This window comes from Pseudovibrio flavus (assembly GCF_009711345.1).
Lineage (GTDB): Bacteria > Pseudomonadota > Alphaproteobacteria > Rhizobiales > Stappiaceae > Pseudovibrio > Pseudovibrio flavus.
On the sequence record NZ_SMMA01000057.1, the window covers coordinates 82,228 to 139,898 of the forward strand.

Here is a 57,671-nt window from a genome sequence, read left to right on the forward strand (position 1 = left end):
CATCAGCGGCGGCATTCCGCTTGATAAGGCGGTTCTTGGAACGCTTGTCTTTGTGCCGGGTGATGTGCTGAAGGCTGTTGCTGCCGCATATATCGCTATTCAGGTTCGCAAAGCCCTTGGCGCGACCATGGGTTATGGCGCAAACCGCATCTAGAAGGCCGCTCCTTTAGTTGTCTGATCCACATTTGAAATTTGTTGTTCAGCGGGCCGGCTCTCATTTCAGGTGCTCACCACGAAGAACGACAACTTCACCCCCGCTCGTGGTCTTTTCCGTGCTCCTAATCTCAAGACCATCCCGAGCAGACAAAACCGGTCCCTTCAAAGGGGCCGGTTTTTGTGTTGCTGGCAATCAATGTGAATTTTGCTCAAAGCGGAGTCGTCGCTATTTCGCCGAGCGTGCGTAGCTCTCTGGTAGACAGCTCAGATATGGAATTTCGGGAAATGGCGCAAAATGGTGACCCCGACAGGATTCGAACCTGTGACCTGCCGCTTAGGAGGCGGCCGCTCTATCCATCTGAGCTACGGGGCCATGTGGTGTGCAACTACGACCTGCGATATCATGATTTAGAGAGTGATGCGAGACTGTTCACCAAACTATCGCGAGTATCCCCCGAATGCCTAGGGGCATGTTTGTTGCTGATTTGATTTGGCCCTGCAGGAACTGATTGATGCGCTTGCTGGCCAAAACTGATTGACTGTTTCGGCGCAGAGTTTGTTTGCGCTGGCTATCAGTTGGTGTTTGCGTTGGTTCGTATCCGGTGTCTAATTCTGCTTCTATTTGCGCTCACCCAGTCGCCCGTTCAAAGCGCTGAAGGCACCAAGGATGTTTGCGTTCCTGAAGGCGTCGAAGGGGTGGAGGTGGAGTGGGCCGGCGCGGGCCACTCATTTTTAAGCCGTGATGGCAGAACCTACTTTCTTTCAGATGTTTACAGCCCTCAATCTCATCAGGAGAATGAAGGGGCGGGCCATCTGCCCGTTGGTGGTCCATATATAGCCTATCCGTTAAGCGACAAGCCTGATCGCTGGGGCGAACTTCCGGCCGTTGTTGTGGGGCAGGGTGGATACACCGTGAATAAGTCTGTGATCCTAGCGGGGCAGTCCTTCGTTTTTTATGTAGGTTTAAATACTGAATGTCAGACTGCGTTATTAGAGGCCGAGCGCCTAGCGCGCCTTGAACAGCGGGGCCTATGGCAGACGTATTCACCCTATGATGCTGAAGACGCTACGCTTTTAAAGCGATACGGTGAGTATCACTTGGTTGAGGGAACCGTGTTGTCAGTGGGGCACACACGCAAGGTCATCTATTTAAACTTTTCAGAACGCTGGACACAGGATTTCACCGGCATTATTCAGAGAGAAAACGTAGAGGCGTTTGCTCGGTCAGGCATTGATGTTGATGCGCTTGAAGGGCAGTTCGTGCGATTGCGAGGGGTTGTTCAATTACGACGCGGTCCCGAAATATTGCTAGAACACGCCGCTCAACTGGAAGTCTTGCAGCCGGAGTCCCTTAACTAACAATGGGCGTACCTGTCGAAAATCGTAAGCTCTCTTCTATGCTTAAGGGAGCCGTGGTGATTGCTTTGTCGCTGTTTGTGGCAAGCTGTCAGCTCACCAACTCCACGGTTATTGGCAGTACAAAACCGGGTGTTTTAAGGCCGAACCTTGCCAATGACATAGGCAAGAAGGAGCACCCTCGCGTTGTTGCCACTTACGGCGGCGTATATGAGGATGCTGGTGCCGAACGTGCAATTGCCAAGGTTGTTGGCGGTCTGGTTGCCGCGTCTGACAATCCTTCCCAGCGTTACCGCATTACGCTGCTTAACTCGCCGACGGTTAACGCCTTCGCTCTACCGGGCGGTTATCTCTATGTGACTCGCGGTCTGCTTGCTTTGGCGAACGACACCTCCGAGCTTGCAGCAGTGCTTTCTCACGAGATGGCGCACGTAACGGCTGATCACGCCATGCAGCGTCAGCGCCGTGCAGAGGCAGCTGAGCTTGCTAACCGTGTTATGAGCTCGGTTGTCGAAGATAAAGCCAAGGTTGATGCTGCGGTGAAGTCATCGCAGGTGTCCTTTGCTCGCTTTTCGCAAGAGCAGGAATTGATGGCGGATGACATTGGCATTCGCACGCTCACACGAGCCGGTTATGATCCTTACGCCGCTTCGCGCTTCCTTAAGACCATGGATAAGTTCGCGAAGTATCAAAGTGTTAGAGGGCAGACCAGCAGTGCGCCAGACTTCCTCTCATCGCACCCTAATACGCCTGAACGCATCCAGCGCGCTGTGCAAAGCGCTCGCCAGATTGGTGCTCCGGGAATTGGAGAACGCAAACAAACTGAATACCTGACCAGCTTGGACGGGCTGCTTTACGGTGATGATCCGCTTGAAGGGTTTATCCGCAGCCGTAGCTTCCTGCACAAGGGGCTGGGTATCTCCTTCAGCGTGCCAAAAGGCTTTGTGCTGGAGAACTCTGCTGATGCGGTACTCGCCAGCAACGGCAAAGGCACAGCGATGCGCTTTGATGGTGCTGATCTAAGCGGCCACGAAACGCTTGAAGGCTACCTTAACAGTGGCTGGATCAACGGGCTTATTCAGAACTCGGTTCGTCTGACGACGGTTAACGGGCTACCGGCTGTTATTGGCTCCGCTGTGACCGATGGCTGGTCATTCCGCATCGGTGTGGTGCGTATTGGCAAGACGGGCTATCGCTTTATCTTTGCCAGCAGAACACCGAACAGTGCCTTTACCCGCGACTTTAATAAGTCCATGGAGAGCTTCCGCCAGTTGTCTCCGGCTGAGCAGGCGCGCCTACGCCCGCTTCGTATCAAAATCATTCAGGCCAAAGAAGGCGATACGCCTCGTAAGCTTGCTGTTGGTATGAGCGGCGTAGAACCAGCACGGCGTCTGGAACTGTTCCGCATTCTCAATCAGGTGAAGTCTGATGAGCGTCTCGAAGCGGGACGCGTTCTCAAGCTTGTAACTGACTAATGATCTTGCTGATGCTGTTTGGGTTTTGTACCGAACAGCATTCTCACAAATGGGTTGGCGCTTAATCCGTGCAAAACGACGCTTAGGAATACCGTGCAGGCAGCAGTAGCTGATACGGCTTGGGCGGATGGTAAGTGCGCATCCAACGTCATGATAACAAAGACGATTGTGGCCAAGCCACGCGGGCCGAACCAACCGATAAACGACTTCTCTGCAAAGCCTAAAGGCTGTCCCCAAAGCGCGATGTAGACGGGAACCATGCGCAGCACCGTCAGGCTAAGAATGGCGTAAATTACGTTCTCGATTGTAACCGTTAAAAGCACCTGACCAACAACACCAGCGCCAAATACAACCCATGCTACGAGGGACAGGGAGTCTCCAATGCCCTCGGCTGAGATCACCATCTCTTCCTTGTGTTTTTTGTAGAAGTACCCAAATGCAAGCCCGCCGGTGAAGGATGCGATAAAGCCGCTGCCGCCAGCTACAGGGGCGAGGGAGAAGGAAAATAGGGCAAGGGCAGCTACCGTTAGCTGTTTCCAGCTGGGGCTTAGCCAATGGCGTTTGTGGGCTATGCCCATGAGAACGCTGCCCACGTAAGCGCTTGCGATACCTACGATAAGCCCAATGCCGATCTCTTTAACCAGCAGGGCGACAGCAAGTCTTCCTATGCTGTCAGCAAGATGCGGATGAATTGCCACTGTTAAAAGCGATAGAACAATGGGTACGCATATGCCGTCGTTGAGGCCGCTTTCGACAGTTAAGCCTTCGCGAATATTCATGGGAACAGCGGGCGATGTCACAACCGACTTACCTAGGGCTGCATCAGTTGGAGAGAGCATCGTCGCGAGCAGAGCAACTTCCAGCAGCATTAGAGATGGCATCAAGACCATGCCGGCAGCCATACCAAACAAGATGGTAAGCGGTAGGCCAATGAGCAAAAGCCGACGGGGCAAGCCGATCGACTTCATAAGCACTTTGAGGTCTGTGTTAGCCGCATCTGTAAACAGGATCAGCGCCAGCGCCATTTCCGCAAGTAAGCGGATGGTCTCAACCTCGATATTTGTCTCCAGAAAGCCAAATCCGTAAGGGCCGAACGCGAAACCAAGGATGCAGAAAAACAAGGCGCCGTTGATGGGCAGCTTTTCGATAGCGCGACTGGAAATGCTGTAAATGAAAATGATGGCAAACAGAATTGCTATAGACAGATAGATCATATGGGCCGCCACTTCTGTTGGTTCTCTTCAGTAACCAACACTCGGCAACTTCGGTATCCTCTGAAATGGGGGTTTTGGTGGCGATAAGGCAATAAAAAACCCGGCTCAAGGCCGGGTCTTTCAAAAATTCTGTTGTTGCCCTTAAGCGGCAGCTTCCTGACCGTCATCATCAGTAGAAGCGGTCTTGGCAGGGCGGCCTGGTGCGGTGGACAGGATCTGCTCGATCTGGCGCACTGCTTCAGCGTCACTCTGCTTCTGAACAGCTGCGATTTCGCGAGCCATACGATCCAGAGCAGCTTCATAGAGCTGACGTTCGGAATAGGACTGCTCTGGCTGAGCATCGGAACGGTAAAGGTCACGAACAACTTCAGCGATAGAGATGAGATCGCCGGAATTGATCTTTGCTTCATATTCCTGAGCGCGGCGGCTCCACATGGTGCGCTTAACGCGTGGCTTACCTTTAATCGTCTCAAAGGCTTTTTTCACTACGGACGCTTCGGAGAGTTTCCGCATACCGACGGAGGCAATTTTCGCAACTGGCACGCGCAGGGTCATCTTCTCTTGCTCAAACTCGATTACGAGGAGCTCCAGTGAAAAACCAGCTACGTTCTGCTCTTCGATAGCAGTGATAAGCCCTACACCGTGGGACGGGTAGATGATGTGTTCACCGGTTTTGAAACCTTGACGCTGCGCGGTCTTCTTTGCGGTTGTGGCCATACGCTATATTACTCCTGCGCAGTAAACCGACACGTTTTGCCGGTTTATGACGCCGCATCGTATACGACGCCTTCCTGTAAAACGAACAGACAGCGAAGCATTAGCGGAAGATTTATTCCACTCTAGCCTCGACTGGCGTTCACATGTGATGGCCGGTTGCTAAATTCTAAAATCCGGTAGTAATGGGCAAAGAATTATATTAGCAGCCCCGAAACACTGGACTGCGCCCATAAAAAAACTCCTCTTTTTAGGGAGGGAGCGTAACCGGTAAGACAAACGACCTTCCAAAGTGTATAACACATTATCCACGGATTTCCAACTACTACATAAAAAAAATGCAAGTAGGACTATCCGCGGATAATTTCAGGTCAGATATGTGCCGCAGAAAAACCTTGGAGGCAATTTGCGGTAATTTTATTTAATTAATTCTCAGGAATCGCCGGAACCCGGGTTTTCCGAGAAGTATTTTTCCAGTTTTTCTTTAACACCGTCAAATTCCGCAGCTTCAGGAAGCGGGTCTTTTCTTACGGTGAGGTTTGGCCATTTCGCAGCGTATTCGGCGTTCAGCTCAATCCACTTTTCAAGGCCCGGATCGGTGTCAGGGAGAATCGCTTCTGCCGGGCATTCCGGTTCACATACACCGCAGTCGATGCATTCTTCCGGGTCAATCACCAGCATGTTTTCACCCTCGTAGAAACAGTCTACAGGGCAAACTTCAACGCAGTCTGTGTATTTGCATTTGATGCAATTATCAGTGACGACGTATGTCATCGTAATCCTCTTGGTCCTTGGACGTTATTACCCCACGCCATTGGCGGAACTATCCAGAGCCGACGTTCGCGTTCTTGAACAGCATGGGTATCTGCTTTCCCTATGGAGTGCAAGCGTTTGCGACACCTCATTTGCCGTGGGCTTGTACCAGCCTTTTTAGCATTGGCGCTTTAAAAGGGATCAATTTCCTTGACGCGTTTGAACTCGACAATTTGCCTGCGTTCACGCTTGGTCGGTCTGCCTGCGCCGCGTTCTCGTTCAGCCTGTTTGGCTTCTTCTTTCGGCGGTGGAGGCGGGGAAATATCCTCATAAAGCCCCTGAGCTTCTGGCGCGGGACCGCGACGGGTTCCCAAGTCTTGGACTTTAAGTACAAGAAGGCGGCGGGGAAGCACGATGGTCAACACATCATCTACCTTGATAGGATGCTTGGATGCGCTGACCTTTTCTTTGTTAACCCGGATATGCCCGGACACTGCCAGCTTTTGTGCCAGTGTCCGCGACTTAGTAATGCGTGCGTACCAGAGCCATTTATCTATGCGCTGACTTGCCTGCATGTGACCTCTTCAAGAAAAGGCGATTATTTATCGCCTTTTTCCAGGTTCTGCTTGAGAGACATCAGGGCTGCGAACGGAGAGTCCGGATCCATCGGCTTGTCACGGCGTGGCTGCTGTGGCTTGCTCTGGGAGCTGCGGCCTGCTGCCTTGTTTGCCTGACCTGTGCCACGACCCTTACCGCCCGGCTTTCCGGTCTGACGACGAGGACGTGCGTTCTTACGCTCGCCTTCTTCTGCTGCTTCGCCTGTGTTGCGCTGCTGACGGTTGTTACCTGCCGGACGCGGACGACGGTCAAAACGACCCGGACGCCAGATTTCGACGGTGACGGTTTCCATTTCAGCTGCTGCGTCTTCTGCAGGTGCTTCGCTCGCTTCAGCTTCTACAGCAACAACTTCCACTGCTGCTTCGCCTTCAGCTACCGGAGTTTCCTCGGTGCTTTCAGCTGCAGCTTCCGCTGCTTTAACAACAGGGCGCTGCTCTTCCTTGGTTTCCAAGCGGTAGCCCAGAGACTTCAGGATGTTGGAGAAGTCTTCGCCAGCACAGCCCAGAAGAGAAGTCATAGAAACGGTTACGGTGAATGCGCCGCCTTCAGGGCGAGCACCTTCAGGAACGTCTACGCCTTCTTCCATTGGCTTCCAAGCAACCAGCGGACGGATGATGTCTGCAAGGCGCTCAAGAATGTCAACGCGAACCGCACGAGGACCGCAAACGCGGAAACCAACGGTTTTGTAAAGATCAGCTTCGATTTCTGCGTCGTAAGGAACAGATGTACGGCCGGATGCGGAAAGCTCAGGCAGTTCAGTCAGGCCTTTTGCATCTTCTTTGCCGTTCTTGAGAGCCCACAGCTGCGCCAGAAGGCGGCTAGGTGCTGGCTTAAGAAGAGCTGGGGTGAAGATGTGGTAAGCGCCGAAACGGATACCCAGCTTGCGCAGGGAACCACGCATGCTCTGATCCAGCTGGCGGATATCTTCCGCGATTTCCTGACGTTCCAGAATGCCGAGATTCTCGGAGAGACGGAATGCGACGCCGCGAGCGATACCATCAACGCCTTCTGCTTCTTCCATATCGAAGAGAGGCTTGAGAAGGGTTTCGATGTGGGTTTTGACCCACAGGTCTACACGGGCTTGAACGCTATCGCGTGCAGCACCGGTCAGTTGCTCGTCTGCCAGAAGAACAAGGCCAGGGCGCAGAGTGTGGCTACCGGCTGTCATCCGGGCAACTGGCTCGCCCTGCCAACGCAAGGTGCCGTCTGCCGAAAGGATAAAGTCTTCGTTTGGTGAGCCTGCCAGCTTATTAGCCCGGCTCTCGATTTCGCTCGCTAGAGCTTTCTGTGCAGCGGCACGGACAGCTTTTTCTTCCTGTCCTTCAGCCTTGGCATCCGGCGCGAACCGGAATCCCTGCAGCTGGCCAATGTGTTCACCTTCGACAAGTACGTCACCGCTGGCGGTGATCTCCGCTTCGAGCATCTTGTTCTCTCTCAGACGTCGCATCAAAACGCTGGTTCGCCGATCCACAAACCGCTGTGTAAGCCGTTCGTGAAGGGCATCTGATAATCTATCTTCTATGCCGCGTGTCACGCCCTGCCAATGCGCAGGGTCTTTGAGCCAGTCGGCACGGTTTGCAACAAATGTCCAAGTACGGATATGTGCAATCCGGTTGGACAGTGTGTCGATATCCCCATCGGTTCTGTCCGCAAAGGCAATCTGACGCTGGAACCAGTCGTCTGGAATTGCACCATAGCGCACAAGATGGGAATAGATCCCCATTACGAGGTCTGCATGGTTTGCCGGGGCAATCTTGCGATAGTCCGGAACCTGACAAACATCCCATAATAGAGCTATACGCGCCCGCGTGGTGGCGTAGGTTCTTGTTACCTCGTCACGCTGTGCAAGCGTTAGTACACCGATATCCTCCGCTGGAGGGGCTTTGGTCAAGCCCTCTTCGCCCGGAGAACGCTCTAATGACATCAAAAGTGCGGAAATCGAGGAAAAATCGAGGTCCGGGTTGCGCCATTGGAGAACTTTTAAGGCATCGAAGTGGTGCGACTCAAGTTGATGCACCAATTCATCGTCAAATGCGTTGACGCGGCCAGTAACGCCAAAGGTGCCATCACGAAGGTGACGGCCGGCGCGGCCTGCGATCTGTCCACATTCGGAAGGGGTAAGCTGGCGATACTGATAGCCGTCATATTTGCGGTTACCGGCAAACGCCACATGGTCCACGTCGAGGTTCAAACCCATGCCGATTGCATCGGTTGCGATCAGCCAGTCGACGTCGCCGTTCTGGAAGAGCTCGACCTGTGCGTTGCGGGTGCGCGGGGACAGGGATCCCATAACAACGGCTGCGCCGCCGCGCTGGCGTCGAACCAGTTCCGCGATGCTGTAAACTTCGTCCGCCGAAAATGCGACGATGGCAGAGCGGCGCGGTAGGCGGGTGATCTTCTTGGAACCGGCATAAGACAATACCGACATACGAGGTCGGGTAATGATGTTGAGGCCGGGAATAAGTTTTTCCAGAAGCGGGCGAATGGTTGCGGAGCCGAGCAGCAGGGTTTCTTCACGGCCGCGCAAGTTCAATATGCGGTCTGTGAAGACGTGTCCGCGCTCAAGGTCAGCAGCAAGCTGGACTTCATCGATGGCGACAAAGTCTACCTTAAGGTCCTTTGGCATCGCCTCAACGGTGGAGACCCAGAACCGCGCTTCTTTCGGGATGATCTTTTCTTCGCCGGTCACAAGCGCAACAAGGCTCGCACCTTTGCGTTCGACCAAGCGATTGTAAACTTCTCGAGCAAGCAGGCGGAGCGGCAGACCGATGAGGCCAGAGGAATAAGCGCACATGCGCTCAATGGCCAAATGCGTTTTGCCCGTGTTAGTCGGGCCTAAAATTGCGGTTACTGTGCGCGAACGAGCCGCGCGCGGTAGAGTTTTGGTTTGCATGTGCAGATTTAGTCTTTGGAAAGTCCAATAGGGCCGACAGGCGCTTCCATGTTACGGCCCTGAGCCGGTCTCGCTCTCGTGTGGTGTATTTCAGTTCGCTCGGCAGTGCTTCTAACATAGGCGCTAAGTAATGTCGCCCTTTGTTTTGGTTGTTCATCCATTCTTTTCGAAGAGCTGTGCCGACTGTCACGCTCTGTGCTTTGCGCTGCGATCTTTCCGTAACCACCTTGTCATTGGTTAAAGAAGACTGATCGGAACTGACCGGTGAGAGGAGGGTGGCGGTAACACTTGGGGTATTAAAGGAACAAGCAGCGCACGAATCGTAAAATCGGTAATGTTCCGCTTATGTCTTCCCTGCTTCTTAATGGCTAAATTACGCAGAATTCTGCGGGCTGGAGATATGCAGAGGTTATCCCCACTTTCCCCTAGGGAGCTTTGTGGCGAAATTTGTTTCAATTTGGCTCATGGATTGATTGCGAGATGGAGGAATTGAGCATCCTCATTCAGCGAATAAGTAAACTACGTTTTATTAGTTTGCATGAGAGTTTGGTGGGTGCTTCGCGCGCTTTTCAGCTTAAGGTTTTGTTAATGAATAGATTTTTGGAAAATGCTGCACCTGCAAATATAATGGTGTAATTTTTCCTTAGCTTTACTGTATTGATCGATTAGTTAACTTTGTCGCTGTCAATGTCTATGTTGTTATAAATTACAGAATTTTTTGTTTCTGCATAAAATAGTCAGTCAAAGACTCGAATATTAGTCCCGCGATAAGAAATGGTTCGTTGAAACACCTTCTAAATTAGGTGGGCTTTGCGTAGAGTAAGGTTATTGGAGGGCCTAATAGTACGGGGTAAATAATATGAATCCATTGACTGCTGCACTTGAATTTATTGACTCAATTAACCAAGAAGAGACACCGGAGGGGGTTTCTCGTCGTCTTTCTGATCTTGGTAATTCTTTCGGTTTTCCTCAGTTCTGCTTGGCTGCTATTCCAGATCCAGGCGTTTCATTCGACGGCTCTATTATTCTGAGTGGTTGGAGCCCTGAGTGGCAGAAGCGCTATCTGGATAGAGATTACGTGCAGAACGACCCACTCGTAGCTCAGGCGCGTACTGCTGTTCGCCCATTCCTTTGGTCCAGCGTTGCTAGGGACCGTGAGCTTTCCGCAATGGCCCAACAAATTCTCGCGGATGCTCGTAACTATGGGATGAACGACGGCGTATGTGTTCCAATCCACGGTCTGCAAGGCTATCAGGGGGTTCTCCTCCTTGGCGGACCAGAGGTGCGGTTAACTGAACGCGAAATCAGTGTGCTTCACCTTGTTGGCATTTATGCAAGCAACAAGATGCGCGAGCTGACCGGCGCTAATGCAAATCGTCCGCGTCATCGTTTGACGCCTCGCGAGCTGGAGTGCCTGAAATGGTCTGCTGCTGGTAAAACAAGTTGGGAAATCAGCCAAATTCTCAACATTTCCCAGCATACTGCCGATTGGTATCTTGCCTCTGCGGCACGCAAACTACACGCTGCTAATCGTACGCATGCTGTGGCTGAAGGCTTCCGTCTGGGGCTCATTCGTTAATAACGTAGTTTTGCGTAGAGTAATATTGAGGGGAGCGCATATGCTCCCCTTAGTTATGTGAAATATCAGCTGTGCATTCTTATTGAATTGGCAGGTGGGGGCTATGTATTGTCGCCACAAAGACTTTGGTAGTTGAGCTAAACTTACGCAACTTTTTAGTTTTTCCCTTGTTTGGAATCTTACCAAAATGGGGCGAAATCTAGTCCTTGCATAGCTGTGCCTAAAAAAAAGACTTTTCAGAGAAGATTGAGCTTTGTAAAGAATTGCCACTGAATTGTTAAAATTTGGGGGCTTCCTTGGCAATACGTCGCATTCTAGTTGCAAACCGTTCTGAAATTGCCATCCGCGTCTTTCGCGCTGCCAATGAAATGGGCATGGATACAGTGGCCATTTTTGCAGAGCAGGATAAACTTGCTCTTCATCGCTTTAAGGCAGATGAGGCTTACCAGGTTGGCAAAACATTGGGGCCTATTGAGGCATATCTTTCCATCGACGAAATCATGCGCGTTGCGAAAGAGCGAAATGTAGACGCTATCCATCCCGGATACGGTTTCCTTTCAGAAAGTCCTGAGTTCGCAGAAGCGTGTGCTGAAAACGGCATAACCTTCATCGGTCCATCGCCAGAAACAATGCGCCGCCTTGGCAACAAGGTCGCTGCCCGTCAGTTGGCGATTGAGGCAGGTGTACCTGTTGTTCCTGCAACAGACCCGCTTCCTGACGACATGGAAGAGGTGAAACGCCTCGCGAAAGAAATCGGCTACCCGATTATGCTCAAAGCATCTTGGGGCGGCGGTGGTCGCGGTATGCGCGTCATCCGTGATGAGGAAACACTGGTTCGCGAAGTGGTGAATGCCAAGCGCGAAGCCAAGGCAGCCTTCGGTAAAGACGAAGTTTATCTGGAAAAGCTGGTTGAGCGTGCTCGCCACGTTGAGGTGCAGATTCTGGGCGACAGCCATGGCAATCTGGTTCACCTTTTCGAGCGCGACTGCTCTATTCAGCGCCGTCACCAGAAAGTGGTTGAACGTGCGCCGGCGCCTTACCTGTCTTCCCGCAAACGGGCAGAGCTGTGCGAGTACGGCCTGAAAATCGGCCGCGCCGTGAATTACTGCGGTGCTGGTACTGTCGAGTTCCTTATGGATGCCGACACTGGCGCGATTTACTTCATTGAGGTTAATCCGCGTATTCAGGTTGAGCATACCGTGACTGAAGAAGTCACCGGCATCGATATCGTTAAGGCGCAGATCGCTATTGCAGAAGGTGGCCGGATTGGCGACGTGAATGCCACTGGCGTTCCCGCGCAGGAAAAGATCGAGCTGAACGGTCACGCTCTTCAGTGCCGTATCACCACCGAAGATCCTGAGAACAACTTCGTTCCCGACTATGGCCGTATCAGCGCCTATCGCGGTGCAACGGGCTTTGGTATCCGCCTTGATGGTGGCACGGCCTATGCTGGCGCTGTGATCACCCGCTACTACGATCCTCTGCTTGAAAAGGTAACAGCCCGCGCACCAACGGCTGAGCAGGTTTGCTCTCGCATGGATCGTGCTCTGCGTGAGTTCCGTATTCGCGGTGTGGCGACAAACCTGTTGTTCTTGGAGCGTATTGTCGGTCATCCAGATTTCCGCACCAACAACTACACCACACGCTTTATCGACGACACGCCAGAGCTGTTTGAGAATATCAAAACGCCTGACCGCGCAACAAAGCTGCTGAACTACGTTGCCGATGTGACCGTGAATGGTCACCCTGAGGTGAGTTACCGGCCGCGTCCACCAATCGGTGCGGCTGCGCCAGTGGTTCCGCGTTTCGATACGCCAGTGGTTGATGGCACCAAGCAAGTTCTTGATGAGCTGGGGCCAAAGGGCTTCTCCAAGTGGATGCTTGATCAAAAGCGCGTGCTTGTAACCGACACAACCATGCGTGATGCGCACCAGTCTTTGCTGGCGACTCGCATGCGCACCCATGACATTGCTAAAATTTCGAGCAGCTATGCAAAAGGGCTGCCTAAATTGTTGTCATTGGAGTGCTGGGGCGGTGCGACTTTTGACGTTGCAATGCGGTTTCTCACAGAAGATCCGTGGGAGCGTTTGCGCCTCGTTCGTGAAGGTGCGCCTAACATTTTGTTGCAGATGCTGCTTCGCGGTTCCAACGGTGTGGGCTATGCCAACTATCCGGATAACACCGTAAAGTTCTTCGTCAAGGCGGCGGCTGAAAACGGCGTTGATCTCTTCCGCGTGTTTGACTGCCTGAACTGGGTGGAGAACATGCGCGTGTCTTTGGATGCTGTGCAGGAAGCGAACAAGCTGTGCGAAGCAACGCTTTGTTATACTGGAGATATTCTCAATAGTGCGCGTCCGAAGTACGACCTGAAATACTATGTCAACCTTGCTAAGGAGTTGGAGGCAGCTGGTGCCGACATCCTCGGCGTGAAGGATATGGCGGGCTTGCTGAAGCCACAGGCGGCACGCGTTCTCATCAAGGCGCTGAAGGAAGAAATCGGCATTCCGATCCACTTCCACACCCATGATACATCCGGCATTGCAGCATCCAGCATTCTGGCAGCGGTAGAGACCGGTGTTGATGCGGTGGATATGGCAATGGACTCTCTGTCCGGCCTGACCTCGCAGCCGTGCATGGGTTCTGTGGTGGAAGCGCTTAAGGGCACTGAGCGTGATCCCGAGTTGGATGCTGAGAACATTCGCCAGATCTCCTTCTACTGGGAAGCTGTTCGTACCCAGTACCGCGCGTTCGAGAGTGACCTACGATTTGGTGCTTCCGAAGTGTACCTTCACGAAATGCCGGGCGGCCAGTTCACCAACCTGAAAGAGCAGGCTCGCTCTTTGGGCTTGGAAACCCGCTGGCACGAGGTCGCCAAGGCTTATGCCGAGGTGAACATGATGTTCGGCGATATCGTGAAAGTGACCCCAAGTTCCAAGGTGGTTGGCGATATGGCTGTGATGATGGTGTCACAGGGTATCTCCGCAGCGGACGTGCTTGATCCGAACGTGGACGTTGCGTTCCCTGAGTCCGTTGTGCAGATGATGCACGGCGATCTGGGGCAGTCTCCGGGCGGTTGGCCGGAAGCGCTTCAGGCGAAGGTTCTTAAAGGCTCCAAGCCGATTACCGTTCGTCCGGGCTCGCTTCTTCCTGCTGAAGACTTTGACGCTCGCCGTGAGGAAGTGATCGAGATCGTTGGCCGTGAGACAGACGATAAAGAGCTTGCCAGCTATCTGATGTACCCGAAGGTGTTCACAGACTTTGCTGCCGCGCAGGACCTTTATGGCCCAACCAGTGTTCTTCCAACGCCAAACTACTTCTACGGCTTGCCAGCTGGCGAAGAGATCATGGTGGAGCTGGAACCGGGTAAGGTGATGGTTCTTGCATGTCTTGCGATTGGCGAGACCGATGAGACTGGTGAAAAGCGTGTCTTCTTTGAACTGAATGGTCAGCCACGTAACGTGCGTATTATCGACCGTGCCCATGGTGCAGTTGGTATGGGCGCTCGTCCGAAGGCTAAAGCTGGTAACCGAAATGAAGTAGGAGCACCTATGCCGGGTGTTATCTCTACCGTAGCGGTAAAAGTTGGCCAGAGTGTCAAAGCAGGTGATGTTTTGCTGTCCATCGAGGCCATGAAAATGGAAACTGCCATCCATGCCGAACGCGACGGAACTATCCGCGAAGTTCTGGTCAATGTTGGCGATCAGATCGATGCGAAAGACTTGCTTGTCAGCTTCGAAAACTGACCGAAATTAGGTATTAGACCCTAAGAAATTATCGGTGCGACGGGTTTTGACATCCTGTCGCACCGTTTTTGTATGTGTTGTCTCATAAGTATCTATACAGTTGCGCGGGGTGTCGGGACCGCGTAAAGGACCGGCAAAAGTTGTCCAAACATCAGTGAGTTTAAGCGTCGTACGGGTGCCGCAATAGCGCCTCGAAACGATGCAATTTGGAGAAATCACCGTGCAGACTAATTCTGGCAACCCAGCCGTCATTGGCCTGGCTGGCTTCGGTATTACTACGTTCGTCCTTCAGATCCATAACATTGGCATTCTGGAAAGCATGGGCCCAATTCTGTGGCTCGGCGTATTCGTTGGCGGTCTGGCTCAGCTCGTAGCTGGCTTCCAGGTTCGTTCTACCGGCAATAACTTCGCATACAGCGCATTCACCATCTACGGTGCATTCTGGCTGGCATTCTGCGGTATCCTGATTGGTAACGAACTCGGCTTCTACGTCGCTTCTAAAGCTGAAATCGCTTGGTTCCTGCTGCCATTCACCATCTACACCGGCATCATGCTGTATGGCGCTATGCACATCCATACTGCTGAAACCGTTGTATTCGGTACCCTGTTCCTAGGCTTCCTGTTCCTCGTAATCGGTCACGCTTTCATTCCAGTATTCGACGTGATTGCTGGTTACGTGCTGATCGTTTGCTCTTTCTCCGCTTGGTACGTGATGGCAAGCATCATCTACAAGCAGGTCTGTGGCCGTGAAGTTCTGCCAACCGGCAAGCCTCTGCTGCACAAAGGCCCGAAGGTAGAAGCTTTCGACGCAATGGCTGTTGCTGCTGAATAATCTGCAATTTGCTGATTGATTTGAAAAAGCCCCGTACGAGCGTGCGGGGCTTTTTTGTTATTTTCTGGTAGATGTAAAGCCCGTTGCCGCGTTTGGCGCATGGGCTGTGCCTATCCATAAATCCATAAAGTCTCGCAGCCATTGCAGCACAGGCGGGTCGAATATGAAGCGGCCTGAAAAGTGGTCTCTTCGATCCTGCGCGCCGGGAAGCGCCATTCTTTCTGAGCCCTTTGTTGTCCAGCGATGCATCATGGCTTGTGTCAGTTCCGGATGAAACTGAATGCCGTAGGCATTGCCGCCAACCCTAAAGGCTTGGTTGGGAAATGTTTCTGCGCCCGTTGCAAGAAGCTCAGCGCCACTTGGAATGGAAAAGCCTTCTCTATGCCACTGGTAGACCTTGGTGGGCCAATGCATCATCTGCTGGCCTGCTTCTGTTGCCTGCAGCGGGTAATAGCCGATCTCGACCATTCCCTCTTTATGCTCTGTGACAGTGCCGCCAAGGTTACGCGACAGCATTTGTGCGCCAAGGCATATGCCCAAGAAGGGTTTGTTTTCCTTCAAAGGCACATCAATCCAGTCGGTTTCCTTTTGAATGTAGGCGTCGGTATCGTTTGCGCTTTGTGGTCCGCCAAAGATAACGGCTCCGGCGTGCTCCTCCATCGAATCGGGAAGCGTGTCGCCAAAACGGGGGCGGCGCATATCAAGCTGAAAGCCACGCCTTACCAGTTCATGCCCCACACGGCCGGGGGTCGAGTTCTCCTGATGCAAAACAATGAGAACTTTCGGGCCGGATGAAGGGCAGATATTCAACATTCTAAAAGGGTACTCCTGAAATTGTTAGTCGGACTGGCTTTGGGACTGGCGACGGCGGGCGACCTTCTGCTTTAAAGTCATGCGATCACGAGACGATACACCCAGCAATTCTGCGACGCGCCAAATGGTGTTATCTTCGAACTCATGAACAACGCCGTCGGCGTACACCATCTCCCACATCAACTCGATAATGTTACGGCGTTCGTCTTCATCCAGATGTCGTTTGAGCATTGAAGTGAAGCCGTAAAGGTCCACCGCCTCGCTGTCTTTTTCCCGCGCAAGGGCAACAAGTTCAGCAGACTGTGCGGGTGTGAGCTGATAATGGCCTTCTAGGGTTTGAGTGAGCTGGTCCAGTTCGACTTGCTCTACCTCTCCATCGACGGCGATAACGTGAAAGAGTAGTGCTGCTGCGGAAAGGCGATAATCTTCTTCTCCGAACTCTTTCTTTTCTGACGGTTCGCCAGTCAGTTCCTTGAAGAGCGTTTTTATCGAGTTCAGCATTATAAATCCTGTTTTGAAAGCGGATGGGGATCGCTTTGAGCTCAAAACCCCGATAGCTTTCGCGGGGTCATTTGTGCTTGAGAGTAATGGAGCGACGCCCAAATAGGCAATGGGTACTTGAGAATTAGCGCGGGCAACAGTTACCAGCTTGTTGTTGTTGACCCGTTAGGATGATGGGGATGGATTGAAAGCGTACGTCTCGTAAACTTCTCTTAACCTTATTTTAGACGTTTTCTCATTGCCCAAAGGGCTATATTGAATTTGAGCTGCAATTAAGGCGGGGCGGCATTTGTTCACTCGCTTGAATCGGGTAAAGCGGAACCCATGAAACGTGTTCTAGTTGTTGGTGGTGCCCTGCTTGTTGTGGGCGCCGGGGTTATTGTTGCCTCTCCTAGCCTTGTTCCTCAGCAGATGCTTAGAGAGAGCATAGCGGAAGGCTTTTTTGAGACTACTGGATGGCGTTTGCGGCTTGATGGGCGCAGCGATGTTAGCGTGCTGCCTAACCTCACCCTCCAGATTGACAATGTTGGTATTGCCGGTGCCTCTGCTGCTGACGGCTTTGAGTTCGCTCGCGCCGAAAGGGTTGACCTGCACATTGGCTGGCTTGGTGTCATTGCCGTCTCTCCAGAAATTCTCAGCGCTACGATTATCAAGCCTAGGGTTGATCTTGAGTTTGACCGAAGCGGGCAGGCGAGCTGGCGACCTGTTCAAGGGGCGGGCTATCTGAAGGCAGCTGTTGGTGCCGACGAGCAGCCAAAAGCTGTTGGACCCTTTGCAACGCTCGGCTATTTACAGGACCTTGCTATCGAGAAGGTCAGTATCGTCGATGGCGAAGTGAATTACCGTGATGGTGAGACCGAGGGGCCGGTGACAGTTGGTGGCATCAACGCCAGCTTGCTGAATGCTGGTTCTGGAGGCGCGCTCACTCTTGACGGGAATCTGGTTTACGAAAATGTCTGGCTTGGTTTTGATGGGCGTATCGGCTCGACAAAGTCGCTGGCAGAGGGCCTACAGACGGCAGTCGATGTTACATTGAACGCTGGTGATAGCGGTCCAGTAAACTTTAAGGGCCAGTTGGCGTTTGGTTCGCACCCGGTTGGAAGCCTGCAGGTTTCTAGTGATGTGCCTGAGTTTTCAAAGTTTATGGCAGCTGTTGGGCGTCCGAACATGAGCGATGTTGGCCCGCTGAATATTGAGGGCGGCATTCGGCTTCGCGACAACGGTATCCAGACCAAAGGTATGCGTCTGGAAATCGGTTCCCTTGCTGTATCGGGGCGTGCGCAGCTCAGCTATCTGGAAGATGGCTTGGAGCTAAAGGGTGATGTTTCCGGCGGCTCCCTGCCGTTTGCTACGCTCTTGAATCTAGCCGGTGTTGCCAAACCTTCCTCCGGCGTTACCGAACTTGACGTGTCCTTCTATGGTCTGGGCCGCTCATTAAGCGATATCTATGAAGGCTTGGAGCTCGAAGGGCAGGCAGCGATTAAAAATGGCCGAATTGCTGGCCTTACCTTGCCTGAGCTTGTTGCCGTAAGCGGGCGTGACGAGGCGATTGAAGACATTGATCTCAAGCTCGATTTTTCCAGAACCGATGCGCCTGTCGCACTTTCAGGCAAGGCACGTTGGCAGGGTGAACCGGTTGATTTCAACGGTACGCTCTCGGAAAACTCGATACTGGACATTAAGGCTGGCTCGAAGCGGTTCCTCGCAGGCTATGAGGGTAGCTTGCGCATGGATGAAGAAGCTCTGCCGGGTCGGTTCTCCTTTTCGACTGACGCGTTGGACAGGTTTGCCAATTGGTATGGCAAGGATCTGCCAGACTACCTAAGCGGCCAACGGTTTCAGGTGTCCGGTAGCTTTACCGAAAAGGACAGAACGCTTGAGGCAACGGATCTGTTGCTGACTTTGGATGGTCTACGTGTAAGCGGTGATGGTAGTGTGACATCCGGCGAGAAGCCGCTGGTGCGCGGCTCCTTTGATGTATCCGAGGTCGTTCTTGACCGCGTTATGACCCGCTTCAAGCCGAGCACTGTAGGCGGTGAGCGTGTTTACGATCTATCAGCGCTCAGGTCCCTTGATGTGGATGTTGACCTTCTCATTCGCCGGTTCAAGGCGGGCGACTTGCGAGCCACCAATGCTCAGCTGACTGCGTTTTCCGAAGAAGGTCGCCTTACTATCGATTTGGCGAACGCCGAAGTTTATGGCGGTCAGAGTGAGGGCCGTATCTTGCTGAACGGCGCAACGGTTGAACCGTCCCTTTCTGCCGACCTTAGCTTAGCCAAGATTGATAGTTCGCCGTTCCTTGCTTCCGTTTCTGATCTGCCGCAGATCGACGGGCAGCTCAACGCGATTATGAATGTTTCTTCTACCGGCAAAGGTCTTGATGAAATCTGGAGCAACCTGAACGGTGCCATGAGCTTCAGAATGAGCGAGGGTACTTTGTACGATCTTGACCTTGATGGTCTGGTTCGCTCGGTCGAGGGGCAGACCATCGAAGGGTGGCCGCTTTCTGATGGTGCGAAAACCGCATTCTCAACGTGGGGTGCCGATGTTGTGTTTGCAGATGGTCGGGCACAGTTTGAAGCGCTGACATTGCAAAGCGACAGCTCGCTCATTGAAGGGCGCGGCGATATTGATCTGTCTGATGGCCGTGTGAACTGGCAGTTGATGCCAAGCTTCTTCGATCAAGCTTCTAACGGTGAAGCGGGCGCTGCAACAACTTTTGCTGCTGCAGAAGTGCCCCTTTGGGTTCATGGTGACTTTGATAAGCCTAGCTTCTCGCAGACAGCTGAGGCCCCATTGAAGACAGCCTCTCTGCCTGCCGGTTTAGTTCCAAGCAATGAAGACATCACACAACGGCTTGCCGAGCGCCTTGCTATTCGTCAGCTAACCCGTGCTGAGGTCAAGCCAGAGGTGGAGCCACAGGCGCTTGATCTGCCTGTTCGCGAGGTAACCGAGAGCTCACCTGAAGTCGAAACCGTCTTGGATATTGACGGTGTGGCTGTCGCTGCAAAGTCTGAAGAGCTGGACATGGTGCCTCCGCAAAAACCAATTGGTGTGGCTGCACCGGTATCCGCACCTGCAGCTGGGGCTGCTGATGGAACGATCTCTGTCGCGGGTACCAAAGCCGTTAAAGGCGAGCAGCGGACAGTTGTTTCAAACTCTGGCGGGGCTAACGGCGACATCAATGTGCAAGATGTTGCAGCAGGCACGGCGGACGATGATGCGATTTTGAAGTCTATCGAGGAAGCATGGGGTGTTACGCCCGGCTACCTAACTGGTAACGAGTAATGTGGTTGGTGGTGTGGCCTTGAACGCTACATCACCAAACGTCTGTTTAACGCGAGCATCTAGGAGTTTGCGTAGCTCTTGAGGCGTTGTTCCAATGTGCCGCTGTGAAGTTCGAAAAGGTGGTTGTCGTAGTCATAGAAATAGATGGAACGGCCTTCCCCTTTAACCCGCTTGCGGTCTGGCAGTACGGTTGCCCCTAGCTGTTGAAGCCGCGCTCGGTATTGGTCAAGCAAGCAGTCTTCTACATAAAAAGCGGTGTGATTGTAGCTGCGTTCTTTGAGAGGATCGCCTTCCATAATGGCAATCCATAAACCGCCGAGTTTGAAGAACATTTCGGCTGAATGGGAAAAATGTTCGTCCCCACTGTTGTAGATTTGCGTTGCCCCTAACTCCTCAACGAACAGTCGCGAGGTTCGTTCAAGATCAGAAACAATAAACGTGATGTGGCTAAGGCTCTCAATCATTCCCAACCCCCCTTTCTTTTTTGCTTCTGCATGACTATGGCCTGAAAGGCAGTCTGCGCACCTGCGGGAAGCAAAAATAATTCGAAAATATCTATCCAAAGCAATATGCAGAAACCGCCCTTTCTACGGGCGCTCTTTTAAAGATCATGACGCAACAACTTAAAATACAAAAAAAGGCAATTGAGCGGCGTGGTGGTGTTTCCCTCTGGAAGCAGATCGCAGAAGAAATTAAAGGCTCGCTTTCACGCTGGCGCGTAGGCGAGGGAGAGCAAATCCCGACCGAGCATGAACTCTCCAAGGTGTTTGCGGTAAACCGACACACGGTTCGCCGTGCAATCGCGCAGTTGGTGTCAGAAGGTGTGCTTCGCGCAGATCAGGGTAAAGGCACCTTTGTTGCCAAGGCGCCTACTGCGAAGACGGAAGAACCGCAGTTTCAGTTTACCGACAACGGTACCGGACAAAACCTGAAACTGCGTGAGCGCACTTTGAATGTGCGTAGCATTTCAGCTTCCGCTGGCCTTGCTATTCAGTTCGATGTGGCTGAGGGAACGGAGCTGATCGAGGTTGAGCAGCTTGGCTTTTCAAGCACTACGCCTGTGATGCTAACGACTTCATGGTTTGTGAAAGAAGCGTTTCCTGCACTTGAGGATTATCTTGCCCGCTCGACTTCTTTGTCGAAGTTTTTGAGCAAACACGGGCATCCTGACTATGCTGCACGCGAGACCCGCGTCTCTGCTGATCTTTGTTCGGCTTCGCAAGCGAACCTGCTGGAAACAGAAGACGGTTCACCTTTGTTGGTGCTGTACTCTCTTGAAGTCAGCGTTGACGGAACCCCGCTGCAGGTAAGCCGCAGCTATGTTTCAGCAGACCATCTGCACCTAACTCTGAGTGCTTGAGGTTACTTCTCCTGCCAAAAGCGCGGTGTTGCAGAGAACTCCTGCCACTGCTTTATGGCGGTATCCCACGACTGGCTGGCGCGGCATGTGTGCCAGCCAACCATATAGCTGACAACTGCCAGATCATTGGGATCGGTGCCGTGCTTGGACGTCAAGTTTTCCAGCAATTGCTCCGCCAAGGTCACGTCATTCAAGTAGCCAAGAATTGTCTGCAGCTTCTTTGAAGAGGCCAGAAACTTGTCCGCTTGTTTTCCATCAAATAGGCCCTGACAAAACTCGGCGGTATAGCGCATGGTTTTTAGCGTTTTGCGAAGGGTATGCCGCTCTTCAATGCTCAGCGATTCAATGCCGGAAGCATCCTTGCGACTTGCCTTCCAACGCTCCTCAAGTGCTTGGCGGGCGAAATCTGCAGCTTTCATTTTGGCAGCGTCGCGATGTTTACGTCCTGCATCTTCGCGCCACTTCTTCACCTCAATAAACTCGCCCAGAGACAAGATGAGGTGATTGGTTGGCTCGCTCTTAAGATGCCGCTTCAGTTCCTTGTGTAGCTCAATGCGTTTTTGTGCGAGCCTACCTGTAAGGGTACTGGCATCCAAACTTGGCGGTAGAGATGATTGCAGTTCAGGAAGCAATTCCTCGATCATCACGTCGAGGTCGCGCAAGTCCCCAGCCAGCTTTGCCAGATGCTTGGCGGGCTGTTCCAAGAGTTGGAAGGTCTGCTTGCGCATGATCGGTCTGAATAAGCGAAGAGCGCTTCTCAAACGGCGAATGCCTACACGAAACTGATGAACAGGTTCGGAGGCATCACTGAACAGTACTGCATAGCGGTTGACTATGATTTGCTGCAGGCAGGACCGCAACACGGCCTGAAAGGCGTCTTCGGCATTCCATTTCTGCTTTAGCTTGATTGGTAGCGCTGGCTGAAAATCTGAGTGAGACGGCGGTTTCGTGCCTTCTGAGAGGCGGTAACCGATCTCTGCCTTGCTCATGCTGGAAAACAGGAAGGCCTGATCCTTCACCAATATCTTCGCTAGGGCAAACAGTGCCTCGGGCTTTCCGGTAATGAGTTCAAGTTCTATCTCGTTGAGAGGAACCTTACTGTTGTCAGCTATTGCGTCACCGATGTCGAAAGCGACTTCGATCTCGTCACCCTCAGGGGAGTTGTACAAGGTTGCCGTGCGCACAACGTTGGTTTCAAAAAGAGGCGAGACTTTTTCCTTCCTCAGCAATTTACGAAGGGAAGGCTCCAGCATGTCCTCAGGGATTTTTTCTGGCTCCAGAGCTTGGCCAGATACCGCGCACTCAAACTCCTCGGTGCGCGACAAGCCACAGTGTAGTTTTCGCCCCGACTTTACGGTCTGAAACCACAATTCCGCAGCCTGACGAAGCCGAATAGCAGTGCCAGCTTCCAGAAAATGGCGCTTTTTGCTGTCATAATAGATCGTGCGAAGGCGCTTGATGTCCAAAGTCTCACAGCGATAGGCCAAAGGCGGGTCCTGATCTCGCAGGCGCTTAAGGGTATCAGCCGTGACAGTTAGCTTGAGTTCAAGCTCGGACATAAACTCAGTTTCCCTGATAAGTCATGCCGTTAGGGCACTTTTACTTAATTCGAATAGGCAGAGTCATCGGATTCTGGGCGGTTGTAAAGGCCGCATAGAGGTTGTTTAACCCTTTCGATTCGCCAGTTCTTATTAAAGCCCTTAGATGCTTGCAGTTAATCACAGGTTTCGCTTGCGTTTTATTGCGTAAGTATAAGTGATTTATATATTTTCCGAGCTTCCTAATGAGATGCGTCGCTTTGGTAACTGGGACATTTTTTGGGCGGTACTAGGAAAATAGCATGGTTGTTCACTATAGTTGCAAGATAGCGGCTTTGGATTAACCGCCAATTACGCTGTAGCAGCGTACCTTGCCCTATACCCCTTGATAAACGCAGGAAACTGCGGTTTTTCCCGAGGGGCGACCCGCTTGAAACGAGTAAGTGTGGTCGCTAAAAGATGCGCAAATAAGAAGAAGAATTCGAGGAAGCGTTATGCGAGTGCTTATTGGGCTAGCTCTCTCACTTTTGACATCCGTAGGCTTTGCTGTTGCGCAAGAGGCTACCGAGCCGAAGGGCTTTGACCCTAGTAAGATCAGGGCATATGGACGTGTCGAAATGCTCCGTCTTCCTGAAGGCAATCTGGAAATGGAAGCCAAGCTTGATACCGGTGCTGACACTTCGTCCATCGGCATCATCGAGAGCGAAGTCTTCAAAAAAGGTGACGACGACTGGGTTCGTTTCTCCATTGAAGGAAACGGTGGCTATGTGGCCGAGTTCGAGCGCAAGGTCGAACGATTTGTCCGCATCAAAAACCGTCCAGAAGGTGAAGCGCGCCGCCCTGTGGTCATTATGGAGCTGTGCATTGGAGACATTTCCGAGTTCGTGGAAGTGAATCTGGCAGACCGCTCCGACTTCAGTACCCAAGCTCTTGTAGGAAGAACGTTTCTTGAAAACGGTATTCTCGTGAATGTCGCGGCAGAGCACACGACAAAGCCGGACTGCTGATAAAGGCCGAGCCTATGCGTAATATTCAAATAATTTTATTGACGGCGGTCCTCGTCGTCTTTGGCCTGTCTATCTTTCTTTATAAGGCAGCTTATCTGGGCTATCCGCTTTGGCCGGACGAGCGCGCAAAGACCTTTGAAATCGAGGCTCGCGTTACCATTGACGATGTGAATGGGCCACTAAAGGCAACTATGGTGGTGCCGCAGTCTAACGGTCACTTCGGCATTGTTGACGAGCTGTTCTACTCCTCCGGTATGGGCCAGACCTCGTCTACTGATAGCCGTGGCAACCGCATCTACACGCTTGCTGCGCGTGAGGCTGAAGGGCGTCGCTCCTTCTATTACCGTGCAAAGCTCTACCAGTTCACCGCCGACATTTCGCAGGACCCGTCGCAGGAACAGTTGGCGGTTATGCTGGATGTGCCGAGCTTGCTGGAGGGCTATCCGCAGCCACAGGCAGAGGCGCTGGAAGCTCTGGTTGCCAAATACATTGCCAACTCCACCGATGCTGACAATTTGGTGCGCCTTGCAATTTCCTCGCTTGAAGACGGGCGTATGACCGATGAGGAGCGTATTGCGCTGGACCTGTCGCCGGGCTCTTCTCCAAGTGACCTTGATAAGGCCCGCTTTATTGCCCTAGCACTGCGAACCGACGGTGTGCCTGCCTACGTGGTTGGCGGTTTGAACCTCAGCGGTTCGCACCGGCTTGCCAAGCCTGTTCACTGGGTGAACGTTTGGAACGGTGAGCGCTGGGTCAACTACAACATGAATTCCGGCGACCCACGGGTTCCTGACACCTATTTCGAGTGGTGGCGTGACCGTCCAAGCATGGTAACCGTTGATGGCGGTCGCCTTCGCCGTTTGTCACTGGCGCATTCGGAAGAGATTTCTCCGCGTGAGGAAGCCTCTGCTGCGCTTGCCAAGATCATTCAGGATCCGCTTGCACAGATGACCTTGTTCGGTCTGCCGATTGAAGTTCAGCAGGTCTACAAGGTTCTGTTGCTCGTGCCGATTGGGGCGCTGACCCTCATCATTTTGCGCCAGATTATCGGTATCAAAACATTCGGCGTCTTTATGCCGGTGCTGATTGCGCTGTCCTTCCGGCAAACCCAGCTTGTAAACGGCATCATTCTTTTCACCACCATCACAATGGTTGGCCTTGCCTTCCGCCTCTACTTCGAGAGGTTGAAGTTATTGTCGGTGCCGCGATTATCGGCGGTGCTCATTGTGATCATTATCTTGATGGTGATGTACTCGTTCTTCCTTGAGCAATTCGCGCTTGGTAGCGGTCTCTCGATAGCCTTGTTCCCTGTGGTCATTCTAACCATGACCGTGGAGCGAATGTCTGTGATCTGGGAAGAGTACGGTCCAAAGGAGTGCTTCCAACAAGGTGCGGGAACGCTGCTTGTCGCTGTCATCTGTTACATCGTCATGCAGCTGGATGAAGTTCAGTTCCTTGTCTTTGTGTATCCGGAACTGCTTTTGGTTCTGCTGGCTGTTGCAATCTGGTTTGGTCGCTACACCGGATATCGTCTTACCGAGTTGGTGCGGTTCAAATCGCTGGCTGAAAAAGGGGCGCCGTGATGTTCTTCACCACCCCTTCAAAACTGCGGGCCGCTGGTGTTGTGGGCATTAATGCCCGCAATGCGGCCTATGTAATCCCGCAGAACAAGCGCAGCCTTTACCCGTTGGTGGATGATAAGTCCAAAACCAAGGTGATTGCGGTTGAGGCTGGTTTGGCTGTGCCGGAGCTTTACGGCATTATCGAACAGCATAGCCAGATCCGCAGGCTGCGTAAGACATTAGGGGATCGCACTTCATTTGTCGTCAAGCCTGCGCAGGGGTCGCAGGGCAACGGCATTATGGTGATTGAAGATCGCGTTGAAGGCGGTTGGCGCAAAGTTGGTGGTTCGAGTATCTCCGACAGCGACTTCAACTTCTATCTGTCTAACATCATCTCCGGCATGTACTCGCTGGCAGGGCGTCCTGATAAGGCGCTCATCGAATACCGCGTGGAGTTCGATCCGGTCTTTGACCAGATCACCTATAAGGGCGTGCCTGACATCCGCGTTGTTGTTTATCGCGGTATTCCGGTTATGGCGATGCTACGTCTGCCAACCCGCGCTTCTGACGGTAAAGCTAACTTGCACAAAGCCGGTATTGGCGCAGGCGTTGATATGGCCACAGGTATTACGCTTGGCGGCGTACAAAACGATATGCCGGTGGACGTTCATCCCGATACGGGAAGCTCCATTCAAGGGCTACAGATCCCGGGTTGGGATACGATCCTGGATATTTCCACCCGCAGTGCTGATGCCGCTGGTCTGGGCTACATGGGCGTGGACATTGTTCTTGATAAGAACCTTGGGCCGCTGATCCTTGAGCTTAACGCACGTCCGGGGTTGGCAATCCAGATCGCTAACAGCGAGGGTTTGCGCCATCGTCTGGATAAGGTTGATGCTGTGGCGGGAACTATGGAAAGCGTTGAAGAGCGTCTCGACTTCGTGCGCCGTACCTTTGGTGTGCTGCCAACAGCAGAGTGACGCTCGCGTCTTCCCTGCTATGTGAACAGAAAAGGCTGCCTTCGGTTTGGAGAGCAGCCTTTGTTTTTTGCTACTGGTCCTCAGTGAGCAGAGGATCCTGATCGAAAAGATAACCATCGAAGGCAGGGTCTTCTACGTCTGAAAGGTCCATCAAGCGGGCGCGAACGTTTTCCAAGTGCTGCCACATAGCCTTGCGTGCTGCTTGAGGGTCTCTGACCTGAAGTGCCAGCAGAATATCCTGATGGTCTCCAAGCCACTCCTCACGATAGGTCTTGTCGAAAATCCGGTCGTGCAGCTTCTCCCACATGCGGGAGCGCTTGCGAAGGCGCCAGAGGTTTGCTGCGATCTCCACCAGAACCGAGTTCTGAGTGGATTCTGCAATGAGCATATGGAACTCTTCGTCGGCCTCTTCGCCGCCGGTTGGTTCTCTCAGCTCGCGGCGTTCTTTGTCCAGCGCATTCCGCATACGCTGGATGTCTGCTTTGGTGACGGTTGTTGCAGCAAACGCGGTAATGTTGCTTTCGACGAGCTGTCTTGCTTGAAGTAGCTCGAATGGACCAATGTCGCCTACAACTTGGGCTGCTTCATCGTCAGAGAGAGGGAGGGCAACAATGTATGCGCCTGAGCCTTTTCGAACCTCAATGAGACCCTGAATTTCCAGCATAATCATAGCTTCACGGACCAAGGAGCGGCTGACCCCAAGTTCCTCGGAAATCTGTCTCTCAGGGCGCAAGCGATCACCCACGCTATACTGCTCGGACAGCATTTCCTGCTTCAAGATCTCTGCTACGTCTTGATAACGCCTACGCTGGTTCTCTTCTGGCACCAAAGTTCCCCTGTCTGGTGTCGATCATATTGTAACTATGGACAGATTCCTGAACAAGTTCACGCCCTATATTGATACGTGAAAATACAGCGATAGAGCAAGGAGGGGGACGGACTTTCCAGTCAGAATAGTAAAATATGGTAAGGGGCTTCAACAGGATAGGGCGCTCAAAGAGCGCCCTTAGGCCTAGTCTTTGGCTTTCCAGCGACGCAGGAGCGCCGCGTTGGTAACGACCGAGACAGAACTCATAGCCATGGCAGCACCTGCGATGACAGGGGAAAGCAAGCCAAGAGCCGCAAGCGGTATGCCGATCACGTTATAAATAAACGCCCAGAAAAGGTTCTGGTGGATCTTGCGGAGCGTTGCCTTAGAGATATCTAGCGAGGCGGCAATCATCATTGGGTCTGAGCGCATCAAAGTGATGCTGGCAGCTTCCAGAGCTACATCTGTGCCTGAGCCCATGGCGATGCCAAGATCTGCAGTTGCAAGGGCAGGGGCATCGTTGATGCCGTCACCAACCATCGCAACGGTTTTGCCCTCGGCTTGAAGCTTTTGGATAACAGCGTTCTTGCCTGTTGGCTGGATGCGGGCGTGAACCTCCTCAATGCCAAGCGCATCTGCAACTGCCTGAGCAGCGCGGTCTGCATCGCCTGTCAGAAGGACGGTTTTGATGCCCTTGGCTTTCAACGCATCAATTGCAGCCTTTGAGGTTTCGCGAGGTTCATCTGCAAAACCGAGAACACCCACGGCGCGGTCATCAAGCGCAACAGTAACGGCTGTCTGGCCTTCTGCTTCAAATGTTTTGATGAGGCCCTTTGCCATCATGCTGGAAACGCCCAGCTCGTCCATCAGCGCTTCATTACCGATAGCAACGCGCTGTCCTGCAAGCTCTGCGACGAGACCCTTACCCGGAACTGCCTGAACGGTATGGGCTTTGCCAAGGCGGATGTTGTTGGCCTTAGCTGCTTCTACCACTGCATGAGCAAGCGGATGCTCACTGTTTTGCTGCAAAGTTGCCGCGATAAACAGAAGGCGCTCTTCTTTGCGGTCAAAAGCCTGAAGCTTGACCAGCTGCGGCTTGCCTACTGTCAAAGTGCCGGTTTTATCCAGCACGACTGTATCGACCTTATGGGCGCTTTCTAGTGCCTGAATATCGCGGATCAAGATGCCGGAGCGTGCTGCAGCGCCTGTACCCGCAACAAGAGCTGTAGGCGTTGCAAGCCCAAGAGCGCATGGGCAGGCAATTACGAGCACGGCAACGGCGGCGCTGATTGCGCTGTCGGTATCGCCGGTCAGTGCGATCCAGAGGCCGAGAGTTGCCAGAGAGATGACCAGAATGACCGGAACGAAGATGGAGGATACTTTGTCGACCAGCTTTTGAACCGGAGCCTTGGAGATTTGCGCGTTCTCGACAAGGCGGATGATCTGGGCAAGGCGTGTTGCTTCACCGAGCGCTGTTGTTTTTACATGAAGAACGCCAGAGCCATTGATGGTGCCGCCGGTAACTGTATCGCCCTCTGTTTTTGCAACAGGAAGGCTCTCGCCCGTAAGCATGGACTCGTCAACTTCTGTGATCCCCTCAAGGACCAGACCGTCTGTAGGAATGCTTTCACCGGGTTTGACGAGAATGATATCGCCAAGACGCAGTTCGGAGATGCGGACGACCTCGGTTTCATCACCAACTACTCGGGTTGCTTTGTCTGGGCGCAGAGCTACAAGAGCGCGAACGGCAGCAGTTGTTGACCGTTTTGCGCGGTGTTCAAGGTATTTGCCAAACAGAACAAGGGTCAAGATGACAGCCGACGCCTCAAAGTAGAGGTGCATAGTGCCATCGCTTGCTGGCGCCAGCATGGTATAGAGGCTGTAGCCGTAGGCAGCTGTTGTTCCCAGTGCGACCAACACGTCCATATTTGCGCCGCCATGGCGCAGCGCGTTGAATGCGCCTTTATAGAAACGGGCACCAACGAAGACCTGTACCGGTGTTGCCAGAACAAGCTGAAGCAAGGCTGGCAGGTGCCAGTCTAAGCCAAATGGCATGCCCAGCATTGGCGCAACAAGCGGCAAACTGAGAAGCGCAGAGGCTACGAGCAGCATAAAGGTGCGTTGCTCTTCGCGCTTATCTTCCGCTTCCTGTTTTTCTCTCAGGATACGGGCAGCATTGATGTCGCTTTCCTTAAGGGTAGCGCTAAATCCGGCAATGGAGACAATCTGGATAATGTCGGTGGCGGTAAGAGGGTAATACGCCTTAACCTCTGCAGCGTCCATGGCGAGATTTACCGAAGCATCCGCCACGCCTTCCGTGTTGCGAAGCGTCTTCTCAACGCGAGAAGCGCAACCTGCGCAGGTCATGCCTTTGATTTCGATTTTGTAGGTAACCGGGGCAGGGGAGGTGTGTACGGTCATCATGTATTCCGGAGCGAGTGTTACCGCGCCAAGCTATTTGATTTTCTTGAGATTATAAATGCCTGAATCGATACGTGCGCAGTGAAAAGCTGTGGTTTGCGGAAGAAGCTGTTCTCCCGCAAACCACTATCTGATTAGGCGATTGCCAAAGCCTCTGTGGAAAGAAGCTCCATGCTTGGCATCAGGCTCAACAACTCCTTGGTGTAAGGGTGCTGAGGGTTTTCGAAGAGACTGTCAGTCTCGTTCTGCTCAAGCAGTTCGCCGTAGCGCATTACGCCGACGCGGTTACACATCTGGCGAATAACAGCAAGATCGTGACTGATGAAGAGCATGGTAAGGCCTAGCTCTTCTTGCAGATCTTTCAATAGGTTGAGGATCTGCGCCTGAATAGACACGTCCAGAGCCGATGTTGGCTCGTCACATAGCAAGAAGCGTGGGCGTGTCGCCAAAGCACGGGCAATGGAGATACGCTGACGCTGACCGCCGGAGAACTCGTGCGGGAACTTCTTGCCAGCAGCAGCACCAAGGCCAACGTGCTCCAGAAGGTCTTCCACGATGCCGTAGGCCTCTGCATTGGTTGCAGCAAGTTTGTGGAACTTGATCGGCTCCGCCACGATATCGCGCACGCGCATACGCGAGTTCAGAGAGGAGAACGGATCCTGGAAGATCATCTGCATCTGGCGGCGCATGGCCAGCACTTGCTTCTTGTCTCTCAGGTTCGTCAATTCCTGTCCGGCAAAGTTTACAGAGCCGCCACTTGGGTCATAAAGACCAGTGATGACGCGGGCGACTGTAGACTTGCCTGAACCACTTTCCCCCACAAGGCCATAGGTTTCGCCCGGCATAATGTCGAAGCTTACCTTTTTCAGCGCTTGGAAGTACTGACGGTTCTTTGCAATCCATGCGTTTTTGGTAAGGAACCGCATGTCGATGTCTTTGACGGACAGCAGTGGGCCGTCAACGGCCTTGTAGTCACGCGCTTTACCGAGCCAGTGGGTGGAAATGTCGATCTGCTTGAATGGCTTTGCGGACCCTTCAATGTAATCAACCTGCGGGAAACGCTCCACCTTTACGTCTGGACGCGGAACAGCTGCAATGAGGCTCTTGGTGTACTCATGACGCGGAGCGCCAAGTACCTGAGCTGTCTCGCCATATTCCACCAGATCACCGCGGTACATAACCGCTACGTGGTCTGTGATGTCGGCAATCACACCCATATCGTGGGTGATAACCAACATTGCGACGTTTTTCTCGGTGCAGAGTTTCTTCATCAGTTCCAGAATCTGGGCCTGAATGGAAACATCGAGCGCAGTGGTCGGCTCGTCGGCGATGACGACTTCAGGCTCTGCACACAAAGCAAGAGCGATAACCACACGCTGGCGCATACCACCTGAGAACTGGTGCGGGTACTGTTTTACGCGCTCTGACGGGTTTGGAATGCCCACCTGATCGAGAAGATCAATAGCACGCTGCTGCGCTTCCTGCTTGGTGACCGGAAGGTGTTCCAAGATGGTTTCAACCAGCTGGAACTCAACCGTTTGCAATGGATCCAAAGAGGTCAGTGGATCCTGAAAGATCATGCCGATGCGTTTACCGCGCAGGGCACGCATTGGCTTGGCTGGCAGATTGTCGATGCGCTGGCCGTCCAGATGGATTTCACCTGTGCCGATACGGCCCGGTGCTTCCAGAAGGCCGATAACGGCGTTACCGACGGTGGACTTACCAGCACCGGATTCACCGACTACGCCAAGGATCTTACCCTTTTCGATGGAAAGGTTCACATCGCGTGCTGCAACGAAAACGTCTTTGCGGCTTGGGAACTCAACGCTGAGGCCGCGGATATCTAGGATACTCATTATCACCGCCTCCTTAACGCAGTTTCGGGTTCAGCGCATCGCGCAGCCAGTCGCCAAGCAAGTTGACGGCCAGTACGAGAATAGCCAGAGCCAGACCCGGGAAGATTGCGATCCACCATTCACCGGAGAACAGGAAGTCGTTACCGATACGGATCAGGGTACCCAGAGATGGCTGGGTTGCCGGAACACCCACACCAAGGAACGACAGTGTCGCTTCGGTGATGATTGCCAGCGCAAGGTTGATGGTTGCAATAACCAGAACCGGACCCATGACGTTTGGTAGAACGTGGCGGATCATGATGATGAAGGAAGGGATGCCGATCACGCGTGCAGCCTGAACGTATTCCTTGTTCTTCTCAACCATTGTGGAGCCACGCACAGTACGGGCGTACTGCACCCAGAAGGACAGGCCAATGGAGAAGGTGAGAATCCAGATTGCCCATTTCTCGCGGTCAAGGTTGCCTACGATGCCGTTGGCTACGCCGTCGATGAGAAGCGCAATCAAAATAGCAGGGAAGGTCAGCTGGATTTCTGCGATACGCATGATAATGGCATCGGTTCTGCCGCCAACATAGCCGGAAACAAGACCGAGGAAGATGCCGAGCACTGCTGCAAAACCAACAGACAGGAAGCCAACAGCAAGTGAGATGCGCATACCGTACATAATGCCGGAGAGCATGTCGCGGCCCTGATCATCTGTACCAAGCAGGAAGCGTGGATCAGACCATTCCATGCCAACTGGCGGGACGCGTGCGTCCAAAATGCTGATCTGTGCCAGATCAAACGGGTTGTGCGGGGCAATCCAAGGGGCAAGAAGCGCTGTCAGCATGAAGACGAGCGTTACGATTGCCGCAAGAACGGTCACCTTGGACTTGATGAAGCTATGGAAGATATCGCTATCGAGAATACGGGCGATACGGCCCTTCGCTTTTTCTTCGCCGGTGTTTAAAGTTTGGTCAGTCATGTTCGCCTCCCTTAAAGACCGGATCGCTCGGTCCGCAGGCGCGGATCGATGACAAAGTAAAGGATATCAACGGCAAGGTTGATGACGACGAAGATGAAGGCCGTAAGCATCAGGTAGGCAGCCATAATTGGAATGTCTACGTTCTGAACAGCTTGCAGGAAGAGCAAGCCCATGCCCGGCCACTGGAACACAGTTTCGGTAATAATCGCGAACGCGATGATCGAGCCAAGCTGCAGACCGGTGATGGTGATAACCGGCACCATGGTGTTTTTCAGCGCATGGATGAAGTTGATCGACCGGTTCGGCAAACCACGAGCCCGTGCGAACTTGATGTAGTCGGTACGGATAACCTCCAGCATCTCAGCGCGAATTAGGCGCATGATCAAAGTCATCTGGAAGAGGCCGAGCGTAATAGCTGGCAAGATCAGCGCTTTAAGACCGGAAAGGGTCAAGAAGCCTGTAGTCCACCAACTGCCTATTTCTACCACTTCTCCGCGCCCGAACGAGGGCAGCCATTGCAGTGTTACCGAGAACACGAAGATCAGCAGGATGCCGATGAAGAAGGTTGGCAGGGACACGCCGATCAGCGAGACCGACAGGAAAAACTTGGAAAGCGGCGAGTGACGGTTGAGACCGGTGTAAACGCCCATTGGTACGCCCACAACAAGGGCAAAGATTGCTGAAACGAGAGACAGTTCCAGTGTTGCCGGAAGGCGCTTGCCAATCAGATCGGCTACCGGTTGCTTGAACTGGTAGGAGTTGCCGAAGTCAAACTGCATTGCACCCATGATGAAACGGACAAACTGGACAATGATCGGATCATTAAGACCCAGCCGTTCTCGGAGCGCTTCGCGCTGCTCAGGGGTGGTTTCGATTCCAACCATCTGGTTGACCGGATCGCCCACAAAACGGAACAGAAGGAAGGATATGAGAGCCACTACGACCATGACCACAAGGGCCATGACAAGGCGGCGGGAAATAAAGCCAAACATCGTTTTCTTTACATTTTTGTTGGTTAAAGAGAAGAACCCGGAGCAGGTGCACCGGGTTCCGTGGTCGCTTGGCGATGTAAGCCGTTAGTTCTTCACGACGTAGCGGAAGTCGAACTGGTTATCCGCGCGCTGCTTGAGGGAAACGTTGTTAGCAACGCCCCAAGCCAGACCCTGCTGGTGCAGTGGGATGTGAGAGACTTCTTCAGTTGTGATTTTGTAGGCTTCAGAGATGTAGCCGTTGCGGATCTCTGGGTCGTTCTCGGAGAGAATCTTGCCAGTCAGCTCATCAACCTTTTCGTTGCAGTAGCCGCCGAGGTTGAACGGACCGCCGTTGCCAGCGTCGTCACGGCAGTTATGCAGGTTCAGAAGAACGTTGTAGCTGTCGAAGGAACCTGGGGTCCAGCCGAGCAGATAGAAGGAGGTGTCGTAACCGCCAGATGCCAGAACCTTAGCGAAGTACTTCGCCTTAGGCTGTGCATTGAGGTCTACCTTAACGCCAACGCGTGCAAGGAATGCTGCAACGGTTTGACAGATTGCTTCGTCGTTCACGTAGCGATCGTTCGGGCAGTCCATGCCAACGGAGAAGCCATCTGCGTAGCCAGCTTCTGCAAGCAGGGCCTTGGATGCTTCTGGGTCGTATGGGAAGCGCTGGAACTCGTCAGAGTTTGCGAACAGGAACGGAGAGATCATGATAGCGGAAGGCTCGGACAGGCCGCGCATTACTTTCGCCTTGATCGCATCCATGTCGATTGCCTGATAGAAGGCTTTACGAACACGAACGTCCTGGAACGGGTTTTTGCCCTTAACGTCAGAGTAGATCAGCTCATCACGCTTCTGGTCGAAACCAAGGAAGATGGTGCGCAGCTCTGGGCCGGTCAGTGCAGTGGTTTCAGCGTTGTCGTTTACACGCTTGATGTCCTGCACAGGAATTGGGTAAACCATGTCCAGCTCACCGGAAAGAAGTGCTGCAACGCGGGTTGCATCAGATCCGATCGGGGTGAACTCTACGCTGTCGAGGTTGTGCTTTGGAGCATCCCACCAGTCAGCGTTCTTTTCAAAGATGGTCTGAACGCCCGGCTCATGCTTGCTGATTGTGAACGGGCCAGTACCGTTTGCATTCAAAGAAGCATAGTTCGGGTTGGTGTCGGAAGCAGAAGTTACCTTCACAGCTTCGTTTGCTTCAGTCCATTCCTTATCCATGATGTACCAAGTGGACCACTCGGAATGCAGGATCGGGTTTGGCGCGGACAGAACGAAGTCTACTGTGTAGTCGTCTACAATCTCTACCTTCACATCAGCAGCAATGCGAGTGGTAAGGTCAGAGCCTTCAGAGCGAATACGATCAGCAGAGAATGCTACGTCTTCAGCGGTAAAGTCGTTGCCATTGTGGAACTTAACACCCTTGCGCAGGTGGAAGCGCCAGCGGGTTGGTTCTACAACTTCCCAGCTTTCTGCCAGAGATGGAATGATTTCCAGATCTGCGCTGCGCTGAACAAGACCCTCATACACGTTGCCGTGCATGCTGAGTGTGAATGTTTCATTCAGGCTGTACGGATCAAGCTGATTGTAGGTGCCCTGAAATGCGAACTTCAGCGTCTCGGCAGATGCCTGGCCGCTAATAAGTGCAGCAACAACGGCAGCCGCTGCTCCAATGCGATAACGCATGTTCCCCTTAACTCCTATTTTTGCCCCAACGGTTCCCCGATGTGCTTCGGAGGCCGCAGAAATTTTTATGCTGTAAGCCTCCCCTGCATGAGGCACTTACAGCTAACGGTAGAGGAGTTTACTTAAGTAATTTCACGCGTCTAGAGGGTTTTGATTATTATTTGGTCACATGACGTTAGGGTTAATTTTGATAGACTGCGATTTCCAAGAGAAATGAGAGGGTTCCGTAGGTTTGCCGTAATCCGGTTTCCCCCAATCGCTAATATTGCTTGTGAGAATATCTGGCTAAGAACGCCGTTTTTCGTGCAATATTAGTAGCTGTTCGTCCAAAAGGAGCGAATCTTGTAGCAATGTGACCGCAAGAGGCCGCGCTCTACCTCTAATATCAATAGTGGTTTGCTCGCCGATTTTGGTGGCTTCGATGCCTACAGAGCGCAGCAGCTTGTTAGAGACGATTGCCGTTACTGAAAATTCCTTGGTTGCCGCTTCCAGCCTGCTGGCCACATTCACAGTATCGCCTAGTGCTGTGAGGCCGGACTCCATAGCGTTGCCATAGTCGAGGCCAATTCTGCCAACAATGACTTGTCCCGCATGCAGGCCAATACCGATGCGCAGGGGAATATCTAGCTGGTTGGCAAGGTCTGCGTTGATGCGCTCCAGTTCTTTTTGCGCTTCGCCAATTACCTTCAAAGCGCCGAGATAACCCGACGCGTCGTCTGTCTCTACGCCAAACAGCACCATGATGCCGTCGCCCATAACCTTATCTATCAGGCCGCCGTGTTCCACTACCACTTTTGCCATGCCCTTGAGGTACCGGTTCAGCAGAAAAACGACGTCGTAAGGGTACCGGTGCTCGGAAATTTTAGTGAAGTCTCGCAGATCGATAAACATGACCGCGACCGACGTTTCAACGCCCCACTGATAAGCATCAATAACAGGCCGTTTGGCGGTGAACATGTCTTTGGTGCTCAGGAGCGGGAAGACCGAGAGGTTCGCTTGAGGGCGAAGCTGGCAGGCAAGCCTCACGCCCTTGGCAGCGCGAATTTTGGAAAGGACTTTTGCCTCTGCTTCACTGGGTTCGGGCAGGGGCTGGGCGGAGGACAGGATGAGCGTTCGGCAGGTGGAGCAGCGCGCTTTACCGCCGCAGACCGACATCATCGGTAGCTTATTGGCTCGGCTTATCTCCAGCAGGGTTTGGCCGGGAGCAACCCTAACCGTTGATCCTCCCGGATAGCTGACTGCGATCTTTCTTTGCAGTTTTGCAACGAACTTGCGGGAGACAATTAAAAGAAACAGGGCAACCAGGATGCCCAGCATTCCAAGGCGCCCCCACTGGGCTAACATTCCGATGATCTCCCGTTCTCCGGGCTTATAGTTGTCGATTGTATCGCCTGTTAGGTAGAGGTGGCGTGCAGCTTGCGTCCATCCCGTTGTGGCCAGAACTGGCACAACGACGGCGAGCAGTAGAAGATATGGCTTGAGGTCTTGATACCAAGCATGCCGTCTGAGCCAGAAGTGAATACCAAGACAGCCGTGCACCCACACGATGCTGATCAAGATGGTTTGCGTCCAGAAGTTATCCGGCCAAAGCACCGTTAGCTCGTGGTAGTAGTCCACGTAGGTGCCGAAAATCATCTCCGCTCCCCGCGTATGCAGGATGTGGGGGATGAGGAAGAAAGGTATCGCAAGGCCAAGGGTTAGCTGCATGCCCTCCCAGAAAGGCATTGCAAAGGTGCGCCGCCTTGCGACTTTCCATAGTGAAAGAACAAAGTGCACCACGAACGCGCCGTAGAGCAGCGCGCCGCCTATGGCTGAATGCCAGACGAGATAGCGCCAGTCTTGCAGGTGCTGCATAAGCACTACGGAGATGTTTCCTGCAGCGTGGTTTAGAAAATGGGTCAGCGCGAACGTAAACAGAATGAGGCCGGAGACGAGCCGAAGAAGTCGTACCCATTCGGATCTTGCAGGATAGGCGCTGCTTTGAATGCTCATGGTCCGTTTTGTGCTTTGTTTTTCTTGGGCTGCATCCAGTAAGCGGGGCACGCGTGCGTGTCTTGCTCGTCAATGCTTGTGGAGCCAGCATACGGGCCTGTTCTTTCCAGCCAGTTCAGATTTATAAGAGAGATTGAATGAATTGGTTTGTCTAGGTGGCGTGGAAGGCCATGCCACTGTTTGAAAGCGGAGTCTGGACGTGATTGTTTACGGTATTAAAAACTGCGACACGGTAAAAAAAGCGCGCAAGTTTCTTGACGAAGCAGGGATTGCCTACAGCTTTCATGACTACAAGAAAGACGGCGCTGATGCGGCTGTTCTAGAAGCGTTTGTCAAAGAGTTCGGCTGGGACACAATCTTGAACAAGCGCGGAACCACATGGCGCAAGGTGCCAGACGAGGTTAAGGAAACCATCGTTGATAGTGCAAGTGCAATGGCTCTGATGCTGGAAGAGCCATCTATGATCAAGCGCCCGCTGGTTCAGGCGAAAAACAAGCGCTTCGTCGGCTTTGATGCCAACAGCTGGGAAATGGCTATGGAAATGGGCGAGCTGGTTTAACAGCGACGTTCTGAAGTTCCGGCTCATTTGAGCATTTTGAATATCCAAGAGCGTTTCGGTGCGGTTCGCTAGCCCGAAACGCTCTAATCATAAGCATCGTTATTTCAAGGTTTCGATGTCGAACGCCTGAACGTCCTGCAGTAGTTTGATGAAGCCTTCTGCAGCACAGGTTAGTGAGGCACGGCCTTTCTCGGCAGTTGCTTTCAAAGCATTGCCCATAGCGCCGGTTTCGTTCAAATCCTCTGATTTCCAGCCAAATTGATGACGCCCGTGGGCGCGAAGGTACTGGAAGTTATCAATGTAATCGAGCTGCGTGGATTTGAAATCCTGCGCCTTGTCCATGCGCACAAGGTCCGGCCGTAGCGCCAGCATTATTGAGGTTTCAATATCGCCGCCATGAATGCCGTAGAGCGCTTCTTCCTTGGCATAAAGACCTTGAGGCTGGCCGAAACGGAGCCAGCTCGTTGCCACTGCCAGCATATTGTATTTGATGCGCAAGGAGCGGGTAACCGCTTCCATTAGCGCGTTGTTGCCGCCGTGAGAGCTTACAATCACCAGCTTGCGGATACCCGCACGGTGAACGGCGTCGCCAATCTGCTCCCACTGTTTCATCGCTGTTTCTGGCGAAAACGTCAGTGTGCCGGGAAATGAGATGTGCTCGTCCGAAACACCAATTGCTTGAATAGGTAGGAACGTTACCGGCAGATCCTCCGGAAGCAGGCTGATTGTTTCTGTAACTTGTCCTTCCGCGATCAGCGTATCGGTAACGACCGGAAGATGAGGGCCATGTTGTTCAATTGCCGCGATAGGCAAGACCGCAATCCAGTTATTGCCTTGAGCCTCAGCAAAGTCCTGTGTGGTCATTTCTTGCCAGTATGGGCGGGGCAACGCGATCATGAAGGGCCGATCCTACTTAACTTCTCTTAGAAAGGGGTTCGGGCACTCTATCCATTTGTCTTCCTCTCGTCATCTTGGAAGTTGGCGCTTGGCGGGTCGATACACCGGCTAAGCCTTAGTCGTTAAAATTCATCGGGTAGTAATGCGATCAGATCGGTGACGCCCGGATCAATGCCGTACTGGGAGAGCAGTGTGGTTATCTGCCCTCTGTGATGGGTTTGGTGGTTGAAGAAATGCATGAGCAATGCGCCGATTGGTTTGGCTTGCTCATCGCCCCTCATGTTCTGGTAGTACAAAGTTGAAAGCAGGTCGGCATCGTTCAACTCACTCGCATAATCGAGAATAATCGCGTCTATGCGTGCCCGCTCATTGATGAGGGGCTCTAGAGTTGCAAAAGGTTTTTCATCCAAGGATTTGTAGGGCTGCCGGGAGCGCAGTGGCTCAAGTGAAGCAAACTGTCTGGCATGGGAAGCATGACGGATCAGCCAGTTGGTGTCTCCCACAATGAGATGATTGAAAGTGCCCATAACAGATTTGAAGAATGCCCCACGGTCCGCATTCAGTTGTTCGTTGCTGAGAGCTTTGCAGCTATGGAGAAGCCGGCCATTCATCCAATGGTTATATTCTGCCATTTGTAGAACGTAGTTCTGGCTAATCATTGCACAGCACCCCTTACAACTTGAATTGACTTGGAAAAATACCCTGTCCGCTAAGTAAGTGTGATTTGATGAGGTTTGTCTAGAGATGTAGGTACATTTCCCTTTGGGTGTCTCTCGCTATTTTCTGCTGTGACATTTCAGTGAATCTGTGAGGGCAACCTAGGATCCTCCAATGTCCCGCAACTGCTCTGTCCTCAAGGCCATCGGTCTTGTTTCCGCCGCCTTCATGTTCTTTTCCATGTGCGACACCGCCGCAAAGCTCGCTGGCCAGTATGTGCCAGCGTTTCAGGTCGCCTTTTTCCGTTATGCAGTGCAGTTCATCGCTGCGTTCGTGTTTTTTAAGGTCTGGCAGAAGCCGCAGTTGCTTTACACAAAGCGACCGGTCGCGCAGCTGTTTCGCAGTATCTTGCTGTTGTGCGGCACAACCTTCAACTTCATAGCGGTTCGTCATTTGCAGCTGGCAGAGACGGGAACCATTATGTTTGCCTCCCCGTTTGTAATTGCCGCGCTCTCTGGTCCAATTCTGGGTGAATGGGCAGGGCCGCGCCGTTGGGCTGCGATTGTGGTTGGCTTCATCGGTATTTTGATTGTTGTGCAGCCGGGTTCAGGAGCCATGCACTGGGCAGCCATATTCTCGGTGTTGAGTATGTTGAGCTCCGCTGGTTACTTCTTGATGACCCGCATTCTTGCTCCAACCGAGAGCAATCAGGGCATGCTGGTTATTTCGGCGCTGGTTGGTACCGTTGCCCTTATTCCACCTGCATACACAAACTGGGTCGCACCGGATTGTTTTGAAGCGTGGGCAGCCTTGTTTATGGCTGGCGTGTTCGCATTTGTGGGGCACTGGTTCCTTACCGAAGCCTATAAGCTTGCATCGGCATCCGTTCTGGCGCCGTTCATTTATCAGCAGATTATCTGGATGGTTCTGTTCGGGTTCATGTTCTTTGGAGACATCCCGACCATTACAACGGTTATCGGTTCTGTGATCATTGTAGGTTCGGGACTTTATCTGCTTTACCGCGAGCGTGTTTCGTCAGACGAAACTGAGTAATCAAATCGTGAGTAACAAGGGGCGTTTGTTGCAGTTGCTAACGCTCGTCCCTTGTGAAACGTTTTATTACCCTATATTTGAAAACTTGCAGATTCTGCTGGAGGATAGGGGGCGAAACCGGTGGGCAACGGCAACAGGCGCCTTAAACTTGAAGACATAGCCAGAACGCTGGGGGTTTCCACGGCGACAGTTTCGTTGGCACTGCGAGACTCTCCTGCAGTAGCGGAAAAAACCCGCCTGCGCGTTAAGGAGTATGCCGACAAGGCGGGCTATATCTATGATCGCTCCGCAGCCTCTTTGCGCACTTCCCAGTCCAATATGATCGGCGTGGCGGTTCACGATATCATGAACCCGTACTTCGCAGAGGTCTTTCACGGGCTGGAAGAAGCGCTCGTGGAGAAGGGTAAGACCATCCTCATCTGTAATCACAAGGATGATCTTCAGCGCCAGCAGCGCTTCATTGATACTATGTTGCAGCATCGCGTAGATGGTTTGATTATCTGCCCGTCTATTGGAACCAAGCCTAACAACATCAAGCGCATTGTTTCACAAGGAATTCCGGTGACGCTGGTTTGCCGTGACCTTGCTGGCAGTGGTGCGCCGTGTGTGCGGGGCGATGATTACAATGGCAGCTACCAGATCACCAAGCATCTGATTGAACAGGGCCATAAGCGTATCGCCATGGTGGGCGGCCGTCGTGGCAGCTCTTCGGGCAAAGACCGTAATAGCGGCTGGCGACAGGCGCTGCTTGATGCTGGCCTTAATCCTGACGAGCAGATCGACATTCCTGAAGCAATGACCCAGAAAGAGGGGCAGGGGGCAGCGTTTGAGCTGGTACACTCCAAGCAACCTCCAACAGCGGTCATGTGCTTTAACGATCTTGTCGCTTTGGGTGTAATGTCTGCTGCACGGCGTCTTGGCATTCAGCCGGGACCGGGGCTTGCTGTTACCGGTTACGATGACATGGAAGGCGTGGGCAATAGAAGTCCGGCGCTTACGACTGTCAGTAACGGGGCAACGGAGATAGGCGAACTTGCAGCTCAGCTTATGCTTCGGCAGTTGAAGGGTAAGCCGGTGTCGCTGGATGTGCCGCTCGTGCAGCCGGTACTTCGTATTCGCGAAAGTGCGCCTCCTCCGGGTAAAACGCTGAAAGCTTTCTCTCCCGCATAAGTAAAATCCTAGAGTGCTGATTTACTCTTAGCTAAGCACAATCAGAGATTGTTAAGATTGGGCATGCTAGTTTTCTTCTAGTGTGTTCAGGCAGTTTGCCCAAAGAGTTCGGTACTAAAAATGCGTAGCAATTCATCGTCCAATCAGTCCGGTAATGAGCTGAAAATGCTAGGCTTCTTTGGTCTTGCGCTCACTTGCATTGTTTTGTTGGTCGGCTGATCGAGACTTTGCCGTTATCCGCGCGGCACTGCGTGCGTCGCCTTTCGGTTTGACTGCTTGTCGGATATGGTGTGGAAAACTACATAGCTCACGCCTGAGCGTTTTTCATTTATTGAACACTACTGCGGCCTCTCCCTGTCCCCGCGCTGAGGGGATTAATCCCGAGAACGATATGCCTAGAATGCCTTAGCGAGTACCTTGGCTAATGCGTTGATTTTCTACGAGTGTTTGAATAGGCGGCACATCGATTCAAACGCCGATACTTTTAAGGTTTATCTATGGTTTTAGCGGATCGTTCCAAATGGATTTGCTGGACCTTGCGAGCTATGCAACCTAAAAAGCTGTAGAGGCGAAATTAAAGGTAAATTAATGCCTCCACGGGGAGAATGTTTTTAGCAAAAATTGCTGAAAGGTTCTCGGGTATGAAGAAAACACTTCTTTCGCGTATTCTGAAGGCAGTTGTTGTTACTGGCGTTTTCAGCGTTGTTGCAACTGTTCCAGCTCGGGCAGAGTTGGTTGGCGGGGTTTGGTCGCTGTCGGATGTTTTGTCTGCTTCCACTTGTGAGATGGAGCTGCTGGCGTCTTCTGCTGAAAACGGTTTGGGCAACGCAATAACGACGGGCGACTGCCAGAAAATTTATGGCGAGATCTCCAAGGTCTCCGCATGGCGCTGGGACTATGAGGAAGGCTTGTCCTTGCTTTCTGATGAAGGGGATCAGGTGCTGCAGTTCGATCTGGATGAATTGGACGGATTGACCTCGGTTAAGCCGGAGAGTCGCTTCTTGATCTTGGAGCCGCTGCGTAGCTTGACGCTTTCCAGCCTTATCCGCCCAGCCTATTTCATCACTGCGCAGCGCTAGTAACCATCTGGAAAGTAGAAGCACCCGACGAGCGCCGGGTGCTATTGGCTTGGCTACTCGCCTAGGAACGCCCCGATGCGGGTAATAGCACGCTGGATGTTTTCTGCCGAGTTTGCATAGGAAAGGCGGATATAACCTTCGCCAAGCGAGCCAAAGTCAGGCCCGCCAACGACTGCAATACCCACTTCTTCCAGCAGAACCTTCGCCAGCTCTTTGGACTTCCAGCCAGTCTCTGTGATGTTCGGGAAAGCGTAGAACGCACCCATCGGCGTGCGGCAGGTGATGCCCGGCAGTTCGTTAAGGCCGTTGACGACGATCTTCCGGCGGCGGTCAAACTCCTCCATCATCGCGTCTACTGCAGTTTGCGGGCCTGTCATTGCGGCTAGGCCTGCGAACTGTGCAGGCGCGTTGACGCAAGACCAGCAGTTCACAGCAAGCTTGCGGGCTTTGTCGATCAAAGCGTCCGGCCAGACTGCATAACCCATACGCCAGCCAGTCATTGCCCAAGTCTTGGACCAGCCGTTCAGCAAAATGAGGCGGTCACGGATGCTTTCAAACTCCAGAAGGGATGTGTGCGCAAGACCTTCATAGGTCATGCGGGAATAGATCTCATCGGAAAGGATCGCCACATCAGGATGGGCTTCCAGTCCCTTTACAAGCTTCTCGATTTCAGAGCGCGGTGTAACGCCGCCTGTTGGGTTTGCTGGTGAATTCAGGATGATCAAGCGGGTTTTAGGCGTGATCAGAGAGAGTGTTTCTTCTGCTGAGAAAGCAAACTCGTTCTCTTCGCGGATCGGGATTGGAACAGGCTTGGCACCGGTGAACTCGATCATGCTGCGATAGATAGGAAAGCCCGGATCCGGATAAAGGATCTCCGCTCCCGGTTCGCCAAACATGAGAATGGCCATGAACATGGTGACTTTGCCGCCCGGCACGATAACCACGTTATCAGGGTTCGGCTCAACGCCAGAGTGGGTTAAAAGATCCTGACAGACCGCTTCACGAAGAGGTAAAATACCTGTCGAAGGTGTGTAACCGTGGTGCCCGTCTTTTAGCGCTTTCACAGCGGCTTCAACGATATGTTCCGGTGTTTTGAAATCAGGCTGGCCGATACCAAGATTGATGATGTCACGACCTTGGCTAGCCAGTTCTGTAGCACGTGCCAGAACGGCGAAGGCGTTTTCTTCTCCGATACGGTCGAAGCCGGACGTTGTTTTAAGCACGCTACTCTCCCCAGTGCCCACTGTTTTCTTAGTTGTATCCAACAGCAACTTTAGGTGGCAAGAGTGCTTGTGCGCTATACGGTGGTTTACTTCCGATCAAAACTGCATAGCCCACGGGAAATTTCCTAGAAACTGCAAATTAACTGACTATATTACCGGAAAGTTCTCATGAGGGATCCTTCCCCTTAAATACCCTCGATAAGGAGTATTCAATGTCAGAGGCTCCTGACACACGCATTCCCGTTACTGTGCTGACCGGTTACCTCGGTGCTGGCAAAACAACGCTTTTGAACCGCATTCTCACCGAAAATCACGGTAAGAAGTACGCGGTTATTGTGAACGAATTTGGCGAGATCGGCATCGACAATGACCTCTTGGTCGAGTCCGATGAAGAGATCTTTGAAATGAACAACGGCTGCATTTGCTGCACCGTGCGTGGCGATTTGATCCGCACCGTAGAGAACCTTATGAAACGTAAGGGTTCTTTTGACGCGATCCTCGTTGAAACCACCGGTGTTGCTGATCCAGCGCCTGTTGCCCAGACCTTCTTCATGGATGATGACGTACGCGCCGCTGCAAAGCTGGATGCTGTTGTTGCTGTCGTGGACGCTCGCCATGTGCTTGAGCGCCTGAAGGATACGGAAGAAGCTGAAGACCAGATTGCGTTTGCTGATGTGGTTCTGATCAACAAAACCGATCTGGTAGACGCTGATCAGTTGGCAAAGGTTGAGGCGACTGTACGCAAGATCAACCCGTTCGCGCAGCTTTATCGCAGTGAGCGTTCCAACGTTGATCTGGCAGCCGTTCTTGATCGCGGTGCGTTTGATTTGCAACGCATTCTCGATCTGGATCCGAAGTTCCTTGAAGGCGTGTCACACGGCCACCATCACCATGATCACGATCATGAGTGCGGCCCTGATTGCGACCACGATCACCACCACCACGGCCATCACCATCATCATGACCACGATCATGAATGTGGCCCTGATTGCGATCATGGTCATCACCACCATCACGAAGACCCGCATTCGGTCCGTTCTATCTCGCTGCGCGCCGGTGAGTTGAACCCGCAGGTTTTCTTCCGCTGGATCAACGAGGTAACCCAGATTGAAGGGCCTAACATCCTGCGTATGAAGGGTATTTTGGCGTTCACCGATGATCCACAGCGCTATGTCATTCAGGGCGTTCACATGATCGTTGAAGGCGATCATCAGCGCGACTGGGTTGAAGGTGAAGCGCGTGAAAGCCGTTTGGTTTTCATTGGCCGCGACCTGAAAGAAGACGCGTTGAAGCAAGCTTTTGAAGCTTGTCTGGCCTAAGGGGGAACCGTGGTTACAGTTGCTCCTTTAGAGGTGGAAGGCTTCGTTGTTACCGCAACATTCCTTGGCGATACAGCTGCATTTGCACTTGGTGACGGAACGGTTCGTTTTCTGAACGGGCCGGAATCCATCACGCCTGTTTATCAAGACGGCTTGCTGTGCGCGGCGCGTACGCTGGATGGCAAGGCGCTCGTTACAGGTGGTATGGACGGTAAAGTTTACCGCGTTACAGCTGATGGTAATGCGGAGTTTGTTACCGAGCGCGCGCGTAAATGGATTGACCTTATTGCCTGTGGTCCGCAAGATGCGATTGCCTTTGCATCTGGCCGCACAGCATGGGTTCGTCAGAAGAACGGTGAGGAAAAGGAATTCCTTCATCAGCGCGCTGTTGGCGGTTTAACCTTTGCGCCCAAGGGTATGCGCCTTGTTACAGCACGCTACAACGGTGTAACGCTGTGGTGGGTGAACGCTGGTGGCGATCCGCAAGAGCTACACTGGGATGGAGCCCATTCTGGTGTCATCTGCTCTGATGATGGCAAATACATCGTCTCTACTATGCAGGAAAACGCGCTGCACGGCTGGCGTTTGAAGGATAATCAGGACATGCGCATGACCGGTTATCCCTCAAAGGTGAAGAGCGTAAGTTGGTCTGCCAAGGGCAAGTATCTGGCAACTTCCGGCGCTCAAGCCGCGATTTTGTGGCCGTTTACCGGTAAAACCGGTCCGATGGGCCAGCAACCGCTACAGCTTGGTGCTCGCGGGGATTCCATGGTCAGCCAAGTGTGTTGTCACCCTAAAGAGGAAATGCTGGCGATCGGTTATCAGGACGGTATGATAATGGCAGTGCGTTTTGAAGATAACGCGGAAGTGCTGCTGCGCCGGCCGGGTGAAGGCGCTGTTAGCACCATGTGCTGGGACAAGAGCGGCACCCGCCTAGCCTTTGGCACAGAGAAAGGTGGAGCGGGGATTATTTCGCTCACTTAACCGTTAAACGAGAGTGGGGAGACGATGATAGGCCGCCTTTTAGCCATCTGCATTGGTGCATCCGGTGCCGTCTTCTCCTCTCAGCTTCCTGAGTTTTCCCAGCAATATCGCCAGCGGATGGGCGGGGCAATTGACGCCTTGAAAGAGGTTCAGGTTGCCTTCGAGCAGGACGCTGCCCAGTTTTCCATGAGTGTTTCGCAGGCACTGGACCATATGAAGGCCAGCGCGGACGGGTTTGTTCAAGAACGGGCAGAAAGTGTATCTACCGCCTTACAACGTCTTGAAAGCCTTGAAGAACAACGCGAAGCTATGGCAACAAGTGGAAGCTATGGGCGGATTTGGACGTTTGTTCGTTCGCCCGATGCCCAGCTGAGCAAGGCAACTTGGAGCAATTTCGAGCCAGCTGTGCCCGTAACCGTTGAGGGTTTGACGATAGCAGGGCTTGGCTTTGCTGGCGGGCTTGGGGTTTATTGGTCACTTGCTTTGGGTGCGCGGGGAGCACGGGCGAGAGCCAAACGAAAAACAGGGGTAACAAGTAGAAGAGCTGTTTAAAGCCTCAACTGCTTACAATCGGGAATAAATCAATTGGAAACACGGGCGTCTAACAAGGGCATGGTCGTTGCTCCGCATATGCTTGCGGCAGAGGCGGGGGCGGAAATTCTGGCAAGTGGCGGCACCGCATTTGATGCGATGATTGCAGCAGCTTCTACAATTGCCGTTGTTTATCCTCATATGAACCATGTTGGCGGTGATGGCTTTTGGCTGATTGCCGAGCCGGGACGTCCGCCAAAAATCATTGAAGCGTGTGGTCCGGCAGCGGCGCGGGCGACCATGGAGGCCTACCAGAAGCGTAGGCACGGAGTGATACCACCACGCGGGCCGGTGGCCGCGTTGACTGTGCCCGGTGCTGTGAGTGGCTGGGAAATGGCGCACGAAGTAGCCACCGCCGTTGGTGGGGGATTACCGCTTCGCGAGCTGTTCGCTTTTGCTATCAAACACGCCAAGGAAGGGGTGAAGGTAACCCGTTCTCAGGCTGCGCTGACCGCTCAAAAACTCGATGAGTTGAAAGACGCGCCCGGATTTTCCGATGTATTTTTGATAGATGGCGAAGCGCCTAAGGAAGGCGATGTGCTGCGTCAGGAACGCTTGGCTGACACGCTGGATCATCTAGCGCACGAGGGCCTTAGCGAATTCTATCGCGGGGATATCTCCGTCAGTATGGCCGATGATCTGGAGCGCATTGGTTCTCCGCTGCGCCGTGAGGATCTTGAAAAGTATGGCGCGCGCATGCGCGCGCCGCTTCAGGCCTCGCTTAAGTGCGGAACGATCTTCAACGCACCGCCTCCTACGCAGGGTCTGGCATCGCTAGCGATCCTCGGCATCTACGACCGGATGGCGAAGTGCCGTCCTGAATCGAAAGAATATTTCCATAGCCTGATCGAAGCGACAAAGAAGGCGTTTATCGTTCGTGATCGCGTTGTCACCGATCCGAAGTTCATCGACGAAGACATCAAGCAGTACCTCACTGATGACTGGCTGACCAAGATCGCTCTTGATATCGATATGAAGCGTGCTGCACCGTGGCCGCATGTTGCCAAGAAGGGCGATACCGTTTGGCTTGGTGCGATTGACAGTCAGGGCCGCTCGGTTTCTTACATCCAGTCTATCTATTGGGAGTTCGGCTCCGGCTGCGTACTACCTAAGACCGGTGTGCTGATGCAGAACCGCGGTGCATCGTTCTCGCTTCATCCCGAGGCGCTCAATCCATTGATGCCGGGTCGTTTGCCGTTCCATACGCTGAACCCTGCAATGGCGCGCCTTGATGATGGCCGCACCGTTGTTTACGGCACCATGGGCGGTGAAGGGCAGCCACAGACGCAGGCGGCGATTTTCACCCGTGCTATCATGAATGGCATGGAACCAGCCGAGGCCATTGACGCGCCGCGCTGGCTACTTGGCCGAACGTGGGGTTCTGAAGTGAACTGCTTGCGTGTAGAAAAGCGCTTTGACACCGATATTCTGAACCAGCTTGACCGCTTGGGTCATGAAATCGAAGTGCTGGATGAAGACTATTCTGACACGATGGGTCATGCTGGTATGATCCACGGTTTGCCAAAGGGGCAGCTGCTTGGCGCACACGATGTGCGTTCAGATGGCGGTGCCGCTTGCCCATAGCGCTTTAGGGAGAGAAGGGTATATGGATACAATCACGCGCATTCGCTGTTTTCTGACAGTGGTTGATACTGGCGGATTTTCAGCGGCAGCACGTACATTGGGTCGGTCCAAAGCCCTTGTTTCCAAATATGTTGGTGAGTTGGAAGACGAGCTTGGGGTTCGGCTTCTCAACCGCACAACACGCCAGATCTCGCTGACAGAGGTAGGGCAAGCATACTACCGTGAGGCTGGTGAGCTGCTGCAACGCTTTGATGATCTGAAAGACTCCGTTCAAACTGATCATAAGGAAGCGCAGGGCACGCTTCGCGTTTCCGCGCCTCGCTCCATCGGAGACCTGTTTTTAACGCAGGCCATGGTCGAGTTTTTGCAGGAGCAACCCAAGATCAAGCTGGATCTGGCACTGGAAGACCGCTTCGTCGATATCGTTGAAGAAGGGTATGACGTTGCCATTCGCATTACCGAGCTTGCCGACTCCAGCCTAATTGCCCGCCGTCTGCATGACTTTAGAACGGTCATTTGCGCAACGCCGGAAGTGCTGGAAAAGTACGGTGTGCCGGGCCATCCCAGCCAGCTTTCCAAGGTGCCGTGCATCATTGATACCAATCGGCGTACCAGAAAAAGCTGGATATTCATGGATGGGAACGAGCGCTTTTCCGTGAACGTTGATGGGCCGATTGAGGTGAATAGTGCAACAACATCGCGCCGCGCTGCTATGGCCGGTCTTGGCTTCTTGGGTACTCCGGAGATGTTTGTTCATCGCGAGCTGCAAGAAGGCGCTCTTGTGCGTGTGCTGGAGCCTTTTGAGGTGACGGGGCTTGGCATTTATGCCGTCTATCCGCATCGCCGTCACTTGTCCGGCAAGGTGCGGGCCTTTGTTGACTTCATGGTGCGGTGGTTCAAGGAGAAAGAGCGGGACGGAAGCTGCCCGAACCTTTCCAAGCAGCACCGCGAAGAGGCGGGTTAAAGAAAAGAGCGCGCAAGGAACTGGTCTTGCGCGCCCTTTGTATCTTTGATTGACTAGCTTTTAGCGCTGCAGAATTTCTTCTGCCAGCTCGTCCGCAACAACGCTTGTTGGGCGACCTTCGGCAGCCGAGCGCTTGAAGATCTCCGTTAGCGTGTTGAAGATATTTTCTGTTTTCTGGCGCACGTGGTCGTCGCTGTCGCCAGCGCCGGCCAGAGCGATAGAGATCACACCGCCAGCGTTGATGGCATAGTCTGGCGCGTAAAGTATGCCGCGCTCAAACAGGACGACGCCGTCCTCTGTTGTTTGTAGCTGGTTGTTTGCAGCACCTGCCACGATGGGTGCTTTAATTTGCGGAATAGTGAGTGTGTTCAGTCCTGCGCCCAGTGCGCATGGGGCAAACACATCACAGTCTGCAGCGTGTGCTGTGTTGGGCGCGATGGATTGGGCACCAAACTCATCACAGGCCCGTTGTACGGTAGTCTCGTTGATGTCGGAGACTATAAGCTCAGCGCCAGCAATGTGAAGATGGCGTGCAACGGTGTAGCCCACGTTGCCAAGGCCTTGTACCGATACGCGTGCTCCCTTGAGATCATCCGTTCCGTTTTTGAAAGCAACAGCCGCTTTGATGCCTTCAAACACTCCAAGCGCGGTGTAAGGCGATGGGTCTCCCAAACCCGTTGCCTCTGTGCCCTTGGCAAATGGTGTCTGACTGCCGATGATTTCCATATCGGCTGCGGTAATGCCTACATCCTCCGCTGTAATGTAGGTGCCGCCCAAACGGTGCACATGACGACCAAAAGCTCTCAGCAGCTGAGGCGTCTTATGCTCTCGCGGGTTTGCAATGATAACTGACTTACCGCCGCCAAGGTCCAGTCCGGCCAAGGCGTTTTTGTAGCTCATGCCCTTGGAAAGGCGAAGCGCATCGGTAAGGGCTTCTCCCGTATTGCTGTAGGACCACATGCGACAGCCACCCAGTGCAGGGCCGCGCTTTGTGTTGTGGACCGCAATAATCGCCCGCAGGCCGCTCTCCTCATCGTGAGCGAAAACAATGTTCTCGTGCCCATCGAATTCAGGATGGTCAGCCGGCGTTGCTGCTTCGGCGATTTGTATGCTTTTTTGGATAGGTGCGTTCATGTTCCCCTCTAACGATCGACCTAGCATGGGGAATTATATCGCTGACGCTGCGCAAATTTTGGTCTATTTTGATCACTGCAAAACCTCAATCGAAAGGAATATGCGTAATTTTGCATATCATGAGAAAAATGTGCCGCGATCAATTTTGAGCGTGACTTTTTCTTGCCTTTTTTGTGATGTTTTTGCCTGTCGGATTTTCTCAAGCTGCTGGGTACCTCAACTGTGATTCTCTTTGTTCGCCTGATGGCTCTGTCGGGTTTGGCGTTTCTTATGTCTGCGCCCCTTGCCATGTCTCACCCGCATATTTTTGTCGAAGCGCGGGCAAAGCTGATCTTTAACGATGAGGGGTACCTGACCGAGATCGAGCATTCGTGGCTGTTCGATGATCTTTATGCGGCCTTTGCCTTGCAGGGTCTCGATGCCAACGGCGATGGTGAGTACTCCCGCGAGGAGCTGGCAGAGCTGGCGCTTGAAAATACAAAGGGTCTGGAAGAGTTCGGCTATTTCACGTTTGGCGATGATACTCGCGTTGAGATGGACTTTAATCCGCCGCATAGCCAGTGGATGCAGGTTCGCTCCGTGAAGCTCGACGACTACTTCATGTTCTCTGAAGAAGACCGCAAGGCGATTGAAGAGGTGCGGGCGCAGGGGCTGGAAGTTCCTGAGGATGATCGCATCAACCTAGTGGAACTCAACTTCACCCTGCCGCTCAAAGAGCCAGTGAAGGCTGACCGCACTTTGACCGTGGATGTGTACGACCCGACCTACTATGTGGAGTACACTTGGCCGAAGGATGGAGTTGGCGCGGTTTCCTACGTTAACTCACCGGGTGCCTGTGAAGTGCAGCTGGTTTATCCGCCGCAACTTGATTTCGAGATTCGCCAAGCGCTTGCACAGATTGACGAGAACACCCGCGCGGTTCCTGAAGAGCTGCAAGCCTACGCCGAGCAGATGGTGAACCAAGCTATCGTTCAATGTACTGATCTCATGGCGACCGCAGCTACTGATGACACAGTTCCTAGTGAAGGTGCAGGCGAGCGTGGATCAACGAACGCTGTTGCAGCAATCGAGCGTTCTTTCCCGCGTTCTGGCGCTGCTCCTGATCCTCGTGCTTCTTCTGCAAACGATAGCGTCTATTCCAAAGTGGTTGGTACGATTGCCCGCTACCAAAATGAGTTCTATCTCAAGCTCACCGGTGCGCTGCGCCAGTTCCGCGTCAATCCGGATGCTGGCTGGCTGCTGATCGCCCTTAGCTTTGCCTATGGTATTTTCCACGCCGCTGGGCCGGGCCACGGTAAGGCGATTATCTCTTCTTATGTGCTGGCAGATCGGCAGACCCTGCGCAAAGGTATTGTTCTATCCATGGCCTCAGCCTTCGCGCAGGGTGTAACAGCAATCGCAATTGTTGGCGGCGTGGGCATTCTTCTCGGGCTGACATCCATTGCCATGACAAAGACAACCAAGTGGTTTGAACTAGGCAGCTATGTTCTGGTGTTCCTGCTTGGTGTGCTGATGGTCTGGAACAAGATTATCCGTCCAGTGCTCTCGAAGAATAAAGCGGCGGCGCATTCCTGTTCCCATCACGGTCATGACCATAGCCATCATCACAACCACAGCCATGCTCACGATCATGACCGCGATCACGGGCATCACCATGATCATCATCATGGAGAATGTGGTTGCGGCCATTCTCACGTGGCAAGCCCTGAAGACATCAAGGATACGCCTCTGACATTGATGAACGCATGGTCGGTGATTGCCGCTATTGGCGTTCGTCCGTGTACTGGTGCTCTTGTTATTCTCGCGTTCGCGTGGTCTCAGAACCTGCTTTGGATTGGTGTGCTGGCGGTACTGGCCATGTCTATCGGCACCGGCATCACTGTTTCCGCTCTTGCAAGCCTTGCTGTGGTAGCGCGTGAAGGTGCCTTGAAGATTTGGGGCAATACCTCTTCCGGCACGATGACTGTCTACCGCGTGTTTGAAGGCGCCGGTGCCTTGAGCGTACTGCTGATCGGCACGCTGATGATGCTTGGCGGCTTCGGGCTCTACTAAGCTCAAGATGGCCACAGGCGTTTTGTCTGTGGCCTGATACGAGAATCACCAGCTCCAATTTTCACCAAGTGAGTGATTTTCATCGCCTTCCGTGAAGGGGATGGGCATTGCTTTCGCATCTGCACAAAATTAAGGCAGGATTATTGACGTATGTCTCAGGCCGCCTTTGCAGACTCAAAACGCAACGCCCAGAGAAAACGTTAATGAGTGATCGCAAGTTAAACGGATCTCTCGCGCATGTTACCTATGTATTTCTGGATATGTGTATGCAGCATTGAAAAATCATTGCTGAATATTTGTTTTTAAGTTGCTGGAATAAATAGTTTTCTTCCTCTTAGGTCGCCACGCCTGATTGATTGTATAAATAAAACAGAAGTAGTGCGCTGAACTGTGATATTTTTGCGGTTTTTGTAATTAATGAAAAGATAGTCGATGTGAAAATTATCGATTATTGCTTTGTGCATTGTGCTGGAAACTACAAAATTTCGACAGTGCCAACGCTGCCATTAAGCTTTCGCTTTTCGATTGCACTTAAATAATTCGTTCAATTCCACGTAGTTTTGCTTGTAAGTAGTTATGTCATCCTATTAGAAACAGGTATGGCTGGTTCGGTGCTGATGTAGCGGACCGGGCTCAAAATTTAACATGGACATTCATTCTCAGGTAACTCGTGGGAGGAGTTTAAAATGGATCGTCGTAGTTTTCTGAAGAAAGCTGGTCTGGCTGCTGGTGCTACCGCTGGTGCTGCTACTCTCGCCGCTCCTGCAATTGCACAGGGCAAGCGCGAACTGAAAATGGTCACAACCTGGCCAAAGAACTTCCCAGGTCTTGGCACCGGCGCACAGCGCGTTGCTGACCGCATCACCAATGCTTCTGACGGTCGTCTGACTGTTAAGCTTTTTGCTGCAGGCGAACTCGTTCCTGCATTTGAAAGCTTTGACGCTGTTTCCAGCGGCACTGCAGACATGTACCACGCTGCTGAGTACTACTGGCAGGGCAAGCACAAAGCATTCAACTTCTTCACTGCAGTTCCAATGGGTCTGACAGCGAACGAGCTGGACGCATGGATCAACGTTGGCGGTGGTCAGGAACTGTGGGACGAGCTGTCCGCTCAGTTCAACATCAAGCCATTCATGGCTGGTAACACCGGCCTGCAGATGGGCGGTTGGTTCAACAAAGAAATCAACAGCATCGAAGACCTTAAGGGTCTGAAAATGCGTATGCCGGGTCTTGGCGGTGAAGTACTGCGTCGTCTGGGTGCAACTGCTGTTGCTCTGCCAGGTGGTGAAATCTTCCCTGCGCTGCAGTCTGGCGCAATCGATGCAACCGAGTGGGTTGGCCCATGGAACGACCTTGCATTCGGTTTCTACAAGATTGCTAAGTTCTACTACAACCCAGGCTTCCACGAGCCAGGTGCAGGTCTGTCTTGCGGTCTGAACAAAGACGTTTGGGAAAGCTTCAGCCCAGCAGATCAGGCTCTTGTTGCAGACGCTTGTAAGGCTGAAAACAACTACATGTACTCCGAGTTCAACTGGAACAACGGTTCTGCGCTTGAAACTCTCGTGAACAAACATGGTGTTCAGCTGAAGCGCTTCCCAGATGCAGTATTTGATGCAATTGCGGGCGTATCTGAAGAAGTAGTAGCAGAAGTTGCAGGCGAAGACGATCTGTCCAAGCGCATCTACGACAGCTACATCAAAGCTCGTAAAGACGTAGGCGGTTGGGGTGACATCTCTGAAGGTGCATACCTCGAAAACCGTAAGCGCGTTCTGGGCTAATCGCGTCTGACCGAATTTTGAGGCTTCCCGCGTTTGCGCGTGGGAAGCCTCACCTTTAAGGCCGGACCGTTTTTCGGTTCTCCCTATAACAAGCAAGCTCTGGTGTGGTGCCCTCGGGCCCTTGGCAAAAGCTGCGAAAAAAGAGGCGGGAAAATGCGCGCCCTGATGAACCTTATTAACTCCTTTAACAGCGCTGTAGGACGCAGCTGTGCGTGGTTAACGCTCGGCATTGTTCTCGTGCAGTTTATCGTTGTTCTAATGCGGTATGTTTTCGGGATCGGCTCCATCTGGATGCAAGAATCCATCACATACATGCACGGCTTTTTGTTTATGCTTGCAGCTGCCTACACGCTCAGCGTGGACGGGCACGTGCGCGTAGACATTTTCTATCGCGAGGCGGCTCCTAAAAAGAAAGCCCTCGTCGATCTGCTTGGTTCCATTTTCTTCCTCATCCCGATGTGCTGCGTCATCATCTATGTGTCGTGGGACTACGTTGCTGCTTCCTGGGCCATTCTTGAAGGCTCTCAGGAGACCTCGGGTATTCAGGGTCGTTACCTTCTCAAGAGTGCGATTATCGGCTTCGCCGTCATGATGGCGCTGCAAGGGCTCTCGATCGTAATCCGTGGTGTCTTGGCGCTTAAGGGGGACAAGGCTGCACTGAACAGCTTCATAACAAATAATAATGCGCACTAGGGGCTGGTTTGATGGAAAGCATTACTCATACTCTTGATATTTTGATGTTTGCTGCTGCCTGTCTTCTGCTCATGGCAGGCTTTCCAGTAGCATTCACACTTGCCGGTGTTGCCCTTGCTTTTGCTCTGATCGGGTCGTTCTTCGGCGCGTCCATTACGCTTGGTGCAATTCCTAGCCGTATCTTCGGCACAATGGTCAACGAGACCTTGATTGCAGTTCCGCTCTTCATCTTCATGGGTGTTATGCTGGAACGCTCCAAGGTTGCGGAAGAACTGCTCGAAACAATGGGCCGTCTGTTCGGCCGTATGCCGGGTGGCCTTGGTATTTCCGTTTCCATCGTGGGTGCGCTTCTGGCTGCGTCCACCGGTATTGTTGGTGCAACGGTTGTGACCATGGGTCTGCTGTCGCTGCCAACCATGCTACGCAACGGTTACAGCCCGCGTATCGCTTGTGGCTCTATCGCTGCATCCGGAACTTTGGGCCAGATCATTCCGCCGTCTATCGTACTCGTCTTCCTTGCTGACCAGCTTTCTAACGCATATCAGACCGCTCAGCGTGAAATGGGTAACTGGTCTCCAGAGCCATTCTCTGTAGGTGACCTTTTTGCCGGCGCATTGCTTCCGGGCCTTGCGTTGGTGGGTATGTACATCGCGTACCAGCTGTTTGTTGCATTCACACAGCCGCATAAATCTCCGCCAATGAAGGTAGAGCCGGGCGAGGCGCCGACCATATCTCAGGTTCTGCATGCGCTTATCCCGCCAATCGCTCTGATTATTGCGGTGCTTGGTTCCATTCTGGTGGGTATTGCAACGCCGACTGAAGCTGCTTCTGTTGGTGCTGTGGGCGCTCTGCTGCTGGCTGGTTACCGTTTGAACGAAGACAAGCCTTGGCCGATCTACATTGCGGTTCTGGGTTTGGTGGCCGTTCTGGCGCTGACATTCTCTATGGACCTGCGTATTGCTCGTAGCGAAATCCCGACTACCGATATGATTGGTATCGTGGCTGCTGCTGTGTTCTGTGCAGCGCTGGCTTGGGGCATCATCGTTTCTCTGTACCGCGTGCTGGCCAACAAGGTTCTGGTTCCTGTGATGCAGTCCACCACACAGATTACCTGTATGGTGTTCGTGATCCTCATCGGTGCGACCTTCTTCTCCCTGATCTTCCGTGATCTGGGTGGTGAAGAACTGGTGAAGGAAATCCTGACCGGTATTCCAGGTGGTGCGATTGGTGCGATCATCGCTGTTATGCTCGTGATGTTCGTTCTCGGCTTCTTCCTCGACTTCCTTGAGATCGTGTTCGTTGTGGTTCCTCTTGTTGCGCCAATCCTGCTGCAGCTGGAAATGCCAAACGGTGAGCCGATGAACCCAGCATGGCTGGGAGTGATGATGGCTGTGAACCTGCAGACATCGTTCCTGACACCGCCGTTCGGTTTCGCGCTCTTCTATCTGCGCGGTGTGGCTCCGCCAACCGTGAAGACCTCGGACATCTATATCGGCATCATTCCGTTTGTGCTGATCCAGATCCTGATGTTGGTTATCCTGTGGTACTTCCCGACGCTGGCGACATGGTTGCCGAAGGTGATCTACGGGTAACGGGTAAAACAAGACAAAGAGAAAGCGCGGTTTCGACCGCGCTTTTTTTTGTTTACGACTGGAATGCAATTGGAGGAGGACGCCTATGATTTTCTACATCACGCCCATCTATGCAGGCGTATTAGCGCTGCTGTTTCTCTGGCTTTCATACAAAGTCGTGGCAGCGCGGCATGAGACCAAAATCTCACTCGGTCATGACGATGACAGGATGATGCTCAAGCGCATGCGGGCGCACGCGAACTTTGCAGAGTATGTGCCGCTAACGCTGTTGCTGATGTTGATGATGGAGATGATGGCAGCCTTCGCATTTGTGCTGCACGGCATCGGCCTGTTGTTACTGGCGGGCAGGGGACTGCATGCGTTTGCGCTTACAAGTAAGCCGCAGAATCTCAGGCTAAGAGCGCTCGGTATGATGTGCACGTTTACAGCGCTTGGCATTGCCGCAGCTTCGTGCATTTTGATGCCGTTTTTTGAGCTGGAGCTTTAAGCGCTCCACTCCACATCGCAGGAAAGCATGTAGCCAGCACCATAGACAGTGCGGATCAAAGCGCCGGTTTCTTTCGTTGTCAGCTTTTTGCGAACGCGGGAAATGCGCACGTCAATGGCGCGGTCCATGCTTTCATCAGCACCGCTTGCATCCAGCAATTGATCGCGTGAAAGGACACGGCGCGGAGATTTAAGCAGAGCGTTTAGAACAGCAGCTTCACCAGCCGAAAGGTAGGTTTCTACCCCTTCCTTGGTGCGCAGCAAGTGAGATGCCGGTTCAAAGCTCCAGCCGGAAAAGCGGGCAACTTTATCTGCGCTTTGTGTAGCCTGTGGTTCAGGCGCGCTACGGCGGAGGAGCGAGCGCACGCGGGCAACGATCTCACGCGGATCAAACGGCTTGGTAACGTAGTCATCTGCGCCTAGTTCCAGCCCGATAACGCGGTCTGATGAGTGATCGCGGGCGGAAAGAACAAGGATAGGCAGAGAGCTTTTTTGGCGAACGCGTTCAATAAGCGCCATCCCGTCAATATCGGGCAGTCCGAGGTCGGTAATGATGAGGTCTGGCTGCTGGTCTTGGCCTTCGAAAAGGTTTATCAGCTCCATACCGGAGGCGAGATCACGCGTTTCGAAACCGAAGGAGTTTAGGGTTTCCGTCAGCAGGTCGCGGATTGCTTCTTCGTCATCGACGATAGCGATAAGGTTGTTTGAGCTGGAAAGACTCATCGTTCCGTCAGCTCCTTCAATACATGTGCGAGCTGTTTCAGCTCGAAAGGTTT

47 protein-coding genes and 1 tRNA gene (2 of these 48 only partly in view) are annotated in these 57,671 nt (G+C 52.9%); 25 read left to right on the forward strand and 23 right to left on the reverse strand.

Going from position 1 to position 57,671, the window contains the following annotated elements; translation table 11 throughout:
* Positions 1-154: the 3' end of a biotin transporter BioY gene (locus E1162_RS06360; protein ID WP_155128415.1), read on the forward strand. It extends 410 nt beyond the left edge of the window; 154 of the gene's 564 nt are visible here — the last part of the coding sequence; its start codon lies off the left edge, out of view; the stop codon is at positions 152-154.
* Between the two features lie 298 nt (positions 155-452).
* Here E1162_RS06360 and E1162_RS06365 read toward each other — a convergent pair.
* Positions 453-529: transfer RNA gene (locus tag E1162_RS06365), tRNA-Arg, on the reverse strand.
* Positions 530-735: 206 nt separating this feature from the next.
* Here E1162_RS06365 and E1162_RS06370 point away from each other — a divergent pair.
* Positions 736-1,515: a hypothetical protein gene (locus tag E1162_RS06370; protein ID WP_257098706.1), complete on the forward strand. Its 780-nt coding sequence runs from the start codon at positions 736-738 to the stop codon at positions 1,513-1,515.
* A 2-nt stretch (positions 1,516-1,517) separates the two neighbouring features.
* Positions 1,518-2,987, forward strand: coding sequence for a M48 family metalloprotease (locus tag E1162_RS06375; RefSeq protein WP_257098707.1), 1,470 nt, complete (start codon positions 1,518-1,520; stop codon positions 2,985-2,987).
* Here E1162_RS06375 and E1162_RS06380 read toward each other — a convergent pair.
* From E1162_RS06380 to E1162_RS06400, 5 genes are all read right to left on the reverse strand, one after another.
* A complete protein-coding gene (locus E1162_RS06380) occupies positions 2,984-4,201 on the reverse strand; it encodes a cation:proton antiporter (RefSeq protein ID WP_155128419.1) in 1,218 nt (405 codons plus the stop codon). The two genes, E1162_RS06375 and E1162_RS06380, sit on opposite strands and share 4 nt — an antisense overlap.
* A 141-nt stretch (positions 4,202-4,342) precedes the next feature.
* Positions 4,343-4,918, reverse strand: a complete 576-nt coding sequence (locus E1162_RS06385) for a CarD family transcriptional regulator (RefSeq protein WP_155128421.1) — start codon at positions 4,916-4,918, stop codon at positions 4,343-4,345.
* 429 nt (positions 4,919-5,347) lie between these two features.
* Complete coding sequence (gene fdxA, locus E1162_RS06390; protein WP_155128423.1) at positions 5,348-5,689, reverse strand: ferredoxin FdxA; 342 nt, start codon at positions 5,687-5,689, stop codon at positions 5,348-5,350.
* A gap of 170 nt (positions 5,690-5,859) precedes the next feature.
* Positions 5,860-6,243 carry an RNA-binding S4 domain-containing protein gene (locus E1162_RS06395; RefSeq protein WP_155128425.1) on the reverse strand — a complete coding sequence of 128 codons (384 nt, stop codon included), beginning with the start codon at positions 6,241-6,243 and terminating at the stop codon, positions 5,860-5,862.
* Between the two features lie 23 nt (positions 6,244-6,266).
* The gene (locus tag E1162_RS06400) at positions 6,267-9,179 is read right to left on the reverse strand and encodes a helicase-related protein (RefSeq protein WP_155128427.1); all 2,913 of its coding nucleotides are present in this window, start codon (positions 9,177-9,179) and stop codon (positions 6,267-6,269) included.
* Between the two features lie 859 nt (positions 9,180-10,038).
* Between E1162_RS06400 and E1162_RS06405 the strand changes: the two genes are divergently transcribed.
* The 3 genes from E1162_RS06405 (at position 10,039) to E1162_RS06415 (ending at position 15,333) form a co-directional block, all read left to right on the forward strand.
* A complete protein-coding gene (locus tag E1162_RS06405; RefSeq protein WP_155128429.1) occupies positions 10,039-10,758 on the forward strand; it encodes a LuxR family transcriptional regulator in 720 nt (239 codons plus the stop codon).
* A 296-nt stretch (positions 10,759-11,054) separates the two neighbouring features.
* The gene (pyc, locus tag E1162_RS06410) at positions 11,055-14,501 is read left to right on the forward strand and encodes a pyruvate carboxylase (protein WP_155128431.1); all 3,447 of its coding nucleotides are present in this window, start codon (positions 11,055-11,057) and stop codon (positions 14,499-14,501) included.
* 220 nt (positions 14,502-14,721) lie between these two features.
* The gene (locus E1162_RS06415) at positions 14,722-15,333 is read left to right on the forward strand and encodes an acetate uptake transporter (protein ID WP_371311830.1); all 612 of its coding nucleotides are present in this window, start codon (positions 14,722-14,724) and stop codon (positions 15,331-15,333) included.
* Between the two features lie 57 nt (positions 15,334-15,390).
* On the opposite strand, the gene E1162_RS06420 is transcribed toward E1162_RS06415, so the two are convergent.
* On the reverse strand, positions 15,391-16,146 hold the full coding sequence (locus E1162_RS06420) for a glutamine amidotransferase (RefSeq protein ID WP_155128435.1): 756 nt from the start codon (positions 16,144-16,146) through the stop codon (positions 15,391-15,393).
* Positions 16,147-16,170: 24 nt separating this feature from the next.
* On the reverse strand, positions 16,171-16,647 hold the full coding sequence (locus tag E1162_RS06425) for a tellurite resistance TerB family protein (protein ID WP_155128437.1): 477 nt from the start codon (positions 16,645-16,647) through the stop codon (positions 16,171-16,173).
* 324 nt (positions 16,648-16,971) lie between these two features.
* Between E1162_RS06425 and E1162_RS06430 the strand changes: the two genes are divergently transcribed.
* Positions 16,972-19,935, forward strand: a complete 2,964-nt coding sequence (locus tag E1162_RS06430) for an AsmA family protein (RefSeq protein WP_155128439.1) — start codon at positions 16,972-16,974, stop codon at positions 19,933-19,935.
* 59 nt (positions 19,936-19,994) lie between these two features.
* Here the strand turns inward: E1162_RS06430 and fosX are convergent, their stop codons facing one another.
* The gene (gene fosX, locus E1162_RS06435; protein WP_155128441.1) at positions 19,995-20,399 is read right to left on the reverse strand and encodes a FosX/FosE/FosI family fosfomycin resistance hydrolase; all 405 of its coding nucleotides are present in this window, start codon (positions 20,397-20,399) and stop codon (positions 19,995-19,997) included.
* 146 nt (positions 20,400-20,545) lie between these two features.
* Here fosX and phnF point away from each other — a divergent pair, with 146 nt between their 5' ends.
* The gene (gene phnF, locus E1162_RS06440; protein WP_155128443.1) at positions 20,546-21,295 is read left to right on the forward strand and encodes a phosphonate metabolism transcriptional regulator PhnF; all 750 of its coding nucleotides are present in this window, start codon (positions 20,546-20,548) and stop codon (positions 21,293-21,295) included.
* A gap of 2 nt (positions 21,296-21,297) precedes the next feature.
* Here the strand turns inward: phnF and E1162_RS06445 are convergent, their stop codons facing one another.
* Positions 21,298-22,854 carry a CYTH and CHAD domain-containing protein gene (locus E1162_RS06445; RefSeq protein WP_155128445.1) on the reverse strand — a complete coding sequence of 519 codons (1,557 nt, stop codon included), beginning with the start codon at positions 22,852-22,854 and terminating at the stop codon, positions 21,298-21,300.
* Positions 22,855-23,327: 473 nt separating this feature from the next.
* Here E1162_RS06445 and E1162_RS06450 point away from each other — a divergent pair, with 473 nt between their 5' ends.
* The 3 genes from E1162_RS06450 to E1162_RS06460 are packed head-to-tail and all read left to right on the forward strand — an operon-like array spanning position 23,328 to position 26,382.
* Positions 23,328-23,840, forward strand: a complete 513-nt coding sequence (locus E1162_RS06450) for an ATP-dependent zinc protease family protein (protein WP_155128447.1) — start codon at positions 23,328-23,330, stop codon at positions 23,838-23,840.
* A 14-nt stretch (positions 23,841-23,854) separates the two neighbouring features.
* The gene (locus tag E1162_RS06455) at positions 23,855-25,423 is read left to right on the forward strand and encodes a UUP1 family membrane protein (RefSeq protein ID WP_155128449.1); all 1,569 of its coding nucleotides are present in this window, start codon (positions 23,855-23,857) and stop codon (positions 25,421-25,423) included.
* Positions 25,423-26,382 carry an alpha-L-glutamate ligase-like protein gene (locus tag E1162_RS06460; RefSeq protein ID WP_155128451.1) on the forward strand — a complete coding sequence of 320 codons (960 nt, stop codon included), beginning with the start codon at positions 25,423-25,425 and terminating at the stop codon, positions 26,380-26,382. Before E1162_RS06455 ends, E1162_RS06460 begins: the two co-directional genes overlap by 1 nt.
* A 70-nt stretch (positions 26,383-26,452) precedes the next feature.
* Here E1162_RS06460 and E1162_RS06465 read toward each other — a convergent pair whose 3' ends face one another.
* The 7 genes from E1162_RS06465 to E1162_RS06495 all read right to left on the reverse strand — a co-directional run bounded on the left by E1162_RS06465 (position 26,453) and on the right by E1162_RS06495 (position 37,080).
* Positions 26,453-27,208: an FCD domain-containing protein gene (locus E1162_RS06465; RefSeq protein ID WP_371311831.1), complete on the reverse strand. Its 756-nt coding sequence runs from the start codon at positions 27,206-27,208 to the stop codon at positions 26,453-26,455.
* A 186-nt stretch (positions 27,209-27,394) separates the two neighbouring features.
* On the reverse strand, positions 27,395-29,611 hold the full coding sequence (locus tag E1162_RS06470) for a heavy metal translocating P-type ATPase (RefSeq protein WP_155128453.1): 2,217 nt from the start codon (positions 29,609-29,611) through the stop codon (positions 27,395-27,397).
* Between the two features lie 134 nt (positions 29,612-29,745).
* On the reverse strand, positions 29,746-31,467 hold the full coding sequence (locus E1162_RS06475) for an ABC transporter ATP-binding protein (protein WP_155128455.1): 1,722 nt from the start codon (positions 31,465-31,467) through the stop codon (positions 29,746-29,748).
* 13 nt (positions 31,468-31,480) lie between these two features.
* The gene (locus E1162_RS06480; protein ID WP_155128457.1) at positions 31,481-32,431 is read right to left on the reverse strand and encodes an ABC transporter permease; all 951 of its coding nucleotides are present in this window, start codon (positions 32,429-32,431) and stop codon (positions 31,481-31,483) included.
* An 11-nt stretch (positions 32,432-32,442) separates the two neighbouring features.
* Positions 32,443-33,423: an ABC transporter permease gene (locus E1162_RS06485; protein WP_155128459.1), complete on the reverse strand. Its 981-nt coding sequence runs from the start codon at positions 33,421-33,423 to the stop codon at positions 32,443-32,445.
* An 84-nt stretch (positions 33,424-33,507) separates the two neighbouring features.
* Positions 33,508-35,088, reverse strand: coding sequence for an ABC transporter substrate-binding protein (locus E1162_RS06490; protein WP_155128461.1), 1,581 nt, complete (start codon positions 35,086-35,088; stop codon positions 33,508-33,510).
* A 285-nt stretch (positions 35,089-35,373) separates the two neighbouring features.
* Positions 35,374-37,080: an adenylate/guanylate cyclase domain-containing protein gene (locus tag E1162_RS06495; protein WP_155128463.1), complete on the reverse strand. Its 1,707-nt coding sequence runs from the start codon at positions 37,078-37,080 to the stop codon at positions 35,374-35,376.
* A 193-nt stretch (positions 37,081-37,273) separates the two neighbouring features.
* On the opposite strand from E1162_RS06495, the gene E1162_RS06500 reads away from it, so the two are divergent.
* Positions 37,274-37,639, forward strand: a complete 366-nt coding sequence (locus E1162_RS06500) for an ArsC family reductase (RefSeq protein WP_155128465.1) — start codon at positions 37,274-37,276, stop codon at positions 37,637-37,639.
* A 99-nt stretch (positions 37,640-37,738) separates the two neighbouring features.
* Here the strand turns inward: E1162_RS06500 and E1162_RS06505 are convergent, their stop codons facing one another.
* Both E1162_RS06505 and E1162_RS06510 read right to left on the reverse strand, forming a co-directional pair.
* Positions 37,739-38,536 carry a creatininase family protein gene (locus E1162_RS06505; protein ID WP_257098709.1) on the reverse strand — a complete coding sequence of 266 codons (798 nt, stop codon included), beginning with the start codon at positions 38,534-38,536 and terminating at the stop codon, positions 37,739-37,741.
* 122 nt (positions 38,537-38,658) lie between these two features.
* Entirely contained in the window at positions 38,659-39,195 is a 537-nt protein-coding gene (locus tag E1162_RS06510) for a DinB family protein (RefSeq protein ID WP_155128467.1), read from the reverse strand.
* 172 nt (positions 39,196-39,367) lie between these two features.
* Here E1162_RS06510 and E1162_RS06515 point away from each other — a divergent pair, with 172 nt between their 5' ends.
* The 3 genes from E1162_RS06515 (at position 39,368) to E1162_RS06525 (ending at position 42,495) form a co-directional block, all read left to right on the forward strand.
* Positions 39,368-40,246 (forward strand): DMT family transporter, encoded by an 879-nt coding sequence (locus tag E1162_RS06515; RefSeq protein WP_155128469.1) that lies wholly within the window; start codon positions 39,368-39,370, stop codon positions 40,244-40,246.
* A gap of 120 nt (positions 40,247-40,366) precedes the next feature.
* Positions 40,367-41,416: a LacI family DNA-binding transcriptional regulator gene (locus E1162_RS06520; protein WP_371311832.1), complete on the forward strand. Its 1,050-nt coding sequence runs from the start codon at positions 40,367-40,369 to the stop codon at positions 41,414-41,416.
* A gap of 641 nt (positions 41,417-42,057) precedes the next feature.
* Positions 42,058-42,495: an AprI/Inh family metalloprotease inhibitor gene (locus E1162_RS06525; RefSeq protein WP_155128471.1), complete on the forward strand. Its 438-nt coding sequence runs from the start codon at positions 42,058-42,060 to the stop codon at positions 42,493-42,495.
* Positions 42,496-42,548: 53 nt separating this feature from the next.
* Here the strand turns inward: E1162_RS06525 and E1162_RS06530 are convergent, their stop codons facing one another.
* Positions 42,549-43,718 carry a pyridoxal phosphate-dependent aminotransferase gene (locus tag E1162_RS06530; RefSeq protein ID WP_371311833.1) on the reverse strand — a complete coding sequence of 390 codons (1,170 nt, stop codon included), beginning with the start codon at positions 43,716-43,718 and terminating at the stop codon, positions 42,549-42,551.
* A gap of 212 nt (positions 43,719-43,930) precedes the next feature.
* On the opposite strand from E1162_RS06530, the gene E1162_RS06535 reads away from it, so the two are divergent.
* The 5 genes from E1162_RS06535 to E1162_RS06555 are packed head-to-tail and all read left to right on the forward strand — an operon-like array spanning position 43,931 to position 49,160.
* Entirely contained in the window at positions 43,931-45,037 is a 1,107-nt protein-coding gene (locus tag E1162_RS06535; RefSeq protein WP_155128475.1) for a CobW family GTP-binding protein, read from the forward strand.
* Positions 45,038-45,046: 9 nt separating this feature from the next.
* Positions 45,047-46,021, forward strand: a complete 975-nt coding sequence (locus tag E1162_RS06540) for a WD40 repeat domain-containing protein (RefSeq protein ID WP_371311834.1) — start codon at positions 45,047-45,049, stop codon at positions 46,019-46,021.
* A gap of 24 nt (positions 46,022-46,045) precedes the next feature.
* Positions 46,046-46,573 (forward strand): DUF2937 family protein, encoded by a 528-nt coding sequence (locus E1162_RS06545; RefSeq protein WP_155128477.1) that lies wholly within the window; start codon positions 46,046-46,048, stop codon positions 46,571-46,573.
* A 33-nt stretch (positions 46,574-46,606) separates the two neighbouring features.
* A complete protein-coding gene (locus E1162_RS06550; protein WP_306455018.1) occupies positions 46,607-48,196 on the forward strand; it encodes a gamma-glutamyltransferase family protein in 1,590 nt (529 codons plus the stop codon).
* A gap of 22 nt (positions 48,197-48,218) precedes the next feature.
* Complete coding sequence (locus E1162_RS06555; protein WP_155128479.1) at positions 48,219-49,160, forward strand: LysR family transcriptional regulator; 942 nt, start codon at positions 48,219-48,221, stop codon at positions 49,158-49,160.
* A 60-nt stretch (positions 49,161-49,220) separates the two neighbouring features.
* Here the strand turns inward: E1162_RS06555 and E1162_RS06560 are convergent, their stop codons facing one another.
* Positions 49,221-50,294 (reverse strand): Glu/Leu/Phe/Val family dehydrogenase, encoded by a 1,074-nt coding sequence (locus tag E1162_RS06560; RefSeq protein WP_155128481.1) that lies wholly within the window; start codon positions 50,292-50,294, stop codon positions 49,221-49,223.
* Between the two features lie 222 nt (positions 50,295-50,516).
* On the opposite strand from E1162_RS06560, the gene E1162_RS06565 reads away from it, so the two are divergent.
* The 5 genes from E1162_RS06565 (at position 50,517) to E1162_RS06585 (ending at position 56,896) form a co-directional block, all read left to right on the forward strand.
* Positions 50,517-52,346, forward strand: a complete 1,830-nt coding sequence (locus E1162_RS06565) for a HoxN/HupN/NixA family nickel/cobalt transporter (protein ID WP_371311835.1) — start codon at positions 50,517-50,519, stop codon at positions 52,344-52,346.
* A gap of 686 nt (positions 52,347-53,032) precedes the next feature.
* Positions 53,033-54,124 carry a TRAP transporter substrate-binding protein gene (locus tag E1162_RS06570; RefSeq protein ID WP_155128483.1) on the forward strand — a complete coding sequence of 364 codons (1,092 nt, stop codon included), beginning with the start codon at positions 53,033-53,035 and terminating at the stop codon, positions 54,122-54,124.
* 153 nt (positions 54,125-54,277) lie between these two features.
* Complete coding sequence (locus tag E1162_RS06575) at positions 54,278-54,817, forward strand: TRAP transporter small permease subunit (protein ID WP_155128485.1); 540 nt, start codon at positions 54,278-54,280, stop codon at positions 54,815-54,817.
* A gap of 11 nt (positions 54,818-54,828) precedes the next feature.
* Positions 54,829-56,409 carry a TRAP transporter large permease gene (locus E1162_RS06580; protein WP_155128487.1) on the forward strand — a complete coding sequence of 527 codons (1,581 nt, stop codon included), beginning with the start codon at positions 54,829-54,831 and terminating at the stop codon, positions 56,407-56,409.
* 85 nt (positions 56,410-56,494) lie between these two features.
* Positions 56,495-56,896 carry an MAPEG family protein gene (locus tag E1162_RS06585; protein WP_155128489.1) on the forward strand — a complete coding sequence of 134 codons (402 nt, stop codon included), beginning with the start codon at positions 56,495-56,497 and terminating at the stop codon, positions 56,894-56,896.
* Here the strand turns inward: E1162_RS06585 and E1162_RS06590 are convergent.
* Both E1162_RS06590 and E1162_RS06595 read right to left on the reverse strand, forming a co-directional pair.
* Positions 56,893-57,618: a response regulator transcription factor gene (locus tag E1162_RS06590; protein ID WP_155128491.1), complete on the reverse strand. Its 726-nt coding sequence runs from the start codon at positions 57,616-57,618 to the stop codon at positions 56,893-56,895. The genes E1162_RS06585 and E1162_RS06590 overlap by 4 nt on opposite strands.
* Positions 57,615-57,671, reverse strand: the final stretch of a protein-coding gene (locus tag E1162_RS06595) for a PAS-domain containing protein (protein ID WP_155128493.1). The gene runs 1,914 nt beyond the window's last position; only the last 57 of its 1,971 coding nucleotides appear in the window; the start codon falls outside the window, past its right edge; its stop codon occupies positions 57,615-57,617. Before E1162_RS06595 ends, E1162_RS06590 begins: the two co-directional genes overlap by 4 nt.

Coding starts and splice junctions, on each gene's coding strand:
- E1162_RS06375 (WP_257098707.1), top strand. CDS start 1,518: ATGGGCGTACCTGTCGAAAATCGTAAGCTCTCTTCTATGCTTAAGGGA.
- E1162_RS06380 (WP_155128419.1), bottom strand. CDS start 4,201: ATGATCTATCTGTCTATAGCAATTCTGTTTGCCATCATTTTCATTTAC.
- E1162_RS06385 (WP_155128421.1), bottom strand. CDS start 4,918: ATGGCCACAACCGCAAAGAAGACCGCGCAGCGTCAAGGTTTCAAAACC.
- fdxA (WP_155128423.1), bottom strand. CDS start 5,689: ATGACATACGTCGTCACTGATAATTGCATCAAATGCAAATACACAGAC.
- E1162_RS06395 (WP_155128425.1), bottom strand. CDS start 6,243: ATGCAGGCAAGTCAGCGCATAGATAAATGGCTCTGGTACGCACGCATT.
- E1162_RS06400 (WP_155128427.1), bottom strand. CDS start 9,179: ATGCAAACCAAAACTCTACCGCGCGCGGCTCGTTCGCGCACAGTAACC.
- E1162_RS06405 (WP_155128429.1), top strand. CDS start 10,039: ATGAATCCATTGACTGCTGCACTTGAATTTATTGACTCAATTAACCAA.
- E1162_RS06420 (WP_155128435.1), bottom strand. CDS start 16,146: ATGTTGAATATCTGCCCTTCATCCGGCCCGAAAGTTCTCATTGTTTTG.
- E1162_RS06425 (WP_155128437.1), bottom strand. CDS start 16,647: ATGCTGAACTCGATAAAAACGCTCTTCAAGGAACTGACTGGCGAACCG.
- E1162_RS06430 (WP_155128439.1), top strand. CDS start 16,972: ATGAAACGTGTTCTAGTTGTTGGTGGTGCCCTGCTTGTTGTGGGCGCC.
- fosX (WP_155128441.1), bottom strand. CDS start 20,399: ATGATTGAGAGCCTTAGCCACATCACGTTTATTGTTTCTGATCTTGAA.
- phnF (WP_155128443.1), top strand. CDS start 20,546: ATGACGCAACAACTTAAAATACAAAAAAAGGCAATTGAGCGGCGTGGT.
- E1162_RS06445 (WP_155128445.1), bottom strand. CDS start 22,854: ATGTCCGAGCTTGAACTCAAGCTAACTGTCACGGCTGATACCCTTAAG.
- E1162_RS06450 (WP_155128447.1), top strand. CDS start 23,328: ATGCGAGTGCTTATTGGGCTAGCTCTCTCACTTTTGACATCCGTAGGC.
- E1162_RS06455 (WP_155128449.1), top strand. CDS start 23,855: ATGCGTAATATTCAAATAATTTTATTGACGGCGGTCCTCGTCGTCTTT.
- E1162_RS06460 (WP_155128451.1), top strand. CDS start 25,423: ATGTTCTTCACCACCCCTTCAAAACTGCGGGCCGCTGGTGTTGTGGGC.
- E1162_RS06470 (WP_155128453.1), bottom strand. CDS start 29,611: ATGACCGTACACACCTCCCCTGCCCCGGTTACCTACAAAATCGAAATC.
- E1162_RS06475 (WP_155128455.1), bottom strand. CDS start 31,467: ATGAGTATCCTAGATATCCGCGGCCTCAGCGTTGAGTTCCCAAGCCGC.
- E1162_RS06480 (WP_155128457.1), bottom strand. CDS start 32,431: ATGACTGACCAAACTTTAAACACCGGCGAAGAAAAAGCGAAGGGCCGT.
- E1162_RS06485 (WP_155128459.1), bottom strand. CDS start 33,423: ATGTTTGGCTTTATTTCCCGCCGCCTTGTCATGGCCCTTGTGGTCATG.
- E1162_RS06490 (WP_155128461.1), bottom strand. CDS start 35,088: ATGCGTTATCGCATTGGAGCAGCGGCTGCCGTTGTTGCTGCACTTATT.
- E1162_RS06495 (WP_155128463.1), bottom strand. CDS start 37,080: ATGAGCATTCAAAGCAGCGCCTATCCTGCAAGATCCGAATGGGTACGA.
- E1162_RS06505 (WP_257098709.1), bottom strand. CDS start 38,536: ATGATCGCGTTGCCCCGCCCATACTGGCAAGAAATGACCACACAGGAC.
- E1162_RS06510 (WP_155128467.1), bottom strand. CDS start 39,195: ATGATTAGCCAGAACTACGTTCTACAAATGGCAGAATATAACCATTGG.
- E1162_RS06515 (WP_155128469.1), top strand. CDS start 39,368: ATGTCCCGCAACTGCTCTGTCCTCAAGGCCATCGGTCTTGTTTCCGCC.
- E1162_RS06525 (WP_155128471.1), top strand. CDS start 42,058: ATGAAGAAAACACTTCTTTCGCGTATTCTGAAGGCAGTTGTTGTTACT.
- E1162_RS06535 (WP_155128475.1), top strand. CDS start 43,931: ATGTCAGAGGCTCCTGACACACGCATTCCCGTTACTGTGCTGACCGGT.
- E1162_RS06545 (WP_155128477.1), top strand. CDS start 46,046: ATGATAGGCCGCCTTTTAGCCATCTGCATTGGTGCATCCGGTGCCGTC.
- E1162_RS06555 (WP_155128479.1), top strand. CDS start 48,219: ATGGATACAATCACGCGCATTCGCTGTTTTCTGACAGTGGTTGATACT.
- E1162_RS06560 (WP_155128481.1), bottom strand. CDS start 50,294: ATGAACGCACCTATCCAAAAAAGCATACAAATCGCCGAAGCAGCAACG.
- E1162_RS06570 (WP_155128483.1), top strand. CDS start 53,033: ATGGATCGTCGTAGTTTTCTGAAGAAAGCTGGTCTGGCTGCTGGTGCT.
- E1162_RS06575 (WP_155128485.1), top strand. CDS start 54,278: ATGCGCGCCCTGATGAACCTTATTAACTCCTTTAACAGCGCTGTAGGA.
- E1162_RS06580 (WP_155128487.1), top strand. CDS start 54,829: ATGGAAAGCATTACTCATACTCTTGATATTTTGATGTTTGCTGCTGCC.
- E1162_RS06585 (WP_155128489.1), top strand. CDS start 56,495: ATGATTTTCTACATCACGCCCATCTATGCAGGCGTATTAGCGCTGCTG.
- E1162_RS06590 (WP_155128491.1), bottom strand. CDS start 57,618: ATGAGTCTTTCCAGCTCAAACAACCTTATCGCTATCGTCGATGACGAA.